Origin of the sequence: Thermotoga sp. RQ2 (assembly GCF_000019625.1) — a bacterium.
Classification (GTDB): domain Bacteria; phylum Thermotogota; class Thermotogae; order Thermotogales; family Thermotogaceae; genus Thermotoga; species Thermotoga maritima.
Genome location: NC_010483.1, coordinates 1,035,220 through 1,092,402, shown reverse-complemented (window position 1 = coordinate 1,092,402; position 57,183 = coordinate 1,035,220). Strand labels below are relative to the sequence as shown.

59 protein-coding genes, 2 tRNA genes, 1 pseudogene, 1 CRISPR repeat array and 1 riboswitch (2 of these 64 cut by a window edge) are annotated in these 57,183 nt (G+C 44.6%); of the genes and pseudogenes, 20 read left to right on the top strand and 42 right to left on the bottom strand.

Going from position 1 to position 57,183, the window contains the following annotated elements; translation table 11 throughout:
- The 3 genes from nusA to TRQ2_RS05375 all read right to left on the bottom strand — a co-directional run.
- On the bottom strand, positions 1-822 hold the 5' portion of the coding sequence (gene nusA / locus TRQ2_RS05385) for a transcription termination factor NusA (protein ID WP_012310906.1). Its footprint begins 213 nt before the window's first position; the window shows 822 of its 1,035 coding nt (coding positions 1-822); it begins with the start codon at positions 820-822; its stop codon lies beyond the left edge, outside the window.
- A gap of 12 nt (positions 823-834) precedes the next feature.
- Complete coding sequence (gene rimP, locus TRQ2_RS05380) at positions 835-1,287, bottom strand: ribosome maturation factor RimP (protein ID WP_012310905.1); 453 nt, start codon at positions 1,285-1,287, stop codon at positions 835-837.
- A 61-nt stretch (positions 1,288-1,348) separates the two neighbouring features.
- Positions 1,349-1,439 (bottom strand) — tRNA-Ser (locus TRQ2_RS05375).
- A gap of 291 nt (positions 1,440-1,730) precedes the next feature.
- Here TRQ2_RS05375 and TRQ2_RS05365 point away from each other — a divergent pair.
- Genes TRQ2_RS05365 through TRQ2_RS05340 form a run of 6 tightly spaced genes read left to right on the top strand, consistent with a single transcriptional unit; the run spans position 1,731 to position 8,384 of the window.
- The gene (locus tag TRQ2_RS05365) at positions 1,731-2,960 is read left to right on the top strand and encodes an argininosuccinate synthase (RefSeq protein WP_012310904.1); all 1,230 of its coding nucleotides are present in this window, start codon (positions 1,731-1,733) and stop codon (positions 2,958-2,960) included.
- A complete protein-coding gene (gene argH / locus TRQ2_RS05360; protein ID WP_012310903.1) occupies positions 2,957-4,153 on the top strand; it encodes an argininosuccinate lyase in 1,197 nt (398 codons plus the stop codon). Before TRQ2_RS05365 ends, argH begins: the two co-directional genes overlap by 4 nt.
- A complete protein-coding gene (argC, locus tag TRQ2_RS05355; protein WP_012310902.1) occupies positions 4,150-5,169 on the top strand; it encodes an N-acetyl-gamma-glutamyl-phosphate reductase in 1,020 nt (339 codons plus the stop codon). The genes argH and argC overlap by 4 nt, the downstream gene beginning before the upstream one ends.
- A gap of 16 nt (positions 5,170-5,185) precedes the next feature.
- Entirely contained in the window at positions 5,186-6,379 is a 1,194-nt protein-coding gene (gene argJ / locus TRQ2_RS05350) for a bifunctional glutamate N-acetyltransferase/amino-acid acetyltransferase ArgJ (RefSeq protein ID WP_012310901.1), read from the top strand.
- Positions 6,376-7,224, top strand: coding sequence for an acetylglutamate kinase (gene argB, locus TRQ2_RS05345; protein ID WP_012310900.1), 849 nt, complete (start codon positions 6,376-6,378; stop codon positions 7,222-7,224). Before argJ ends, argB begins: the two co-directional genes overlap by 4 nt.
- Positions 7,225-7,226: 2 nt before the next feature.
- A complete protein-coding gene (locus TRQ2_RS05340) occupies positions 7,227-8,384 on the top strand; it encodes an acetylornithine transaminase (RefSeq protein WP_012310899.1) in 1,158 nt (385 codons plus the stop codon).
- Positions 8,385-8,403: 19 nt separating this feature from the next.
- Here TRQ2_RS05340 and TRQ2_RS05335 read toward each other — a convergent pair whose 3' ends face one another.
- Positions 8,404-8,586 (bottom strand): hypothetical protein, encoded by a 183-nt coding sequence (locus tag TRQ2_RS05335; RefSeq protein ID WP_011943618.1) that lies wholly within the window; start codon positions 8,584-8,586, stop codon positions 8,404-8,406.
- Positions 8,587-8,672: 86 nt separating this feature from the next.
- Positions 8,673-9,503, bottom strand: a complete 831-nt coding sequence (locus tag TRQ2_RS05330) for a DMT family transporter (RefSeq protein WP_235231203.1) — start codon at positions 9,501-9,503, stop codon at positions 8,673-8,675.
- A 218-nt stretch (positions 9,504-9,721) separates the two neighbouring features.
- On the opposite strand from TRQ2_RS05330, the gene TRQ2_RS09570 reads away from it, so the two are divergent.
- The 3 genes from TRQ2_RS09570 (at position 9,722) to TRQ2_RS05315 (ending at position 10,727) form a co-directional block, all read left to right on the top strand.
- Entirely contained in the window at positions 9,722-9,946 is a 225-nt protein-coding gene (locus TRQ2_RS09570) for a metalloregulator ArsR/SmtB family transcription factor (protein WP_049749666.1), read from the top strand.
- A gap of 149 nt (positions 9,947-10,095) precedes the next feature.
- Positions 10,096-10,413 carry an SPW repeat protein gene (locus TRQ2_RS05320; protein WP_012310897.1) on the top strand — a complete coding sequence of 106 codons (318 nt, stop codon included), beginning with the start codon at positions 10,096-10,098 and terminating at the stop codon, positions 10,411-10,413.
- A 238-nt stretch (positions 10,414-10,651) separates the two neighbouring features.
- Positions 10,652-10,727: transfer RNA gene (locus TRQ2_RS05315), tRNA-Glu, on the top strand.
- On the opposite strand, the gene TRQ2_RS09640 is transcribed toward TRQ2_RS05315, so the two are convergent.
- Positions 10,687-11,322, bottom strand: a complete 636-nt coding sequence (locus TRQ2_RS09640) for a YkgJ family cysteine cluster protein (RefSeq protein ID WP_012310896.1) — start codon at positions 11,320-11,322, stop codon at positions 10,687-10,689. The two genes, TRQ2_RS05315 and TRQ2_RS09640, sit on opposite strands and share 41 nt — an antisense overlap.
- Before the next feature lie 75 nt (positions 11,323-11,397).
- Positions 11,398-12,000, bottom strand: coding sequence for a GGDEF domain-containing protein (locus TRQ2_RS05310; protein ID WP_235231202.1), 603 nt, complete (start codon positions 11,998-12,000; stop codon positions 11,398-11,400).
- A 395-nt stretch (positions 12,001-12,395) separates the two neighbouring features.
- On the opposite strand from TRQ2_RS05310, the gene tnpA (TRQ2_RS05305) reads away from it, so the two are divergent.
- A complete protein-coding gene (gene tnpA, locus TRQ2_RS05305; RefSeq protein WP_369700798.1) occupies positions 12,396-12,635 on the top strand; it encodes an IS200/IS605 family transposase in 240 nt (79 codons plus the stop codon).
- Positions 12,620-13,665 (top strand): annotated as a pseudogene (locus tag TRQ2_RS05300) (RNA-guided endonuclease InsQ/TnpB family protein). Before tnpA (TRQ2_RS05305) ends, TRQ2_RS05300 begins: the two are co-directional and overlap by 16 nt.
- A gap of 87 nt (positions 13,666-13,752) precedes the next feature.
- On the opposite strand, the gene TRQ2_RS05295 reads toward TRQ2_RS05300, so the two are convergent.
- The 14 genes from TRQ2_RS05295 to TRQ2_RS05230 form a co-directional block, all read right to left on the bottom strand.
- Positions 13,753-14,058: a hypothetical protein gene (locus tag TRQ2_RS05295; protein WP_012310894.1), complete on the bottom strand. Its 306-nt coding sequence runs from the start codon at positions 14,056-14,058 to the stop codon at positions 13,753-13,755.
- 365 nt (positions 14,059-14,423) lie between these two features.
- Positions 14,424-15,152, bottom strand: coding sequence for a type III-B CRISPR module RAMP protein Cmr6 (gene cmr6, locus TRQ2_RS05290; protein WP_012310893.1), 729 nt, complete (start codon positions 15,150-15,152; stop codon positions 14,424-14,426).
- Positions 15,139-15,501, bottom strand: coding sequence for a type III-B CRISPR module-associated protein Cmr5 (cmr5, locus tag TRQ2_RS05285; RefSeq protein WP_012310892.1), 363 nt, complete (start codon positions 15,499-15,501; stop codon positions 15,139-15,141). The genes cmr6 and cmr5 overlap by 14 nt, the downstream gene beginning before the upstream one ends.
- Positions 15,502-15,506: 5 nt before the next feature.
- Positions 15,507-16,385 (bottom strand): type III-B CRISPR module RAMP protein Cmr4, encoded by an 879-nt coding sequence (cmr4, locus tag TRQ2_RS05280; protein WP_012310891.1) that lies wholly within the window; start codon positions 16,383-16,385, stop codon positions 15,507-15,509.
- A 14-nt stretch (positions 16,386-16,399) separates the two neighbouring features.
- Positions 16,400-17,392: a type III-B CRISPR module-associated protein Cmr3 gene (gene cmr3 / locus TRQ2_RS05275; RefSeq protein ID WP_012310890.1), complete on the bottom strand. Its 993-nt coding sequence runs from the start codon at positions 17,390-17,392 to the stop codon at positions 16,400-16,402.
- Entirely contained in the window at positions 17,389-19,833 is a 2,445-nt protein-coding gene (gene cas10 / locus TRQ2_RS05270; protein WP_148202929.1) for a type III-B CRISPR-associated protein Cas10/Cmr2, read from the bottom strand. Before cas10 (TRQ2_RS05270) ends, cmr3 begins: the two co-directional genes overlap by 4 nt.
- Positions 19,830-21,116, bottom strand: a complete 1,287-nt coding sequence (gene cmr1 / locus TRQ2_RS05265; RefSeq protein ID WP_238514486.1) for a type III-B CRISPR module RAMP protein Cmr1 — start codon at positions 21,114-21,116, stop codon at positions 19,830-19,832. The genes cas10 (TRQ2_RS05270) and cmr1 overlap by 4 nt, the downstream gene beginning before the upstream one ends.
- A 4-nt stretch (positions 21,117-21,120) precedes the next feature.
- Complete coding sequence (gene cas2, locus TRQ2_RS05260; protein WP_012310887.1) at positions 21,121-21,384, bottom strand: CRISPR-associated endonuclease Cas2; 264 nt, start codon at positions 21,382-21,384, stop codon at positions 21,121-21,123.
- Between the two features lie 13 nt (positions 21,385-21,397).
- On the bottom strand, positions 21,398-22,357 hold the full coding sequence (cas1b, locus tag TRQ2_RS05255; RefSeq protein ID WP_012310886.1) for a type I-B CRISPR-associated endonuclease Cas1b: 960 nt from the start codon (positions 22,355-22,357) through the stop codon (positions 21,398-21,400).
- 9 nt (positions 22,358-22,366) lie between these two features.
- On the bottom strand, positions 22,367-22,846 hold the full coding sequence (gene cas4 / locus TRQ2_RS05250; RefSeq protein ID WP_012310885.1) for a CRISPR-associated protein Cas4: 480 nt from the start codon (positions 22,844-22,846) through the stop codon (positions 22,367-22,369).
- Complete coding sequence (locus TRQ2_RS05245) at positions 22,843-25,008, bottom strand: CRISPR-associated helicase/endonuclease Cas3 (protein ID WP_012310884.1); 2,166 nt, start codon at positions 25,006-25,008, stop codon at positions 22,843-22,845. Before TRQ2_RS05245 ends, cas4 begins: the two co-directional genes overlap by 4 nt.
- Positions 24,999-25,661, bottom strand: a complete 663-nt coding sequence (cas5b, locus tag TRQ2_RS05240) for a type I-B CRISPR-associated protein Cas5b (protein ID WP_012310883.1) — start codon at positions 25,659-25,661, stop codon at positions 24,999-25,001. The genes TRQ2_RS05245 and cas5b overlap by 10 nt, the downstream gene beginning before the upstream one ends.
- A gap of 2 nt (positions 25,662-25,663) precedes the next feature.
- Entirely contained in the window at positions 25,664-26,563 is a 900-nt protein-coding gene (gene cas7b / locus TRQ2_RS05235) for a type I-B CRISPR-associated protein Cas7/Csh2 (protein ID WP_012310882.1), read from the bottom strand.
- On the bottom strand, positions 26,538-28,175 hold the full coding sequence (locus tag TRQ2_RS05230) for a TIGR02556 family CRISPR-associated protein (protein ID WP_012310881.1): 1,638 nt from the start codon (positions 28,173-28,175) through the stop codon (positions 26,538-26,540). The genes cas7b and TRQ2_RS05230 overlap by 26 nt, the downstream gene beginning before the upstream one ends.
- Before the next feature lie 69 nt (positions 28,176-28,244).
- A CRISPR array of direct repeats spans positions 28,245-30,388; the repeat unit is 30 nt; unit sequence GTTTCCATACCTCTAAGGAACTATTGAAAC.
- Between the two features lie 634 nt (positions 30,389-31,022).
- On the opposite strand from TRQ2_RS05230, the gene TRQ2_RS05225 reads away from it, so the two are divergent.
- The 3 genes from TRQ2_RS05225 to TRQ2_RS05215 are packed head-to-tail and all read left to right on the top strand — an operon-like array spanning position 31,023 to position 32,649.
- Positions 31,023-31,373, top strand: coding sequence for a J domain-containing protein (locus TRQ2_RS05225; protein WP_011943631.1), 351 nt, complete (start codon positions 31,023-31,025; stop codon positions 31,371-31,373).
- Positions 31,370-31,834 carry a hypothetical protein gene (locus tag TRQ2_RS05220; RefSeq protein WP_238374334.1) on the top strand — a complete coding sequence of 155 codons (465 nt, stop codon included), beginning with the start codon at positions 31,370-31,372 and terminating at the stop codon, positions 31,832-31,834. Before TRQ2_RS05225 ends, TRQ2_RS05220 begins: the two co-directional genes overlap by 4 nt.
- Complete coding sequence (locus TRQ2_RS05215) at positions 31,834-32,649, top strand: DUF5685 family protein (protein ID WP_011943633.1); 816 nt, start codon at positions 31,834-31,836, stop codon at positions 32,647-32,649. The genes TRQ2_RS05220 and TRQ2_RS05215 overlap by 1 nt, the downstream gene beginning before the upstream one ends.
- On the opposite strand, the gene TRQ2_RS05210 is transcribed toward TRQ2_RS05215, so the two are convergent.
- Genes TRQ2_RS05210 through cas6 form a run of 8 tightly spaced genes read right to left on the bottom strand, consistent with a single transcriptional unit; the run spans position 32,631 to position 40,961 of the window.
- Positions 32,631-33,206 carry a hypothetical protein gene (locus tag TRQ2_RS05210; RefSeq protein WP_011943634.1) on the bottom strand — a complete coding sequence of 192 codons (576 nt, stop codon included), beginning with the start codon at positions 33,204-33,206 and terminating at the stop codon, positions 32,631-32,633. The two genes, TRQ2_RS05215 and TRQ2_RS05210, sit on opposite strands and share 19 nt — an antisense overlap.
- Entirely contained in the window at positions 33,179-34,318 is a 1,140-nt protein-coding gene (csm5, locus tag TRQ2_RS05205) for a type III-A CRISPR-associated RAMP protein Csm5 (protein WP_012310880.1), read from the bottom strand. The genes TRQ2_RS05210 and csm5 overlap by 28 nt, the downstream gene beginning before the upstream one ends.
- Positions 34,315-35,172, bottom strand: coding sequence for a type III-A CRISPR-associated RAMP protein Csm4 (gene csm4, locus TRQ2_RS05200; RefSeq protein WP_011943636.1), 858 nt, complete (start codon positions 35,170-35,172; stop codon positions 34,315-34,317). The genes csm5 and csm4 overlap by 4 nt, the downstream gene beginning before the upstream one ends.
- Before the next feature lie 17 nt (positions 35,173-35,189).
- Positions 35,190-35,933: a type III-A CRISPR-associated RAMP protein Csm3 gene (csm3, locus tag TRQ2_RS05195; protein ID WP_012310879.1), complete on the bottom strand. Its 744-nt coding sequence runs from the start codon at positions 35,931-35,933 to the stop codon at positions 35,190-35,192.
- Between the two features lie 13 nt (positions 35,934-35,946).
- Positions 35,947-36,369, bottom strand: a complete 423-nt coding sequence (csm2, locus tag TRQ2_RS05190; protein WP_012310878.1) for a type III-A CRISPR-associated protein Csm2 — start codon at positions 36,367-36,369, stop codon at positions 35,947-35,949.
- A 14-nt stretch (positions 36,370-36,383) separates the two neighbouring features.
- Positions 36,384-38,537, bottom strand: a complete 2,154-nt coding sequence (cas10, locus tag TRQ2_RS05185; RefSeq protein WP_012310877.1) for a type III-A CRISPR-associated protein Cas10/Csm1 — start codon at positions 38,535-38,537, stop codon at positions 36,384-36,386.
- Positions 38,538-38,557: 20 nt separating this feature from the next.
- Positions 38,558-40,204, bottom strand: a complete 1,647-nt coding sequence (locus TRQ2_RS05180; protein ID WP_012310876.1) for a TM1812 family CRISPR-associated protein — start codon at positions 40,202-40,204, stop codon at positions 38,558-38,560.
- A gap of 4 nt (positions 40,205-40,208) precedes the next feature.
- Positions 40,209-40,961 (bottom strand): CRISPR-associated endoribonuclease Cas6, encoded by a 753-nt coding sequence (gene cas6 / locus TRQ2_RS05175; RefSeq protein WP_012310875.1) that lies wholly within the window; start codon positions 40,959-40,961, stop codon positions 40,209-40,211.
- Positions 40,962-41,242: 281 nt separating this feature from the next.
- Between cas6 and TRQ2_RS05170 the strand changes: the two genes are divergently transcribed.
- Positions 41,243-41,662 (top strand): ferredoxin family protein, encoded by a 420-nt coding sequence (locus TRQ2_RS05170; RefSeq protein WP_004082361.1) that lies wholly within the window; start codon positions 41,243-41,245, stop codon positions 41,660-41,662.
- Positions 41,663-41,676: 14 nt separating this feature from the next.
- Positions 41,677-42,051: a NifB/NifX family molybdenum-iron cluster-binding protein gene (locus TRQ2_RS05165; RefSeq protein ID WP_011943640.1), complete on the top strand. Its 375-nt coding sequence runs from the start codon at positions 41,677-41,679 to the stop codon at positions 42,049-42,051.
- Between the two features lie 30 nt (positions 42,052-42,081).
- On the opposite strand, the gene TRQ2_RS05160 is transcribed toward TRQ2_RS05165, so the two are convergent.
- Genes TRQ2_RS05160 through TRQ2_RS05150 form a run of 3 tightly spaced genes read right to left on the bottom strand, consistent with a single transcriptional unit; the run spans position 42,082 to position 45,730 of the window.
- Positions 42,082-44,679: a valine--tRNA ligase gene (locus TRQ2_RS05160; RefSeq protein WP_012310874.1), complete on the bottom strand. Its 2,598-nt coding sequence runs from the start codon at positions 44,677-44,679 to the stop codon at positions 42,082-42,084.
- A 31-nt stretch (positions 44,680-44,710) separates the two neighbouring features.
- Positions 44,711-45,211 carry a chromate transporter gene (locus tag TRQ2_RS05155; RefSeq protein WP_011943641.1) on the bottom strand — a complete coding sequence of 167 codons (501 nt, stop codon included), beginning with the start codon at positions 45,209-45,211 and terminating at the stop codon, positions 44,711-44,713.
- Positions 45,212-45,214: 3 nt separating this feature from the next.
- A complete protein-coding gene (locus TRQ2_RS05150; RefSeq protein WP_012310873.1) occupies positions 45,215-45,730 on the bottom strand; it encodes a chromate transporter in 516 nt (171 codons plus the stop codon).
- Between the two features lie 112 nt (positions 45,731-45,842).
- Here TRQ2_RS05150 and guaA point away from each other — a divergent pair, with 112 nt between their 5' ends.
- The 4 genes from guaA to hflC are packed head-to-tail and all read left to right on the top strand — an operon-like array spanning position 45,843 to position 49,762.
- Positions 45,843-47,348, top strand: a complete 1,506-nt coding sequence (guaA, locus tag TRQ2_RS05145; protein ID WP_004082366.1) for a glutamine-hydrolyzing GMP synthase — start codon at positions 45,843-45,845, stop codon at positions 47,346-47,348.
- A 4-nt stretch (positions 47,349-47,352) separates the two neighbouring features.
- Entirely contained in the window at positions 47,353-47,976 is a 624-nt protein-coding gene (locus TRQ2_RS05140) for an N-glycosylase/DNA lyase (RefSeq protein ID WP_012310872.1), read from the top strand.
- An 11-nt stretch (positions 47,977-47,987) separates the two neighbouring features.
- Positions 47,988-48,914 carry an FtsH protease activity modulator HflK gene (hflK, locus tag TRQ2_RS05135; RefSeq protein ID WP_012310871.1) on the top strand — a complete coding sequence of 309 codons (927 nt, stop codon included), beginning with the start codon at positions 47,988-47,990 and terminating at the stop codon, positions 48,912-48,914.
- Positions 48,911-49,762 (top strand): protease modulator HflC, encoded by an 852-nt coding sequence (gene hflC, locus TRQ2_RS05130; RefSeq protein WP_004082369.1) that lies wholly within the window; start codon positions 48,911-48,913, stop codon positions 49,760-49,762. The genes hflK and hflC overlap by 4 nt, the downstream gene beginning before the upstream one ends.
- Before the next feature lie 12 nt (positions 49,763-49,774).
- Here the strand turns inward: hflC and TRQ2_RS05125 are convergent, their stop codons facing one another.
- From TRQ2_RS05125 to aglA, 10 genes are all read right to left on the bottom strand, one after another.
- The gene (locus tag TRQ2_RS05125; RefSeq protein ID WP_010865411.1) at positions 49,775-50,590 is read right to left on the bottom strand and encodes a glycosyltransferase; all 816 of its coding nucleotides are present in this window, start codon (positions 50,588-50,590) and stop codon (positions 49,775-49,777) included.
- Positions 50,559-51,056 carry a 6,7-dimethyl-8-ribityllumazine synthase gene (ribH, locus tag TRQ2_RS05120; protein ID WP_004082371.1) on the bottom strand — a complete coding sequence of 166 codons (498 nt, stop codon included), beginning with the start codon at positions 51,054-51,056 and terminating at the stop codon, positions 50,559-50,561. The genes TRQ2_RS05125 and ribH overlap by 32 nt, the downstream gene beginning before the upstream one ends.
- Complete coding sequence (locus TRQ2_RS05115) at positions 51,053-52,219, bottom strand: bifunctional 3,4-dihydroxy-2-butanone-4-phosphate synthase/GTP cyclohydrolase II (protein WP_012310870.1); 1,167 nt, start codon at positions 52,217-52,219, stop codon at positions 51,053-51,055. The genes ribH and TRQ2_RS05115 overlap by 4 nt, the downstream gene beginning before the upstream one ends.
- Positions 52,194-52,766: a riboflavin synthase gene (locus tag TRQ2_RS05110; RefSeq protein WP_012310869.1), complete on the bottom strand. Its 573-nt coding sequence runs from the start codon at positions 52,764-52,766 to the stop codon at positions 52,194-52,196. The genes TRQ2_RS05115 and TRQ2_RS05110 overlap by 26 nt, the downstream gene beginning before the upstream one ends.
- The gene (gene ribD, locus TRQ2_RS05105; protein WP_012310868.1) at positions 52,751-53,797 is read right to left on the bottom strand and encodes a bifunctional diaminohydroxyphosphoribosylaminopyrimidine deaminase/5-amino-6-(5-phosphoribosylamino)uracil reductase RibD; all 1,047 of its coding nucleotides are present in this window, start codon (positions 53,795-53,797) and stop codon (positions 52,751-52,753) included. Before ribD ends, TRQ2_RS05110 begins: the two co-directional genes overlap by 16 nt.
- A gap of 59 nt (positions 53,798-53,856) precedes the next feature.
- Positions 53,857-53,978: riboswitch (FMN riboswitch) on the bottom strand.
- Positions 53,979-54,045: 67 nt separating this feature from the next.
- Entirely contained in the window at positions 54,046-54,300 is a 255-nt protein-coding gene (locus tag TRQ2_RS05100) for a GGDEF domain-containing protein (protein WP_004082375.1), read from the bottom strand.
- Between the two features lie 47 nt (positions 54,301-54,347).
- Complete coding sequence (locus tag TRQ2_RS05095) at positions 54,348-55,556, bottom strand: RNA-guided endonuclease TnpB family protein (protein WP_012310867.1); 1,209 nt, start codon at positions 55,554-55,556, stop codon at positions 54,348-54,350.
- Positions 55,541-55,930, bottom strand: a complete 390-nt coding sequence (gene tnpA / locus TRQ2_RS05090; RefSeq protein WP_012310866.1) for an IS200/IS605 family transposase — start codon at positions 55,928-55,930, stop codon at positions 55,541-55,543. The genes TRQ2_RS05095 and tnpA (TRQ2_RS05090) overlap by 16 nt, the downstream gene beginning before the upstream one ends.
- A 34-nt stretch (positions 55,931-55,964) precedes the next feature.
- Positions 55,965-56,558: a cache domain-containing protein gene (locus TRQ2_RS05085; protein WP_012310865.1), complete on the bottom strand. Its 594-nt coding sequence runs from the start codon at positions 56,556-56,558 to the stop codon at positions 55,965-55,967.
- Between the two features lie 150 nt (positions 56,559-56,708).
- On the bottom strand, positions 56,709-57,183 hold the 3' end of the coding sequence (aglA, locus tag TRQ2_RS05080; protein WP_012310864.1) for an alpha-glucosidase AglA. Its footprint extends 968 nt past the window's final position; only the last 475 of its 1,443 coding nucleotides appear in the window; its start codon lies beyond the right edge, outside the window; its stop codon occupies positions 56,709-56,711.

Sequence of the window (57,183 nt, the reverse complement as noted above, 5' to 3'; positions counted from 1 at the left end):
CTTCAGAACGTCGAGTTTTTCACCCTTGAGCTCCTTCAGTATGGCGGCTATCCTTGATCCTCCTTCACCGATGCAGGCACCTATGGGATCCACGTTCGGATCGTTCGATGCAACTGCCACCTTTGTTCGAACACCGGGTTCTCTGGCGATAGCCTTTATTTCCACGATTCCATTCTCCACTTCCGGAATTTCGAGTTTCATCAGGCCAATTACGAACTCCGGTACTCTCCTGCTCACGAGTATCTTCGGCCCCTTGGTTGTTTTAACCACATCGATGATGTAGACCTTCACCAGATCACCGGCTTTGATTTCCTCACCGGGGATCCACTCTTTCTTTGGAAGCCTTGTCTCGAGTTTTCCTATTCTGATATCCGCCCACTCGCTTGTGACTCTTATGACTTCAGCGGTTGTAACCGTTCCTTTGAGCTCGGAATACTTCTCGAACTGTTTTTCCTTCTCGAGTTCTCTGATTCTCTGGATGAGAACCTGCTTTGCTGTCTGCGCGGCTATTCTTCCAAAATTCTTAACGTTTAGCTCCTTCTTCACAATAGACCCAACTTCCGCGAGGGGATCGATCTTTTTCGCCTCCTCGAGAGATATCTGTGTCGCTGGATCTTCCACTTCTTCCACAACCTCGAGGAGTTGATATACCCTTATGTTTCCTGTGTTCCTATCTATAACAACCTCCACGTTCTTGGAATTTCCAAAGTTCTTCCTGTAGGCGCTCACCAGCGCTTTTTCGAGGATAGGGATGACCTCTTCTTTGGAAATTCCTTTTTCTTCCTCCAGCTGATCGAGGGCTTCCAGCAAGCCTATGTTCATAATGCCACCTCCTTAAAATTCCACTTCCAGATTCGCTCTCTTCACATCATCGATGTTTATTTCGTATTTCTTCTTCCCGTCCGAGATCGTGATCGTTCCATCGACAAAAGATTCAATTCTTCCTATGAAGGTCTTTCCATCCTTTGTTACTATTTTTGCGAGCTTTCCAGTGAAACGAACGTAATCTCTCGGACCCCTCAGAGGTCTGTCGAGTCCCGGCGAAGAGACTTCGAGTGTGTAGGAGTGTTCTATGAGGTCCTCACGATCGAGAAATCGTTCCATCTCCCTCGAAAAGAGCTCACAATCTCTTACACTCACATAACCCATGGGATTGTCTATGATGATTCTGAGGATCCATCCTCTGCTCTCACGTCTGTATTGAACATCGAATATTTCCAGCCCTTGCTCTTCTGCTATCCTTTCCGCTTCTTTTCTTACCTTCTCGAGGATCATTTCTTCAAACATGCTCTCACCCACCCCGTATGATGAATGAAAAACCGGGACCTGAAAAGTCCCGGTCTTTCTCTGGCGGAGAGGGTGGGATTTGAACCCACGGGTGGCTTTTGGCCACCACACGCTCTCCAGGCGTGCGCCTTAGACCCCTCGGCCACCTCTCCTCTCCACACCAGAAAAATATTATACACTCAATCGTTTCCTTGTTCAAGTTTTCATTTTTATTTTGAAGTATTTCCATATTCCCACAGCGAAAACAAAAGGTACGAGGTCAGATGAGACTCTCCGATACCGTCAGAAACTGCTTTCTTCTGTAATTGATATTCATAAACACGAAAATAATATGTAGATTTCATCCTTTACAAAACTGAAAATAACGGTGAAAAAACACTTCATATAAATCATTTCAAATAATCCTATAATTATGCTATCAAGAAAAAAGAGGAGGGTTCATCATGAAAGAGAAAGTTGTTCTTGCATACAGCGGTGGTCTCGATACTTCCGTCATTTTGAAGTGGCTCTGCGAAAAGGGCTTCGACGTGATAGCTTACGTTGCAAACGTTGGGCAGAAGGATGATTTCGATGCAATAAAGGAGAAAGCCTTGAAAACAGGCGCTTCAAAAGTCTACGTGGAAGACCTCAGAAGGGAATTCGTCACAGATTACATATTCACCGCACTCCTTGGAAACGCCATGTACGAAGGAAGGTACCTTCTTGGAACCGCTATTGCAAGACCTCTCATAGCCAAAAGACAGGTGGAAATAGCCGAGAAAGAAGGGGCACAGTACGTTGCGCACGGTGCGACCGGGAAAGGAAACGACCAGGTGAGGTTCGAGCTCACCTACGCCGCTTTGAATCCAAATCTCAAAGTTATCTCACCCTGGAAAGACCCCGAATTTCTCGCCAAATTCAAGGGCAGAACAGATCTCATAAACTACGCCATGGAGAAAGGGATTCCAATCAAAGTCTCCAAAAAAAGACCCTACAGCGAAGACGAAAACCTCATGCACATTTCCCACGAAGCGGGCAAACTGGAGGATCCCGCTTACATACCTGATGAAGACGTGTTCACATGGACAGTCTCCCCAAAGGACGCTCCGGATGAAGAAACCTTGCTCGAGATCCATTTCGAAAACGGCATTCCGGTGAAAGTTGTGAACCTCAAAGATGGAACAGAGAAAACAGATCCCCTCGAACTCTTCGAATATCTGAACGAAGTAGGTGCGAAAAACGGGGTGGGAAGACTCGACATGGTTGAAAACAGATTCATAGGTATAAAATCAAGGGGGGTGTACGAAACCCCAGGTGCGACGATCCTGTGGACCGCCCACAGAGATCTCGAAGGAATCACCATGGACAAAGAAGTCATGCACTTGAGAGACATGCTCGCTCCGAAGTTTGCGGAGCTCATATACAACGGTTTCTGGTTTTCTCCAGAAATGGAGTTCCTCCTCGCAGCGTTCAGAAAAGCACAGGAGAACGTGACCGGAAAGGTGACAGTATCCATATACAAAGGAAACGTCATGCCCGTTGCGAGGTATTCACCGTATTCGCTGTACAATCCGGAACTTTCGAGCATGGACGTCGAAGGAGGATTCAATGCCACTGACTCGAAAGGCTTCATCAACATTCACGCCCTGAGGTTGAAGGTCCACCAGCTCGTGAAAAAGGGGTATCAAAAATGAGCGAAAAACTCTGGGAAAAGGGCTACAAAGTCAACGAAGAAGTAGAAAAATTCACCGTCGGAGACGATTACGTAACGGACATGAAGATCATAGAATACGACATAAAGGCCTCCATAGTACACTCCAGGATGCTACACAAAATAGGCCTTCTGAGTGCGGAAGAACAAAAGAAAATAGAAGAAGCGCTCAGTGAACTCCTCAATCTTGTAAAAGAAGGAAAGTTCCAGATAAAACCGGAGGAGGAAGACTGCCACACTGCCATCGAGAACTTCCTCGTGAAAAAGCTTGGAGAGATCGGAAAAAAGATACACACCGCTCGCTCAAGGAACGATCAGGTCTTAACCGCACTGAGACTCATGTACAAGGAAGAATTGAAAGAGATAGAAAACCTCATCAGAGAGCTCCAAAAGAGCCTGGAAAGATTCATAGAAAAGTTCGGTGACGTGAAATTTCCAGGATACACCCACACCAGAAAGGCGATGCCAACTGATTTTGCAACGTGGGCTGGGGCGCTGAAAGACGCCCTCGAAGACGATCTGAAACTTCTAAAAACAACTTACGAAATCGTAGATCAATCTCCTCTGGGGACGGGAGCTGGCTACGGTGTTCCCATCGACATAGACAGAGAGTTCACAGCGAAAGAACTCGGATTCTCGAGGGTCCAGTGGAATCCCATCTACACCCAGAACAGCAGGGGAAAGTTCGAATATCTTATTCTTCACACGCTCTCTCAGATATCTTACGATCTGAACCGGTTCGCCTCCGATATCATATTCTTTTCTCTTCCAGAGATAGGTTATCTCAAACTGCCAAAAGAGCTCTGCACGGGAAGTTCCATCATGCCGCACAAGATAAATCCGGATCCACTGGAACTCGTAAGGGCCTACCACCACGCGATAGTTTCGAAGATGCTGATGGCAGTCACTCTGCCGTCGAATCTCATCTTCGGCTACCACAGAGATTTCCAGCTTCTGAAGAAGCCGATGATAGAGGCTTTCGAAGTTGTTAAGAATATCGTAAGAATAATGAAAATAATTTTTGACCATCTTGAAGTTGATAAAGAAAGATCTGAGTCTAGTATTACTGAGGAAGTACTGGCCACACACAGGGTCTATGAACTGGTGAAGCAGGGAGTACCATTCCGAGACGCTTACAGGATGGTGGCGGAAAAGTACGGGAGGGAAAAAGATTGATCAGAGCTGGAATAATAGGTGCGACAGGTTACACAGGACTGGAGCTCGTCAGACTTTTGAAAAACCACCCCGAAGCGAAGATAACCTATCTGTCCTCGAGAACCTACGCCGGAAAGAAACTTGAAGAAGTCTTTCCTTCAACACTGGAGAACAGTATTCTCAGCGAGTTCGATCCAGAGAAGGTCTCAAAGAACTGCGATGTTCTCTTCACCGCTCTTCCAGCCGGTGCGAGTTACGATCTCGTCAGGGAGCTCAAAGGTGTGAAGATAATAGATCTTGGTGCGGACTTTCGTTTCGACGACCCGGGAGTGTACAGAGAGTGGTACGGAAAAGAGTTGTCGGGATACGAGAACATAAAAAGAGTTTACGGACTTCCAGAACTCCATCGTGAGGAGATAAAGAACGCTCAGGTGGTGGGAAACCCCGGATGTTATCCCACGAGCGTCATCCTCGCTCTCGCTCCCGCACTGAAGCACAACCTTGTGGATCCGGAAACGATACTGGTCGACGCGAAATCTGGAGTTTCCGGAGCGGGAAGAAAAGAAAAGGTGGATTATCTCTTTTCCGAGGTGAACGAAAGTCTCAGACCGTACAACGTGGCAAAACACAGACACGTTCCTGAAATGGAGCAGGAACTCGGGAAGATCTCGGGAAAGAAAGTGAACGTGGTGTTCACGCCTCATCTCGTCCCTATGACTCGGGGAATTCTCTCGACGATATACGTAAAAACAGACAAATCCCTCGAAGAGATACACGAAGCGTACCTCGAATTCTACAGGAATGAACCGTTCGTTCATGTTCTTCCCATGGGAATCTATCCTTCGACGAAGTGGTGCTATGGATCCAACCACGTCTTCATCGGTATGCAGATGGAAGAAAGAACAAACACGCTCATACTGATGAGCGCAATAGACAACCTCGTGAAGGGGGCGTCGGGACAGGCAGTTCAGAACATGAATATCATGTTCGGTCTGGACGAGACGAAAGGGCTCGAATTCACTCCAATATATCCGTGAAAGGGGTTGGAAAAGAGTGTTCACTCCCAGTGGCTTCAAGTTCGCAGGAGTACACTGCAAGATAAAGAGAAAAAGAAAAGACCTTGGGATCATCTTCTCCGAGGTGCCGTGCGTTGCCGCGGGGGTCTTCACCACCAACGTTGTCAAAGCAGCACCGGTGATTTACGACATGGAGATCCTGAAGAAGAACTCAAACGGTATCAGAGCGGTCGTTGTGAACAGCGGTGTGGCCAACGCATGTACCGGTGAACAGGGAATGATCAATGCAAGGAGGATGGCAGAAAAAACGGCTGAAGAGCTCGGTGTTCCCGTTGAAAGCGTCCTCGTCTCTTCCACAGGGGTAATAGGGGTTCAGCTTCCCATGGACAAGGTGGAAAACGGTATAGAAGAAGCGGTGAAGGTGCTTTCAGACGATCCTCTTCCGTTTGCCGAGGCAATCATGACAACCGACACAAAGGTGAAGATGCACAGCACCAAGGTGACGATCGACGGAAAAGAAATCACCGTTCTGGGAATTGCCAAAGGATCCGGCATGATTCATCCCAACATGGCAACCATGCTTTCGTTTATAACGACAGACGCAAAAATTTCCGAAGAAGCCTTGAAAAAACTCCTGAAACTCTCAGTCGATGATTCCTACAACATGATAGACGTCGATGGAGACACGAGCACGAACGACATGGTGATTGTTCTCGCGAATGGTCTTGCGGGCAACACAACGATTCAGCCTGAAACGGATGGTTTCTGGAAGCTCTACGAAGCCGTTCACGAGGTGAATCAGGTTCTCGCGGAGAAGATAGTGGAAGACGGCGAAGGAGCAACGAAAGTCATGGAAGTTCATGTTGTCAACGCCCCAGATATAAAATCAGCGAGACTGATCGCAAGATCGATCGTTTCCTCAAACCTTGTGAAGACAGCCATATATGGGGAGGATGCGAATTGGGGAAGGATCATCGCCGCGGCGGGGTACTCCGGTGCAACTTTCGATCCCGACAAACTCGACCTGTTCTTTGAAAGCGAGGCAGGAAGGATAAAGGTGGCGGAAAACGGGCAGGGAGTACCTTTCGACGAGGAAGAAGCGAAGAAGATTCTCAGCGAAAAGAAGATAAGAATAATCCTCGACATGAAACAGGGAAAAGAGACCGCAAAAGCGTGGGGATGTGATCTCACAGAGAAGTACGTTGAGATAAACGGGAGGTACAGAACATGAGGATCGACACGGTCAACGTTCTCCTCGAAGCTCTTCCATACATAAAGGAATTCTACGGAAAGACCTTCGTCATAAAGTTCGGCGGCAGTGCGATGAAGCAGGAGAACGCAAAGAAAGCCTTCATCCAGGATATAATTCTCCTGAAGTACACTGGAATAAAACCGATCATCGTTCACGGTGGAGGGCCTGCCATCTCCCAGATGATGAAGGACCTCGGTATAGAACCTGTTTTCAAGAACGGGCACAGGGTGACCGACGAGAAAACCATGGAGATCGTTGAGATGGTCCTCGTTGGAAAGATCAACAAAGAAATCGTGATGAACCTGAATCTGCACGGTGGACGGGCCGTTGGAATCTGTGGAAAAGATTCAAAACTCATAGTGGCAGAAAAGGAGACGAAACACGGAGACATAGGTTACGTTGGAAAAGTGAAGAAGGTCAATCCAGAAATTCTTCATGCACTGATAGAAAACGATTACATCCCGGTGATCGCCCCCGTGGGAATAGGAGAAGACGGTCACTCCTACAACATAAACGCCGATACCGCAGCTGCAGAGATAGCGAAAAGCCTGATGGCAGAAAAGCTCATCCTCCTCACGGACGTGGACGGTGTTCTGAAGGGTGATAAACTCATCTCCACTTTGACACCGGACGAGGCAGAGGAACTGATCAGAGACGGTACAGTGACGGGGGGGATGATTCCAAAGGTTGAATGCGCCGTGTCTGCAGTGAGGGGGGGAGTGGGAGCCGTTCACATCATAAACGGGGGATTGGAACACGCGATCCTGCTGGAGATATTCAGCAGGAAGGGTATCGGAACCATGATAAAAGAACTGGAGGGGTAAAGATGTATCTGATGAACACTTACAGCAGGTTTCCAGCAACGTTTGTCTATGGCAAAGGCTCCTGGATCTATGACGAAAAAGGAAACGCATATCTCGATTTCACCTCAGGAATAGCGGTGAACGTCCTCGGACATTCTCATCCCCGACTGGTGGAGGCCATAAAGGATCAGGCAGAGAAGCTCATTCACTGTTCAAATCTTTTCTGGAACCGTCCGCAGATGGAACTGGCAGAACTTCTGTCGAAGAACACGTTCGGTGGCAAGGTTTTCTTCGCGAACACAGGAACCGAAGCAAACGAAGCCGCCATAAAGATAGCGAGAAAATACGGAAAGAAAAAGAGCGAAAAAAAATACAAAATCCTCTCCGCCCACAACTCTTTCCACGGAAGAACTCTGGGCTCCCTCACAGCGACGGGACAGCCGAAATATCAGAAACCTTTCGAACCACTCGTTCCCGGCTTTGAATACTTCGAGTTCAACAACATAGAAGATCTGAGAAAAAAGATGTCAGAAGACGTGTGTGCTGTGTTCCTCGAACCGATTCAGGGAGAAAGCGGAATAGTACCAGCCACCAAAGAATTCCTTGAAGGGGCTAGAAAACTCTGCGACGAGTACGATGCACTTCTTGTGTTCGACGAGGTTCAGTGTGGAATGGGAAGGACAGGAAAACTCTTCGCGTATCAAAAGTACGGAGTCGTTCCAGACGTTCTCACAACCGCCAAGGGACTCGGTGGGGGAGTCCCCATCGGAGCTGTCATCGTGAACGAAAGGGCGGATGTTCTGGAGCCGGGAGATCACGGCACCACGTTCGGAGGAAACCCGCTCGCCTGTAGGGCCGGGGTGACCGTGATCAAAGAGTTGACGAAGGAAGGCTTCCTCGAAGAAGTGGAAGAGAAAGGAAACTACCTCATGAAAAAGCTCCAGGAAATGAAAGAAGAATTCGACTTGGTAGCCGACGTGAGGGGAATGGGGCTTATGATAGGGATTCAGTTTAGAGAGGAAGTGAACAACAGAGAGATCGCCACGAAATGCTTTGAAAATAAACTGCTCGTCGTTCCGGCAGGCAACAACACAATCAGACTTTTACCACCGCTCACGGTAGAGTACGGAGAGATAGACCTGGCGGTTGAGACACTCAAAAAAGTCCTGAGAGAAATTTGAAAGGGAGGCAAAGCCTCCCTCATTTTTTCTTCTTTTTTTTGCTTTCTTCCTCTTCTTTTTCCATTTCCATCACTTCTCCTTCTTCACCCAGCTGTTCGAGCTCTCCGCCGCATTTTTCGCAGTATTTGTTCAGCTGATATTCAATGGACGTTGCGGAGTAGTAGATTGCTCCACATTTTTTGCATCTGTATATGTAAGGCATGAAAACACCCCCTCGTGAATATTACCGCGTCTTATGAGACTTCGCTTCGCTCCTGTGATATATTCTAATACTTTATTTGGACAGTTTCAAGTTTTTAGAATGAATAATACAAGTCCTACCACTGCAACTATAAAACCGATGATTTCAAAAAATGTTACAGTTTCACCCAAAAGAAGAAAAGACCACAGAATAGAAAGAACCGGCTCTCCAACCAGAACAACACCCACTACGCTTGAAGGTAAATATTTGAGCGAGAGATTGATGAAAAGATACCCCAGAAACGAACATCCCACCCCCAGACCGATGAGAATGAACCACTCCCTCGCTTCAACGACCCTGAACGATGGCACAAGAAAAGCCAGAACAGTCGAAGCTAAGGCGTGTGTTTTCAGGCTGAAGTTCATACTTCCCATGGCCCTGTTCAGGTATCTTCCAAGAACAAGGTATCCACAAAAGAACACCACACCGATAACTGCGAGCAAATCACCCCTCGAAATACCTGAAAAACCCTCTTTTCCAGCAAGAGCCAGTACCACCCCCGCAACGACCGTGCTTCCCGTGACGATTCTGAAAGGGCCGAGCCTTTCACCGTAGACCAGCCACGAGAGCAATCCCGTTAAAACAGGCTGAAGCGTCAAAGGTATAACGGCTCCGGCAACGGTGGTGTGGTTGAAGGCAGAAACCCAGAAGAAAAAGTGCATCGCAAGGAAAAAGCCAGCAGCCAAAGAGAGAACTTCCTTTTTCAAAGAAAAAAGCTCAACTCTTCTCTTCACCAGAAAGAAAAACAGTGAAGCGATGAAAACCCTGTAGAAAGCGATGGTCGCAGGTGGAAGAGAAGAGAGTTTTATGAGTATCCCCGAAAAGGACGCCGCTAAAACACTGAGTAAAAGATAGAAAACGGGTTTCAAGTGCTTCACATCCCCCGAAAACGTTGTTGAGCTGTTTATCATTTTACAATACCAGGTCAAAAGCAAGTGTTCGAATACTCTTGGGGATGCCAGCCACATAGAATGATAAGTATTTTCCTCAAAATTTCATGAAACCGTTTCATCAACGACTTGACTTTGAATCACGGGAGGATATAACATATGAACAGATGATCATATGTTTATTTACTTGCTCAGAGGTGATGACCGTGGTTGACAGCTTTAGTATGGAAAACGAATTCGATCTGGAAAAATTCGCTTGCAAGCAGTGGATAGAAGCAAACGATGAGATGATAGAGCATTTATCGGAGTTTTTCTCGATGTTTTCAAATCCAACAAGACTCAGAATACTGCTCCTCCTCTCGAAAAAAGAGATGTGCGTTGGAAAGATAGCCGAGATCCTGAGGATGGATCAATCGGCAGTGTCAGCTTAGCTCAAAGTTCTGCGACATCTGAGCCTCGTAAAAGCCAAACGTCACGGTAGATACATGCGATACAAACTGAACAACAAACACGTCAAAAATGTGCTCAGGGAAGGTTTTAAGTACGTTTTAAAAATTTCCCAATGAGAGGAGGGATTGGTATGTCTTGGAGAGGTTGGCTTGTCCTCATCTTCTCGCTCTGGTTGATCGTTGCTTCCCTCATTCCTGGAATCGTCGGCAGCAAAGGAGCGAACATTGCGGATTTTCTGATCGTCGGTGTTGTTCTTCTGATAGCGGGTATTTTCATGCTTGGAACCTCAAAAGTTGCTGGCTGGATTGAGCTCTTGCTGGGAATCTGGTTGATCATAGCCGCTTTCATTCCGGGTATAACCGGTTCCAAAGGAGCAGCGCTTGCGAACGGCCTGGTAGTTGGTATAATCGCTCTGATCTTTGCTTTCTTCGACAGAAAGAAACAGTAAAGAGATAACGGGGGCCTCGTGGCCCCCTTGATTTTTGGATGAACACTGGAAGTTATTAAATCGTACTGGTAAACCGGTTGCTATACTGAACAAATGAACTACGAGTGTGATTCTGGGATCAAAAAGATAGAAGACAGTAATTCACATGAAGCATTATCCCGTAACGATTTATTTACATCCTCGACCACTTGAACTATTCCGTATTTTATAGTATATTTCTTTCTGGTGCACACCTCATGCCCCCATCGTCTAGCGGCCTAGGACACTGGCCTTTCAAGCCAGAGGCAGGGGTTCGAATCCCCTTGGGGGCGCCATGATTGAAGGGATGTCGAAGAGACATCCCTTTTCTTTTTTTGATTTACCCCATGCATTTTTGAAATTGAACACCGGAAAAATCCGATAGTAAACGTATTCCAATGCCTTTTTCAGGGCTATATTTATGGGATATCTTTCTTGCGCGAGGAAGAAGTCTATGGCGAGCAGTTTTGAGTATACTTCACTGCAGTTTGGAAGGCTTTCAATAAGACTGGAAAGCACAGGTTTCAGATATTTGCATCCCCACACTTCTGGTTTTTCCTTTCTAAGAACATAACTTCCCGAGAAGAGGCGACACACCAGCGGTCTGAAAGAGTGATACGAACAACCACCACGTTCAGAGTGTGGATCGAAGAGTACACATCGATCCAGTTCATCAACGTTCTCAAGTATTTCTAGCCACTTCTCTATTGAATCGTTTTGCAAGAGATGAATTGCGAGGGGAATAAACTCGAGAACGGTGGCTTCAATATTAACAGAGGGAGTATTACAACACTCCCTACATCCACCACAGATGGGAAGATCTTTCTGAATACCATCCAGTTCCTCGTAAAGTTTTATAACCTGGGAAGAAAGTTCTATCAGCCTTTCCACAAAGGATATTTATAACTCGCCGAAGTTAAAAAACAGATAAGAATTCTGAAAAAAGAAGGAATAAAAATTGAAAAATCATGAACGCAGGAGATATAGTGCTCTCATTCCCTTTGCTTTGTACATCCTCATATCCGCTACTTTCAAAAGTTCTTCAAGATTTTCCCCGTCTTCGGGAAATCCGGCAACACCTATGTTCGATGCAACAGTTAAAACTGTGTTTCTCACTCTGACGGGTTCTCTGAAGGCGGAAAGAATTCTTTCCAGGAAAGATTTCAGATACTCTTCTTTCATATCGTAGAGGAGAATGGTAAACTCATCGCCACCGTATCGGGCCACCACATCGCTTCTTCTTACCCTGTCCAGAATCCTTTTTGAAACTGTCCTCAATATCTCATCACCTACCAAGTGGCCGTATGTGTCATTTATCGCCTTAAACCCAGCAAGATCCATAAAAAGAACGAATACCTTCTTTCCCTCACGCTTTGCTAAATCCAGATATCTTTTTCCTAACTCAAAGAGATAGCGTCTGTTTGGAAGCCCTGTTAACGGATCGTGATAGGCCATGTATTCCAGTTCTTTTATACCAAACGAAAGATCTTCCCTTTCAAAGGTCGTCAGCAGAGTCTGAATCAAAAGAAGAGCATCTTTGCTCAAAGGCCTTTTTAGATATAGGATCAAAGACCTTCTATACTTACTGTCTTTCAATACTGAGATAATTGCAGATGTGCTACTACATACATTGATAAGATGAGTCAGTTCCTCTGAAGTAAAGAAAAACCCCTCTTTGAAAAAGGGAGGGACTTTCCCCTCGGAAACTCTCACAGAGAGCTTTCCATTCTCACTGTCGCTTTCCAGAAGAACAAAACCAATTACAGGTTGTAAAGAATAAAACACTTTTTTCAAAAATTCAAAATGACCGTTATTCACAGTTGTCACCTTCTGAGATTCAACTTTTTATTGTCTGAATTTTATCACAGTATTCTTTCAAAAATGACAGAAAAATAGCCTCGCAAGCCCTTCCGCTTCAGTGGGACTGGTGAGAGGCTTGTTGGTCATGTTCGTGTTATGATTGGGTGTTGTCGCTATCGATCCAACCGGATCATGTGCATCTTTTTGTTTCTGCGCCTCCTCGGTTAGCTCCGGCACAAATAGTCAACCTGTTCAAAGGGGTGTCTTCAAAAAAGCTTCTCGAAAAATTCCCGCACCTGAGAACAAGAGAAGAATTGTGGAGCAGAACATACTATGTGGGCTCAGCGGGCACCGTTTCAGAAGAAACCATCAGGAGGCACATTGAAGAGTGTCAAGATATGTGAGAACCTACAAAGTCCCTGTGCCAGTGGAATTGTATCCTTTGTGTTCTGAACTGAACAGGATCGCCGCTCGGATCTACAACAAAACCATGTCGCTGGTCAAAAAGATCAAAAACAAGAGAGGAAAAATTTTCTGCCGTTCATTTGGAAAGATCAAGCCATCAAGCTTTTGCCGGATGGGAAAGTCAAGCTCTCGATGGGACGCAATCGAGAGCCATTTATAATCCCCACAACGTTGCCAGCCGGTACAACAATCAGGCAAGCCAAGTTGGTTTACGAAGCCGGTCGGTATTATCTTCACCTTGCGATAGAGGTGAAGAGCGAGCACAAGAGAGGCCAGAGCCAGAAAGTTATGTCCGTAGACGTCGGAATACTCCGCCCGATAATCTGTTTCGATGGTTCTGAGGTGATTTCATATCACGGTGGTGTTCTCAACAGCATACTCAGATACCGAAACAAAAGACTAGCAGATATCCAGGGGGCTTTGAGTCGATGCCAAAAGGGCTCACGAAGGTATAAAAAACTGTCGAGAGCCAAAAGAAGGGTGCTGTACAAGACGAGAAACCAAATCAACGACGTGCTCCACAAAATCACGAGCCACTTCATCGGTTTATGCGTGCAAAAGAACATAAGCACCATTGTCGTCGGAGACATTACGAACATAAGAGAACGCACAAACGGCAACGATAATTTCAATCAAAAACTGCACCAATGGGCCTTCAGAAAGCTCATGAGCCAGATAGAATACAAAGCGCAAATATTCGGCATCGAGGTTGTGCGCATTTCTGAAGCGCATACAAGCAAAACGTGTCCTGTATGCGGCACTCAAAACAGGCCGTCTGGACGAAATTACGAGTGCACCAGCTGCAGTTTTGAGTATCACAGGGACGGAGTGGGAGCAATCAACATTTGGAAAAGGTATCTTGGGACTCTGTTCCAAGTAGTAGCGGGCTTGGCACCCGCCAGAGGTGTGAGGTTTAACCCACACCTCTGTGGTCATGGAGCGATTAGCGCTCCATGGAAGGCAGCCTAAGAGCTGCCAAGAATCCCATCCCCTTTAGGGGATCGGGAGTGTCAACAAATAATTTTCGATGGTGTGATATAAGAGGAAAAACCACCTCTACTGAGATGTAAAAGGTTCAGATCTTTTAATAGGTTTCTTTTCTGCTTCGATGTGAAAAACGAGCCATTTGTTATCTATCAAAATCCAGAGATCAGATGGTGTTTTGAGTTCAGTTTTGACCCTTTTTGCCGCGGGTACTGCCAAACCTGCCATAGTCGCTGGTACCTCGTACAGGTACCACCATCGCAGCTTCTGAAGACGTTGCAATCCCTCGTTCTTGGTCAGGACATCTTTGAGCTTAATTTCTCCCGCATGATTACGCCTGCACATATCCAGCGTGCTGATATCTCCCACAAAAATCATCGTACCGAACACCTCCTTAAAGAACTCTCAAAAACGCATTTCAAAGGGTTATAAAATTCTTATCCATATTTTCAGTGCCTTTTTTGATCGAACAGATGATCTATCTTGATCTTTTTATCTAAATACCTCACAGTTGTTATAAGAATTGTTTTTTTCGAGAAAGGACTTCCTGTGGTACCAAACGCTTTGATTCTCCCTCTAACAGAAACTCTCTTTCCAACAAAAGTTCGTTTTTAATTTTTCTTCTTGTCTTGCTTGATATCCCATCCACCCCCCTTGAGTACAGATTTCAAAAAATGTGTAAGAAAAAAGCCCCGCTTGATGCGGGGTTCACTGACGTTTTTTGGATTTCAAGGTTCTACAGCTCAGGTAAGATCTTTGAAACGACCGTACCCATAGCTAGTCTTTGCGCCTACACCATAAGTTCTGAGCATCTCCACGAATCTCTGTTTTATTAGTTCTTTTTCAGAATTTCCAATAACTCCGGAACGACTCTCAAGAACAGTAAACCAGAATACACCACTGCTCACCACCAAGTACTTTTTTGGAACAGGGTTGTACCAGTCGTTAGGAGGAAGTTTCTCTTTCATATAATACGGCTGAAAGTGCGGATTGACGATATCCAGTGAGAATTTCAAATCCGAAACAGGTATCGCATCGAGAAAAATGAGATCCCCCTCTCTTTCAGTGTCTCCAAAAATATGAGCGAGTGATTCGTATTTATCCCTTTCGAATTCGAATAGAAAACTGGCAAACGTCCCTTTGATAGCGGTGCCAGGAATTATGGGAAGCCCGTAGTTTCTGGAAAGAGTTATTCCCACCTCGATAGGAGAAGGATTACCAGCCCCAAGCAAGAGTTTTCCTTTCACTTTCATCTTTAAGTTGATAAACGGCTTTCTCTTCCTGATCAGCTGTTCCCTTCTTTCTTTGAGGATGTTACTGATCTTTCCAAAATCGGATTGCAATTTCTCAACGGTTTGGAAGATCTTGCCTACTATCTCTTTCTCTTTATCTTTTGAGTCTGAACTCTCAAACAAAAGAAAACTGTACTTTTCCCAATAAAGACTGAGGTTTTTGCTTTCAGGTAGTCTCATTCTCTTCACCACCCAGGAGAATCTCTCCACATCTTTTGAGCCATTTTGCGCATTCAAGAGCAGCGATCTGTGCTTTCAAATACGTGCGGGCATCCAGTGGCTCGTTTTTCATCAGTTTTTCGACGATACTATCTTCCAGTGTCAGGTGTTCGATCATCTTTCCAAGGTGATCCACCACCTTGTTTTTTCCTTTCTTTTTCAGAAAGAGAATTGTTCCCATCAAACCGTTTTGAACGATCATACTTCCAAGACTCTTCACAGTCCTGAGGTAATCATCTCTTTTGTCTTCCTCAACTTCTTCGATCAAATTCATAGCCAGTTTTGCCAGTTCGAGGCTGAGCGTCTTCATCTTCATCACCTCCAGGCATGTACCCACATCATGCCCTTTCCGACGGTTTCTTTTCCTCCGATGTTGATCAATTTTCCATCCACTTCGTTCTTGAAAATTTCCATCAAAGAATCTTTCCCGGAATCTTCTTTGTTGCCGTAGTACGTCTTCCTCACCACAAAGTACATCACCGTATCCTGAGGCAGATATTCCTCGTACCACAAACCACCTTCTTCAACGGTTTTCTTCTCTCTGTTTATTCTCACTCTCGGTACAACTTCTGTCATAGTTTGAGCGATTTCTGAGAAGAGAACATCATTCACCACAACCACATCGCTTTTCATTTTCTTTTTCAGGTAATCGACTGGAGCACAATTGGAAATCTTCGATATCAATTCCCTTGTCCTTGGAAGTTCAAAAGCAGCTGACTTTAATTTTACTTCCTCAAGGAACACCTCACCGGATCCATAGAAGGAGACTGCCTTTCCATAATCAATATTCACCTCTTCTAGTTCTTTAACAACATCGTTATCCCCTACAGATTTCGCAAATTTTATCAGTACAAGAGGACACGTAACCCACACAAAAAGCCTATCCGGGTTTCTCACGGGGAAAAGGAGAATTCTCGCTTCAGAAAAGCTCAAACTACCAGGAACCGTTCCTTTGACACTTTCTGACTCACTGGTTCCTTTGCCACTTCCCGACTCACTGCCAAATATCTTTTCTTCTAAATTTTTCTCAATACGAGGTCTAAGATATGCCCTTAACGCTCCCTTTATTCCGTTTATGATGGGAAAGCGCGTGGTTCTCTCCCTCTGAATAGGCAGGTCAACAACTCCTATTTCGAAACCAGTTCCAGCATGAACCTGAGTTTCCGCGTAAAGAAGGAAGACTCTTCCTTCCATCCTTCTATCCCTCCTCAAAGTTTTTCGTACTTCATGAAGACACATCTTCCAAAACCAAAATCCGTGAACTTACTTTCATTCAGCACATGTCCACTGACCTTACCTTCCAGATAGTAAACAGCTCCCGGAGAGACAGCATGATAGATCTTCTTTGGTCTATTTTTGCAGAGGTCCCATCCGGAAACAACCAGCTTTCTAATCCCTGCGGTTGTGAGAACTTTCTTTCCAAGAATGGTCCTATCCTTCGGCATCCCTCCTCCATCGAAAACAGCCGGTGTTATGAGAGCAACCGCTACATTCTCATAGTCTGGAGGTTCAAAAGCAGTGGTGTTCACTTCTCCAACCTTGACCGCCGCCCACCTGCTCTTCATCCCGAGAAACACACCGTCGAGTTTTGAAACAAGCTCGACCGTTCTTTCATCGTCTGTGAGCATGAAAAATCCTCCATTGTGAAATCTGTAGTAAGAGATCGAGTATATCATACCTTCTTTCGCTTTTTTCCTGTTCTCTTCAAAAGCTATTCCTATGTGGGTTTCCTTCTTAAAGATTTTTTCCGTGGAAACAAGATCGAATTTACACACACCCTGAGTGTTACTCCTGAGAAGTTCGAGATCACCCAGTTCTATGAGCCCCCCAGACATAGATTCCTTACTATCCATCCTGTACTCAGGTTTCCAGGGAAGGTAACCTCCATCAATCTCGACAATGGGAGTGACTCTGTAACCAGAATCCGTTTTATATATGTTTCTTGGAAGAGGAAAGTAGTGCTTCCTTCCTTCAGGGGTATTTTTAAAAACAAAAGGGCCGAACATCCTTATGTCTCCTGCTCTTTCAGCATTTCCGGGATCGAATTTCTGATTTTTCATCAAAAGAGCTGTTCTCACAGCACCGTAAAATGGAAAAGAAGATGGAAATACACTCTCCACCCTATCAGAAAAAGAAAATCTTCTAGTCTCTCTGAAACCAACCCAATCTTCGGGTTCGAAGTATATCGCCCACAGCTTCATTGCGACTCACCTCTCTTCATCGAGTACACCATTATGAGAAATTCCAGTGCTTCTCTCATTGCTTCGTCAAAGGAGGCCCTTTTCGTGTTTTTGTAGTAATCTACCATCCGACCCAGAAAATCCTTGAAATTTCCAATGAACTCATTCTTCGATTTCTCTGAATGGATCGATCTTCTCAAAGTGAACTCTACAAACTTTTCCATTTTGTCCTCGTAGAGCGAGAAGTCCGGAGAGAGAAGTTTGTAAAGACTGCGGTGTGAAACATTGTAATTTTTCATCTCCTCAAGGATTTTCAACGATCTCCTGACAACGTCTTCTCCTTCAATCTCCCACCTGGATCCGGCAAAAACGATTTGTCCCGATCTCTTCACCTGTGCCACACAGAACGCGTTTCTTCCGTAGACTCTCTTTGCTTTCTTCTCTGCTTCCCTTGCCATATTCAGAGCCACCTGTAGTGGAAATTTGTGATGAACAATTGCGATTCCTGCGCTCATAGTAGCGACTTTTCCCATTAGAGGAGCGAAAGGCTTGTCGTTGTGGTACAGGACACCGTTTTCTGATCTGAATCTTTCCACATCAGAGCCGTTTTCAATCTCTATTTCGTACTCCAGGTATCCCGAAAAGAATTTTCTGATGTCGTTCGCACATTCCAGTACGCTGTCTGCTGGAAGAAGCGCCAGAACATCGTCTCCACCGCTGTAAACGAGCATCCCGTTGTGTCTATCAACAATTTTCCCGACAAATTGAGAGAAGATACCGAGTGTCCTCGAAACACCCCTGTGATAGGCTGGCTGAATGGTTTTGAATTCCTTCAGTTTTTCCCATGCATATTTGAGATCATCTGTTTCTTGAAACATCTCAATCACTTTCGGATTTATTACCTTTTCCAGGGAAGGTGCGTTCTCTCCAAGCATCCAATCACCCATTCGATCTCCATCCATGAGGAGAACAGCTATGTATCCGTTCTTGAATTTTGCGGGATCCTCGATTTCCTTATTTGCCTGATTGTTTCTTGCAATATCTGTTGTTGAGTCGAATTTTATCCTGATATTGAGGATTTCCGGAAGAAATCTCTTCACAGTGTTCAGAGTTCCGAGCCTGTCCTTTTTTTCTATGTCTCTGCACACAGCACAGGCTCTGACTCCAGCCCCGAAATCGTCCGCGTCGTGGAAGAGCTCTTCCTCTTTTTCTTTCAAGAAATCGAGAAACTCTTTTTCACTGGTGAAGTGGGGTGAATAAACATCTTCTTCGTATCCCGGAAAAAGTCTGGCCATCTTTCTCGCAGCGAGTTTTGAGGTCAGAAGACGATGGAGGTACCTGTAAAACGTCCCAGGATTCTCTTTGTAACCAGCGTGTTCCGATACTTTCCTCAGAACTTCCTTGAAATCTTCAATTCCCGATCCCGTGAACAAGTTTCTGACCGTTTCAACTATCTTTTCAGGTTCATCGAAAGACACCTTCGATGTCTGAATGTCCGGAAAGAGAGACGCTTGGTAATCGAACGAACGCTCGTTGAAAAGAAATTCGCTTTTACTGAGCTTTTCTTTTGTTTTATCAACTATTGTTTCCCATCTGTTCTTTATCGCTTCCTCACATTCTTTGAGTATTTCTTCGTCCGAGGATGGAACTATCGCGACAAAAAGGTTTGGAAGAGAAGCGACTTCCCTCCGAGGTAGAACAGGACAGAGATCTTCAAGATCTACTCCCATCGTTTCGAGTGTTTCCTTGACGAAATAGTTTCCTCTCAAATACGGTGAGATGATGGAATCGAAGCCGTACTTTTTGCCAACGACTTCTATGGCACCGTAGATGAGATAAGAAAGAAGATAACTTCCAGCCCAAAGGTCTTTCACTTTCCTTGCCTGGGCTATCACTTCTTGAACAGGGCCTATCGCTACCGCTATTAGAGATGCCTTCACCTGTTTCCCCTCTACACATCCCTTGAGAGCCGATGTTACGTCGAGATGGTCTATGATCGAGTGATTCGCTATTCTGGTATCAGCAGGAAGAAACTGACTTCCCTCCAGAATGTACGGCAGATTCCACCAGATGGAATGAAAGAGCTTTTCGTACGTATTGTTTCTCTCTTTCAGCTTTGTCAATGCGTTTATCAGACGGCTCTTCATTTCTTCAACTTTCTGATTTTGAAAGAAACTTTTCACTTCCGGTAACTCTTCACCGGAGAATGGATGAACAAAGAGAGTCTCATCGAACGAAACATGAATTTGTTTTTTTGCATCTTTTTCGTATGGAATGGGAAACCTGTCCATCGCGCTTGCAAGACGATCTTCTTCACCTCTTGATTTTTCTATGCCAAGGGTCTTTAGGATCTCGCCAGCTATATCTTCATGATTTTTCACATCGAACGCCTTCACCAGTGGATCATGAAGAAGAGCGGTTATCTTAGATTTCCAGAATTCTTCTCTTTCGCTCACGATCATCCCCCCTGGATTTCTTTAGATTGTTTCCTAAGACATTTATAAAGTTCCTCATAACTTTCTCTTTCATTCATTCTCACAATAAACAACGATTCTTTTTCCTTCCCTTCGTCTTCAAAAAGTATTGTTTCCAGTTTTCCTTCTTCGTTAGATGTTATTCTGCTTCTCATTACGAGAACTGCTACCTTCCAATTTCCACCATCTTCGTGAAGGGAAATGAAAAGAGGGGATGGTTTTCTACCTCTCTTTTCCTCAAGATCAAGGTTTTGAAGAGAAGAGAATATTGCCACTCTCTTGTCCTCGAAACCTTTCAATCTCTGATACAAAAGAGGGAGTCCCATAACCGCAGGAGGAAGAATCACCTCTCTTTTAATTCCCCTCAAAGCATCTACGATCTCTTTTACACAATCCCCTTTGGATTTCCTAAGAATTCTCTTTAAATTTCTGTAAGTATAGGAAAATTTTTTCAACGCATCACTCCAAAATCGACAGTCTCTTATTGAAAACTCAAAGATGTTGTAGTCACAAAAATTAGGAAATTCTGGTATCTCTGCGAAGGTATTTTGGCTCGGTTTGAATTTAATGTCGCTTCTAGAATTATGTATTTTCATAAATTTCTCAATCGCTTTCTGGCATCCTTCAATTGCATCTTTATAGTTATTTCTATCAAAAGACGGCTCTAATATTAAAAACTCCCCAAAACCTTTCCTCGTCTTCGCCCCAAAACCGGAAAAAGTGGAAACGAGTTTAAACAAGCTCAGAATTATTTCTTCAATATTCTTATTTGCTGTATAGATAAATATTCTGAATTCGCTATCGGGAGGGAGAAATTCATAGCTCACAGCATTCTTTTCGTCATACAAACCATAGAGAAAGTATTTAAGAGGGCGAAGTTGGCCATTTTCGATTTGAATCCTATGGTTCCTCCCCCTTTTTTCAAAACTTCCCAAAGCCTGCGATTCCCCTTTCACCTCGACCTCCAAACTAAAAGGAGATTTTCTTTCCTGAGATCCGAAGATCAGTCCTTCGAGATATTTCAAGCCCTTGTATTTCTCTTTTTCCCATCTCTCTTTTTCTTTCTTACTGAGATTTTCCAAACCCTCGAGCGAGTAGATGTCTATCACCGTTGGAGCGATAGCACGAAACCAGAATCTGAGGACCCCTTTGATGCTTTGCGGCCTCAGCTCGAAGGGATATACTCTGTTTCCGTTCTCCCACTTCGGCTCAGCCGCGCCTCTTGAAAACATAGGAGTTACAACCTTACATTTGATCTCCAAAACACTCACCTCCTCAGAAGATGAAGCCATCTTCTCCTTTCTCCACTCCCAGTATTTCCAGGTTGAACACCTTTTGAGAGTCCATAACGTAAAATCTAACGGAGTCTTCTTTTTCGTCTATCCGTCTTGAGATCTCCATTTTCAGTTTTTCATATTTTCCGGGGGAAAGATCTCCTTCCAGAACAGAGTTCTGAACCCATTTGAGGTATTTTCGAGCTATTTTCAAAATCTTGACAACTCTCTTTTCGTTCACATCGTAAACCATGATGACGTACATTCAAATCATTCCTTCATTCCTCAGATCCGAAAACCTGTTCACCTATGAGGTGCTTCTCCAGTTTATGAAGTTCCATCTTTATCAGAGATCTCATGGAAACGTACCGATTCAACTTTTTGTGAAAAACCGTTTCCCTCAAAATTTGTTCGTAATTTTTGATAAACAGACTTTTTCCCTGATCGTTGAGCATGAGACCCTCTGAGATTTCATCGAAATGCCTTTCGTTTATTTGACGAGTGTTGACGAGATTCAAAAACAACCTATCCACCACGGCTGGTTTGAACAGCTCTGCTATATCAAGATTGAGTGAGAACCTTCTGAAATTCGTCTCATGGAGATATCCTATCCTCGGGTCCAGATGTGTTTGATAGATGAGACTCAAAACGGTGGTGTAAAGAAGCGAGTTTCCAAAACTGATGAGTGTATTGGCGAAGTTTTTAGGGGGTCTTCTTGTTCTCTTCTCTATGCGGAATCTTTCATCCGACACGAGATTGTCCATAATCGAGTAGTACCCTTCTCTTGCGTTTCCTTCTATTCCCATCAACTCTGATACATTGCTCGCCTCTTCTGCTTTCTTTTTATACCTCGTTAGTGAATCAGCCTGGACTTTTCGTTTTTTCAAAAAGTCGATCATGTTTTGAATCGATCTTGAAACTATTTCTCTTGCTATGAGCATTCTCTTTTCTTGGTTGATGTAGTGTTCTGCCTGTTTCAGTATCAGAAAACCGCTGTTTAAATACTCTCTGGGATAAAAAGTGCCTACATAATACCCCTCTCTGTTGAAGAAGTGAATAGGAATTCTTTTCTGAGAAAGAAACTCAAGGAATCTTTTGTTGAGATCAACCTCCCCAAAAACCTTTATATCCATCACATTTTCGACAGGTATGTACTTTCTTCCCGCCTCTGATTCAAGACAGATAGTATTCGCTTTTCTCTTTAACGTTCCGCTTGAAAATAGATAAACACTCTCCATCCTCTCGCCTCACGAAAAACAGAAAAGTTCATAACCGCACTTTCTACAAATTCCCTTTCTCTTGGCTGGTGGAGGAGTTTCTTCTTCAAGAAGGGAAGATACTTCCTCGAGAACCTTTTTAATTTTCTCTCTGTTTTCCTCTGTGAGCTCAACTGGAATTCTTTGGTTCTCTTTTGGTACTATGATCTCTCCCTTTGCCTTCACACCTTTTTCTTCGAGCCTGTAAAGGTAGTAAAGGAGTTGATACTCAGCTCCCTTTTTCGAAGCGGATGATTTTTTCACTTCACCAATTACTTTCACTCCTTCTCTTTCGAATATGGTGTCGATCTTCATACCAGGAAGCACGATAGAGTCGTTGTAATCTTCATGAATGAACCTTCCTATCTCTATGTGCATGTTTCCCTGATCTGGAAGCACTCCATGTGCCATCAACCACGCTTCTCTTTTGCAATTTATGTAACTCAAAACAACAGCTCCAGAGATCATCATATGATGATCACCTCATCGGATCCTTCCACTCTCAAACCCTTCACAGGATGGTACCACTTGTCGAGAACGTTTCTGTAGATAACCACCATGCCGGCGATCGTGTGTGGGAATGAAAGATCCTTCTTTATCCTCGCGCTCACGATGTAGGGAGAAAGTTCTCTGAACAACCTCTTCACGAGAGAGAAGTTTTCTCTTGACTTTTTCCCATCGAAGATCTCTGCAAATTCTTCGAATACTCTTTGAGCCTCTTCATCAATAAGAACGATGAACGGTACCGTTGGTTCTGGTTCAATAAGACTGAATTCTCCTATTTTTTTGAAATTCAAATTCTCGAGCGCTTTGCCGATTCCTTTCTTATCCGGATTGCCGTACATTTTCACATAGTCGAAGAAATCCTCCACGAGCGTGAAAAATTCACTTTCTTCCAGAACTTTGTAGTTCTTCAATACGTTCATGGAAGTCTCTGTGAGGAAACTTCCGTAAACGTAAGAAGAAAAGAGGGTGTTTTTTCTCTCATCCTTGACAGGTACAACTATCACTTCTCCCTTTTCCAACTCGAAGTGTCTGTTGCACCTTCCCGCTGCCTGAACGATACTGTCAACAGGTGCGATGTCTCTTATCACCCTTTCAAACGAGATATCAACACCTGCTTCCACCACCTGAGTGGAGACGCACAGATCGTACTCATTTATCTTCGAAACAATCTCCAGTCTGTGCTTTGGTATCACCCTGGAGGAAAGAAAACACGTTTTTCCCATGCTTTCAACAGCGTCGTATATCTCCTCGGCTTCTCTTATCGTATTTGTTATGATGAGCGTTCTTTTACCATCTTTCAAGGTCTCTATTACGAATTCTTTGTATTCTTCAAAGCTCATCTCTTTTTCCACTTTCAGAACAGTTCTGTTCAAGGCTGTGAAATAAACATTCTTGTTAGACACCACCTCCTGAGCTTCTTTCAAAAGAGCGGGCTTTGTCGCTGTAGAGAGTAAAACGGTGGTGCCCATTTTCGAAAGAAATTCAACGGTTTTTTCAACAGGGGTCCAGTATTCGTGAGGTATTGCCTGAACCTCATCGAGTATGAGGACGGCTTTAGGAAATTTGTAGAAGAACGGAATCTTTCTGAAAGTGATGAGGGACTCCAGAAGCGACACGAATGTTGTGACTATCACCCTGGAGTGCCAGAGATTCATTAGAAGATCTTCATATTTGTCAGCTTCTTCGTAAACTGGATTTGCGAGGTGATGAAAAGGAAGGACAAAGAACGGATCCTCTGTCTCAAATATTTCCTTTATCTTATCGACGGTCTGCTCAATTATGTTTATGAAGGGAAGTGCGTATATTATGATCGTGTCTTCATCAGCGAGATGTCCAGCAAAAAGGAGATTTGCAAGAGTTTTTCCTATTCCCGTCGGTGCAGTTATGGAGTATATCCTTCCTCTTTCGGGTTTGAAGTTCAAGATCTCGTCCTGAAATCTCCATCTCAGAGAGTCGATCTGATTCTTTCTGCCGAGATTCTCTCTGTAGGAGAGTATCTTCTCCTTTTCATAAGAAGGAAGAGAAGGAAGCGGCTCGTCTTTGAAAACCACATCCTCCCTATCCGAAGAAACAAGTACGGACATAAAAAGATGGATCAAAAAGTAATCAGAAAGCTCTTTTTTTCCAAGGATAGAAAACTTACTGATCAATTTTTTCATCTCTTTCATCGTTTCTGACAGTTTCAAATCATGAAGGTCATATCTTCTCAGGAAATCTTCTGGAATGGCTGAGAAATGTTTTTCCAGAACTTTTTCGTCGATTTCTATATCCAGAAAGTTCCTGAAATCTCCGTGGTGTCTTCTTATTATCTCAAAACCGAATATTCTGAGTTTGTCCGGCAAGTTTTTTGATCTGTGGAAGAAAGCAACCGCAGAGGAGAAAGCGTGCGCACTCAAAGATCTTTCAACTCTCTCACCGTTCAGATGCTTTTGAAAGTAGGTTGTACTCTTTCCAATATCGTGCGATTCAGAGAGTAGAGAAACGAATTCTTCCAGAATTCTTTCATCGTATCCGAAAAGTTCTTCCCAGGAAAGATCAAGTGATCTGAATTTCTCCATAGAGCGTTTTTTAACACCTTCGAGATGGTCGATCAGTCTTCTGTCAGGATGAGACTTCACTACATCCACACTACGTTCTGATCTCCCACTCTCCACACTTCTCCCCCTTCCACCTTCACAGGAGATAAGTCTCTTTTAAAAATGTAAACCGCAGATTCAAGCAAGTTCCTTTCTTTATCCATTCTTCTTGTGACCCTCTCGAATACGAGGTAGTGTGAAGGTTCTGGCACGATTTTTATGGTGTTCGGAACAACCGTGTGGACCTCGCAGGGAAAATCTTCTACGCGAGTTGCTTCGTACTCTCCTACGTAATCCAGTTTAGCTATGAAGCTTGCCACACCAAGGTAAGGTGTGAAGATGGTTTCGTTGTGTTCGAGAAGATTTTTCAACCTCTCAAAATCTTTGTCTTCCCAGCTGAAAAACACCCTGTAAGCAGGATTCTTCAGAAGTTGAAGACTTATTCTTGTTCTTTTCGACGCTTTTTTGTCTTTCTTTGTTTCCACAAAATTCGTTCCCGTTCGCAGAAACTTCAAAGGATTTTTTATCTGAACCGCCACTTTTGCACTGTCGAGTTTTTCAGGTGTGGAATATCCCAAAACACACCCCACAAGCCCTAAAAGAGCGGTTCTTGGTGGAAAAGGAAGGGTATAAGACGATGTCGTTGTGTAAGGCCTTCTAAAGAGAGCGTAGGAAGTGGAGACATCAAAAACCAGAACTTTCATTCTCACCACTCCAGTTTCACAAGCTGGAAACCTCCGAATATCTCCTCGAAAGACTTCTCTTCTTTGTTCTCTGCGAGCTTGAAACGGTTGTCAACCGAGTATTCTATTCTTTCGATCTTGTCTTTAAGAGATTCCAAAACCTGCTTGAGTTCGGTAACGTCAAGTTTCAACTCGGAGACGTCTCTTATTTCTTCATCTTCTTTCTCGGACACGACCTTCACAAGGTAATCGAGTTCTCCGGAGTGGTAATTTACTCCTTCCTTGTAAACAACCCTCATCAGGAGTCTTGGATTGTGCTCCATCTTCGATCTTGTGATGAGGTTCTTCGTACCCATCCAGATTCCTTCAAGAAGCTTGGAAACATCTTCTTCGGTGAGTCCTGTAAACTTTGCAGAATTCTGATTTATAACACCGTAGAATGCTATGAGGGCGTATGGCACGAGCTGATCTTCGCGGAAACTCCTCTGTTTTGAATCTTTGGTTGCAAACGCAGCGGTTCCCTGGATAGTCATGAGTTTGACTCTGTGAAGGCTTGTGCCGTATCTGAACTGAACAGGACCAGTTATGGAAGATTCCATAGCTCCTTTTTTCGACTGAGGAATAACGGCACCGAAGAGCCTGATATCGATGCACTTCTTGCATGCGTCGCTTACGTCCTGGATTTCAAGCTCTTTGACTCTTTCTTCCGGTACCACCGCTTCACCGGTTACCCAGAGCGTTTCGTTGTAATACTCTGCAAGATAATCCCTCACAGTTCTTTTGAGCCTCACATCTGTGACAAAGAGCCTGGAAGTTTCTTCGTCAAAGCGAGGTCTGTTTTCATCGAGAGGATCACCGTTTGGATTTGCCCATTTCACATCGTAGATGAAAAGCACCTCACTCCTGTTTTTCACCGGATTCATCAACCTCTACCTCCTTGAAGAAAGTTTTCCCGAGGGAAAGTCCCGAAACAAAGACAAAACTGATCTCATCGGGCGATGCTGACCAGTTTCCAGCTTCGAGAAAGGCTTCAGTAGCCTCCCTGAAAAGCTCTGCCACACTTTCACTCATTCCACCGTAGGCTTCGATCTTGGCTCTGATTTCTGGGAGAAGCCCCTCCACATCTCTCTTTGTCAGTCTGAGTCCTTTCAGTTTCTTCGTGAAAGCCTTCGAGTTTCTTTTAACGTACTGCAGGTAAAGAAGGTAATTTGCCAGAACTCCTTCTAAGAAGACTGCCTTCTTCCATGGTTCATCGAAAAACTCCGGATACCTTGAGAAGAAATCTTCACCCTTCAAAACGGAAGCACCCCCCTTTAAGACGTTCAAACGTCTCAGATAAACGTACGTGGCGAAAGCCTCACGTGCAGAAAGTAAAGTATCATTTCCAAAGAAATCGCTTCTTATTTTCGAAAGAAAGAGAGTCAGCAGCAGTTTTTTATCAAACGTCCCCTCAGAGAACACAGCACTGAACAGGGAGTTGAAGTATCTGTCCAGATCCTCGAAGAATTTGTGTATCACCGAGAAGTTCACAGAAATTTCGAAGCCATCTTCCTTGAGTTGAGATTCTGTTTTATCTGACTCATCGAGGATTTGTCTCACTCTTGTAGGTGAAACCTCCTCTATGTGCAGAACTATTCTTTCCGCCTGCTGTTCCTTTTCTATCAGTATGAAATCGTAGACAGCTTTCTCATTTTCGGAGAGAACATCTTCTATTTTTCTTTCGAGTCTAGCAAAACTGCGAAGCTTTGATTTTTTGTCGGTGTCTTTTATTTCAGATATTTTTTCAATCACTGATTCCAGAATATCCTGATTGGGCACGGAGGGAATTATCCAGAGAATTCTGTTGTTGAAGAAGGAGAAAGAAAGCTTTTCATCAATTACTCTTCTGGCTTTTTCCAAAACACTCCTGCACTCACCACAAATCTGGATCGGGTGTTTCCTGGAGAGAAAAGGTGTGAAGCCAGGCTTGTCAAAGGTGGCAAATTTGAACACATCACTCAGTCTGGAATTTGCTTCTTTTCCACACAGGAAACATTTCGCCTCTCCCTTAGTTTTCTTCTGTGTGACTTTATCTTCAAACGCCCGGAGAATTTCTGGAACTTCTGCGGGAAATTTTCCATCGATGGATATCGTGAGAAATCTGTTTTTTAAATCGTAATTTCTTAGCTTTTCAATAATCTTTTCTTTATTTCTCTCAAGGACATCTTTGATGTGAGATATCTTCGGATGGTCGAAAAAGCCTAAGAAGACATCAAAGGTCCTTTCCAGAGGGTCTCTCGAAACACTAGATTCGTCGAGGAATTTCATGGTGGGGGAAACAGAAGAAGAGAAATTCCCGCGCTGTTTTCTGTAGAGGAAAACCTTCGAACTCTTTCCACCAGGGCTTTTCTTAACGGGACCAATATCTTTGAAAATCAAACCATTTGGACCACTTTCGAGAAAAATAGCCAGTCCGTCTTCAAGAGGAAGTTCTTCGGCGAAATCTGAGAGAGATTCGATTCCGATTTTCCCAAGATTGTATATCTTCTCCAGCACCCCTATCCCCCCTGCTGTGTCATCATCTACATTTTAACGTACACTTTCTGACACCAATTTAAACCTATAGACATTGCACCTGAAAGGAAAAATTGAAACAGTAAGGAATTATTGAAACCGGAGCTTCCATACCTCTAAGGAACTATTGAAACGATTTCGTACCGACGGATTATCAGCACGATTATTTGTTTCCATACCTCTAAGGAATTATTGAAACGCTGTGAAAGATCTCTGGAAGTATCCGGTTTGGATGTTTCCATACCTCTAAGGAACTATTGAAACAATTGAAGAAAAACCCTTCGCAACAAGCTTTGTAGGTTTCCATACCTCTAAGGAACTATTGAAACTATCTACCTCACCGCGCACACACATCAGCCGAGTGTAGGTTTCCATACCTCTAAGGAACTATTGAAACGATGGGAAAATAGTTGTTACCTTTGAGTCAGACCGGTTTCCATACCTCTAAGGAACTATTGAAACACGTGCCTCGCCCGCTTTTGGCTTATTCAAGGGCATTCCTGGTTTCCATACCTCTAAGGAACTATTGAAACTAGTTGTAGCCTGCAATGTAGCCGGCAAGTCTGATGGTTTCCATACCTCTAAGGAACTATTGAAACCGATATCGCTGACGAGTATTTCAGGAGTTTAGCGGAGTTTCCATACCTCTAAGGAACTATTGAAACGCGGGAAGATAATCACAACTGAAAAAGGCAACTACGGTTTCCATACCTCTAAGGAACTATTGAAACTATTTGCCACCGGTGTGAAGCTTTTCTCATCAATAAGTTTCCATACCTCTAAGGAACTATTGAAACTGTTCTTCTTCACACATAAAATGGTTTTTTGGTTTCAGTTTCCATACCTCTAAGGAACTATTGAAACTGTTCTTCTTCACACATAAAATGGTTTTTTGGTTTCAGTTTCCATACCTCTAAGGAACTATTGAAACTGTTCTTCTTCACACATAAAATGGTTTTTTGGTTTCAGTTTCCATACCTCTAAGGAACTATTGAAACTGTTCTTCTTCACACATAAAATGGTTTTTTGGTTTCAGTTTCCATACCTCTAAGGAACTATTGAAACGGTATTCAAATGGGGTGGTGGGGCAGTCAATTAGCGGAGTTTCCATACCTCTAAGGAACTATTGAAACGATATGCGACGACACTGGGAACGACTGCCAGCCCTGAGTTTCCATACCTCTAAGGAACTATTGAAACACTGAATGCCTATAGGGTTTGCCGCCGAACTCAAGCGGTTTCCATACCTCTAAGGAACTATTGAAACACTTGACATGGGCTGGGCAAAATGGTACGATTGAAGGTTTCCATACCTCTAAGGAATTATTGAAACTGTCTTCATGGGTGCATGGTATCTCAAGAAAGCCTAGTTTCCATACCTCTAAGGAATTATTGAAACATTCTTCTTTGAATTCTTCAGGATTATCCTCGAAATGTTTCCATACCTCTAAGGAATTATTGAAACTGAACGCAGAAAACGATGTTGCAACAAGGTTCAATTGTTTCCATACCTCTAAGGAATTATTGAAACTTGCTACATTATTTGATGCTGTGACTGTGAAATCTAGTTTCCATACCTCTAAGGAATTATTGAAACATTCGTTTCATTCGTTTACTGCGATCGCATCACATGGTTTCCATACCTCTAAGGAATTATTGAAACTTGAAAGTACATAGAACAGTGTATGCAACACGTACGAGTTTCCATACCTCTAAGGAATTATTGAAACCAAGGAAATATTCGCCCTCTCCTACGCATACGGCTTGTTTCCATACCTCTAAGGAATTATTGAAACAGGTTGCATGATGTAGGATGGGACTCTTACCGGCAGTTTCCATACCTCTAAGGAATTATTGAAACACAAAGAGTTGAGGAAAAGTTTGTACATCAAACGGGTTTCCATACCTCTAAGGAATTATTGAAACGCAAGTTTCGACGGCAAGAAAGCGGTCAAGGTGCTATCCTGTTTCCATACCTCTAAGGAATTATTGAAACCTGTAGTCGACAACATATTTAGACAACAGGGCGCGGGTTTCCATACCTCTAAGGAATTATTGAAACTCTATTGGAACGACGTGCTCGCAGACTGCTACGAAATGTTTCCATACCTCTAAGGAATTATTGAAACAACCTAAGCCGTCTATAGTATGCCTATAGTAAGCCAGTTTCCATACCTCTAAGGAATTATTGAAACCCGTTGAGTTCAAGAGAAATTATACCACAAACACAATCTGAAAGCAAGATGTTTTTTGACCTTCCATATCCTCCCTTTCCATAAACCATTCTAACACACAAGAGAGCACCTTCAAGTACTGTTTGGAAAAATGGAATAATTGCATAGTCAAACAAGAAAAGAACACAAGCAAAAAACAGAAGATAAATTATATCAACCTACGTCGGGGCATTTTGAGGTGTTTTTGGTGAAAATCGATTAGTTCCATGTTTCACAAATAGATGAAAGAAGGTATTCCTCAGTGTGTTAGAAGTTAACTACTAATTTCTCGAATTCAAAGCACTTACACGTCATCGATTACCACAAATTCTCTTCATATTGTCTCTTCATATCATCCATTATTCCCTTTTTAACGCATAGCTTCCGGTACCAGAAAGGCGCATGAAATTTTTCGTTACCGGTAATTGCATACTCTGTATCGATCTTCCAATGCCAAGTACACACATCACCTACTTTGTGAATGATTGGAACTAACCTGGTTTGTATGCATAAAATACATTAAGATTAGACTAATAAAGATTTTTCTAACATCACCTTCTGAAATACTTCCAGATGTTAAAATATCAGAGAAGCTTTCGCCGTGGAGGTGATCTTTGTGAATCCCTACGAAGTTCTTGGTGTTCCACCCGGTGCTTCAAAAGAAGAGATAGAGAAAGCTTACAGAGAGCTGGTGAAAAAGTACCATCCAGACCGATACAAGGATCATCCTCTCAGGGATCTTGCGGAAGAAAAAATGAAGCAGATCAACGAAGCGTACGCTGTATTGATGAGTGGTGAGTTTTCAGAAACGCCCAGGCAGGAAAATGTGTTTAACACGTTCTATTCCATGGGATACAGATACAGAGGGAACGACGACTGCCGTGACATACTTGCATGTCTTGGGTGTGCGTGGTGTACAGATACCTGCTGTGAAGCGTGCGGGGGGGACTGCATCCCTTGCATGTGAAGAAAGTCGCTTATGGGGGGCTCATTTCCGCTCTCGTTGTTCTTCTACTCTACATTGGAAACTTCACGAAGAGCAAGATATTCTTTGCCGCTTTGAGCAGTGTTTTCACAGGGGTTCTTGTGGAACTTTTCGGGGTCGGATCTGTTCCAATCATAATCGCTACGAATGTTCTTGTGTTTCTTCTTGTTCCTAATCCAGGCTATGCTTCGCTCTTTTTCGTGCTTTCTTTTTACGGTTTTCTCAGAAAGAAACCGATTCTCATCAGGTTTCTCTACTTGAACGCTTCTACACTGCTTTTGGTGCTTTTTGCCTCAAAATTCTTCAATGCTGAACTACCTGATGTTTCCTTTTTTCTCTACGCACTCGGCTTTCTTGGAGTTCAGGTTGCGTTCTTCGTCTATGACTATCTGTACAACCGGATCCTTCAAGAACTTCTCAGAATCATCAGGGGGAAAAATTGATGTTTGGATATATCAAACCCTTGAAGTGCGAACTGAAAGTGAAGGAGTACGAAGAATTTAGAAGGTACTACTGCGGTGTCTGCAAAGCTTTGAAAAAGTATTCAATCATTCCGCGTTTCCTCCTCACCTACGAAGCCGCATCACTTGGACTTCTTCTTTCAAGTCTGAACAACAGCGATTTGAAAAGAAAAAGAGAACTCTGCATCTTCACCCTCAAAAAGGTGGATTTTTACTCCTCGAGTGAAATAGACGAAGTGGCTCGTATCTTCGTTGCTCTCCTCCGTGAAAAGTTGAAAGACAACTACATAGACAGAAAAAATCCTGTTTATCTATTTGCGAGCGCTTTTTTGAAGAAAGATCCCGAAATATCCAGACTTTTTGAGAACTTCTACGAAATGGAAAGAAAGGAACAAGATTTCGAAATCCTCGCAGAAAAACAGGGCAAAATAGTTGGAACAATCCTCAGCAAAATGGTTAAGGAAGAAACCCAGAGAAAAATTCTTTACTACCTTGGTCTGTCCCTTGGAAAATGGCTCTACATCATAGACGCACTGGATGACTTTGAAAAGGATAAGAGAAAAAACGTGTTCAACCCGCTCGTCAAGAAATACAACGGTGACCTTGAAAAGGCGCGATCCGAACTGAGACCCCAACTGAAGAAATGTATTGATGAAATGTGGAAGGCTTACGACCTTCTCGATATAAAGAGGAACAAGACTATACTTGATAACATCGTATACCTTGGGATACCATTCATCACAGAAAACGTTTTGATAGGCAAAACCTGTAACTTAAATCACTCAACGATCCTGTAGATCTCCACATCTCCATGTCCGTACCTTCTGTTCTCACCGGTACCGCAAAGCCTCGAGAGTTTCACCAGAGCGGTTGTTTCAGGGGTGAGGGTTTTCAAGGTCATGATAACACCGTTTTTTGTGCTTCTCAGAGAAACCGGCTGGAAGGCAGGTTCAACCTCGACACCGAGGAAGAGTTTCATGTCTTCTTTCGTCTGCTTCAGTGAGAAACCCTTTGCTCCTTTCACCTTCAAAGTGAACACCCCGGGTGAGTCGAAAAGATCTCTCTTTTCGTATATTTCGACGTAGGCTCTTCCGGGTTTCACGACTGCGTTCAAAACACGGGGAACGTTGAGAACCAAGAAGTGAAAGAGCGAAGAAAGGGGCGAGGAGATAACAAGAGCGTAACCACTCCTCGCCCGAAACGGACCGATCACCCTCATTGTTCCATCCGGTGCTTCTTCCACGAAGGAAGCCACCGCTGGATCGATGGACTCGATTTTTGAGAGGACAAACTCCCACTTCTTTTCATCCGATATGAACTCTTCTTCTACGTAGATTGGGAATCTTCCAACCACAGTGCGCACCATCCTATCGGAGATATCACTCTGTAACTGTTGTTTTCACTCTGAACGAGGTATCTCCTCGTGAGAGGAGCTTCGTCTTTTCCATGGTTCTTTATGATGTTTCTCACCTGCTTTCTTGTTTCCTCGTCAAGGAGAATGAAGAGCGAATTTGCCATGAGTCCTCCTCCGTATCCTACGTGTATGAGTACGTACTTCTTGCTTTGAAGCACTTTCTCTATCTTTTGGAATCTCTCTTCGATCTTGCTGGTGTCAAATCCTTTAAAATTCTCCTTTGCCTTTTCAAAGCGTTCTTTCTCGAACTTGAAAACTTCGGAGTAGAACTCGTTCACGATCGAAAAGATCTCTTCAATACTTTTGGGAAGTTCTACTCTGTAGTGTTTTCTCACGTGTGTGAGAAAGTAATCGTATTCTTCTTTCACAAACCTCACATCAAAGACGAAATCTCTGTTGATAGGAACAAACTCCAGAGAGAAAGTTCTGGGGTGAGTGTTGGGACGAGCTACGTAGAAGATCCCGACATCGTGCACAACCACCTGGGTTTTCAGTGTTTGAGAATCAGAAATTCTGAGAAAGCGGAAGTAGTCGGTGTTGATCCCTCTTGGATCGAATCTGAACAATCCATTCAGAAATTCATTGGTCCCGTAGAATGTTCTTTTATGATTTTTTTTATGATTTTTAATATCTTCCTGTACCCTCTTGCGGAATTCTTCAAGAAGATTCCTGTTGTTCCTCAAAACGTGCCAGGTGAGTGCAAGTTTTACAGCGCCCTTCAACGAACTTCCTGGGATATAAACGCTTCCGTCGGGATGGTGAACAACTTCAGGAATCTCCGGATTTCTTTTTCCACTTGAGAAATCTGAGTAGAGGCTTACTTCATAGAAAACACCATCTTCCACGTTTTCTACTTCCTTCAAAGTGAGAGTTTTAGAAAGCTCCTTTGTGATTTGAGGACGTTTCCTCAAAACTTCAAGAAATTTTCTTGTATTAAGCCTCACAGCTGTTTTTTTGTTGTCTTCTTCTTTTAGAACAACAAGGTTGCATGGAGGATATTTTTCACCGCTTCCTATGTGAAGGGGGGTCAGTGTTTTGAGAGTCACCTTCATTTCCTATCACCACCGAAAGCCACGCAGAGTGGAGACGTCTGAACAAAATAGTCCTCTATCTTCAACACCCCACGGCCCTCTGGCTTGAAAGGAAACACAGAACCTTCCTGAACATAGAAAAGCTCTTTCTTCACTTTCATTTCGTCGTGTTTCACGCCACGTCTTTTTATTATCCTGTAGTATCCTTCGTTTATCTTTGCTCTCTCTTCTGTGGAAGGCACAAACAGCGACAGGGTGAGATAGTACTCACCCTCTTCCGGGAAATCTGGAGCATTTTCGAACTCAGCATTGAAAAGTCCGTATCCGTACGTTGAATCAGCGCCTATTCCACTATCTCCAAGAGACTTGACAGCTGTTTTGAAAAGATCCTCGTATTCATCGGGAAATTCTGCCAAAAACGCGGGAGTGAAGCCTTCCTTTACAAATGCAACTTCCACAAAGTAGAGATTGGAGGAACTCGTTATCCTGTCGAGGGAATTTCTTGGAATCCTCACTATCTCCACCGGATTTTCCTTGCAGACAGCACCGCTTGCTTTCTTTATCGACTGATAATTAGCAAGCTTGTCCAGGAAAACGTAACTTGCTTTCTTCAGCTCCTTTGGACTTTCCTCATCATCTTCTTCCAACGAATAGGTGTTGTAAAGAAAAGGTTTTGGAACAAGAAGGCGATCACCGCGAACGAACAGAAGAGAAGAGACCTTCAACTTTCTCGCAAAGTCCTCGGCTTTCTCAGACCACTTGAAAGCGTGGTACACAACAGCACCGTAGATGGTATCGGAATGGATGGTGGGGAGGGTGGAATCGGTCTCGTTCCCCCTACCCACCCTGAAACCACTTCTGAAACTCATCTTCACCAGAAGGCGCACTCCTATCACCCTTTCACGATTTCGGGGATGGCTTTCTTAAAGCCCTCAACACCACCTTTGACCTCTTTTTCTACGGGTGTTCCCTCTCCTTTGTAGTAATCGGCGCTCTTGAAGATCACTTTTTCTATACTGAACTTCACTTTTCCGTATCCTCTGCTTCCGTTTCCACCGAGATAGTCGTCTTCGAGAAGCTCCAGAGCTGTGGCTATATTTTCGAGGTCTTCCTTTATGTGCTTTTCGTTCTCTGCTGTGTAGATGATCTCGAATTCAAATTCCGCACCTGCGGGAATTCTTTCAAAGCTTCTCGGATCGGCTTTACAGGTGACTCTGTCCAGTGCGTTCTCTGTTTTCCATTCCGTGTATGGAAGGTCGGTTTCCATGCTGAGGAGTTTCGTTTTCGAATCTTCCGTGAGGAACGCATCTCTGACAAGAAGGCGTGAAGGGATGTTATTTCCTTCTTTCGAGGTCGAACCAAACACCCTGCAGACTTTGCATTCCCTTTCTTCGCATTCGTGTCTTCTTACCTTGTTCCCAGATATATCCAGATTCAACAACCTTTCCATCAGGCTTCTCATCTTTCCTTTCACAGAGCTTCCGGGGATGTAGGGTTCTCCCGTGAGAGGATTTCTGATAACGGGATTGTCTATACCACCGATGTTCACACCGAGCTCCTGACCTCCGATCTTAAGACCTGTTTCCAGAATGATCTTTCCCTTTATGATGTACTTTCCGAGTATCGGCCTTTCCACCGCTCATCCCTCCTTATCTTCTGGCTGTCCTTCTGTTGCTTTTTTCGGATTCAGAATGGAATTTGTGATACGCAAGGATTGCATCGTAGAACTTTTTGAATTTCTCAAACTCGTCAGGAGTCTTTATCTCGTCTATGAGAGGTTCAAGTATCTCCTTCAATTCACTGATACCTTCGATATCCCTTCCAACCTGATATGCGAGAAATATCTTCATGAAGTGAAGCTCGTTAAGGATCTCTTCGTTGAACTTCTCCGGGTTATCCCTGTAGTCCTTCTTTTTGTAGATGTAGTTGCTCCAGATTTTGGTTAAGTGACCATGAAACTTTCTGAGCTGGTTTGTCTTCAGCTTTCCAGAAAGTTCCCTTCCGATTTTCTCTGCCTTTCTCACAAGGTCCTTCAAATCTTCTTTGAGAGAAACACCCTGAGAAACTGCCACCGCTCATCCCTCCTTCAGCTTTTTCTTGAGAGAAGATCCACAAACTGGAGGATTACATTCAAGGCGTTTTCACCGAGGTGATCTATGTTCTCTCTCATGAGATTTGCCACTCTTTTGTCTTCGTCTTTGTTCTCCCTTGCTTCTATGTAGGCGAGGAAGGCTTTGTTCAGAGGAGACTCTTCCCTTGTGAGATTCAAAGCCTTTCTAATGACACTTCTGTCCACTTTGTCTGCTATTTCCTTCAACTCTTGATAAAAGTTGTACATTTCGAAGAAGGTGTTCCACTTTACCGCATAGTAGTTTCTGTTCGAAAATGCTATGCTGTTCTTCCCGGATTTCTTGGCAGCGCTTTCGGCTCTTTCAGACATTTCTCTTATTAGGCTCATGCTTGTCTTTTCATCGGTGATCACGTATCCCGCGGAGAACGTCATGAAGTCGTTCGTTGTGAATCTTCCAAACGCCTCTCTCAACTCTTTTGCCACATCCAGAACATCGTTCCATCCGCCAACCAGATAGAGATCGTCTCCGCCGGAATAAATCACCATAACGTTCTTTCCTTCAACAATACTCTCTACTCTTTCTTTGAAGAAAAAGCTCATGAGCCTTGAGAGGGTGCTGTATCTGGAAAGAGTCTTTTTCTTTAAACCTTTGAGAAAGATCTTTCCAAGGTTGTCAACGTCAACAAGGAGGCTCGCTATTTTTTTGCCAGGTGCTTTTTCTGCGATTTTCTCGAACTCCTGTTCTTTGAAATACGTCACCACCTGTATTCTTCTGACGTTCTTTTCTTTTTCCGAGAATTCGTATATCCTTCTCAACTTGTAGCTGAAACCCTCTCCCGGTTCTCTCGAGAAATCGAATTTTCTCTTAAAAATCTCGAACTTTCCATTCTTCCTTTCAGCAAGATACACGTGAGACTCTTCAAGAAGTTCTCTTCCAAGCTCGTACATTTCCTTGCAGAAGTCACAGGCGATTTCTTCTTCTCCTTCTCGAATGGAAAAGAGCCTGTCTACTCTGTTTCCACAGATTTTGCAGGTGTGGTTTCCCTTCTCCTGGATCAGATTCAAATCATCGGGAAAGATCGCTTCGAGGTCTTTTTCTGTGTACATTCTGTATTTTCTTTCGTTCAACTTTTCACCGATCTTCTTGAAAACCTTGGACATGTCTTCCACGTCTTTCACCGAAAATTCAACAGATTCGATCACAAGGTGGAGTGAAAGACCCCTATTTCTGAACCATTCGTTCAGCTCGTTTCTGATCTCTTCGAGGGCTTTCTTCACCTTCTCTGTGTTGGAAAGGACAAGGTAGAAATGTCCTCCTCCTATGAAGTGAACGTTTGTCCTGTAAAAGCCTGTTTTATCAAGAATCTCATCCACAACGACTTCCTGGAGAATTTCTATGAAGAAACTCCTTCCTCTGTAGGATCTGAGAGCTCCTTTTGAAGAGACGTTGGCAATAAAATTCTGTATCCCGGAGACATCTCCCCCAACAAGTAGGAAGGGTTTCACGTTGGAATTCTCAAAGTGTGATTTCATCTCCTGGTAGGATTCAAATTTGAGGTCGTTTTCCTTTGCGTAGTCATAGAGCGAGAGAGCAAGCATAGCCGTGACCTTCAGATGGTCGTAGAGCGATATATCCATGTCTCCTTCCACTCTTGTTTCCTGAGGAATGAACGAGAAGTACTTGTAAGTGAGAAAATTCACATCATCTGGTGTGGGAGAAATCTTCTGAGCGTCTTCGACAAATCTCCTGTAGAGATCCTCGTAGGTTTTCTGATCTTCTTTCATGTCCTTTACCGCTTCCACCACTTCGTTGGCTGGTTTCGCAGGAAAGTAAGTGACGTTTCTGGAAGATTCCCCCTCCGGGATCTTTGAGAGGAGGTTGTCCATTCTTCGAAGTTCTTCAAACTTCTGACCTTCAGTCATTCTTTCTTTGCTCGAGAGGTTGTCTGCGAAGCACACGTACCAAACCTTTTCGTTTTCCAAACTTTTTTTCAGAAGATCCTTTTCATGATGGTAGTGAATGTAGTCCTGAATTACAGCGAATTTCTTCACTTTGTTTGTAAAATCGTATCCGGCAATCTGATGCCTTCTGTCATCCCCCGCCCTTCTTACGACCTTTCCTATGTCGTGCAGGAGAGCCCCAACAACAAGCTCTTCTCTGTCTTTCAAGGAAGATTCACCTCCTTTTCTCAATCAAGCTCCAGAATTTCACCCACCACAAAAGGATTCTGCTTTTGTTCTTCGTAAGTTCTCTTGTCCACAGCCAGGATAGTTTTTACTTTTCTTCCGTATCTAATTTGATTTTTGGCACGCTCGATAACGTACGTAAGAAAAGTGGTTCCACCTGTGAGATTGACGATCACTTCATCCACGTCAGAAAGATGTTCTTTGATTTCGGATACTACTCGATCTATTTCACTTACACCCATAAAAGGGTCTTCGAGAAGGATTACCCTAAATTCACCCTTGAATTCAGCTTTCTCCAGAATTTCTGAAAGAATAGCTTTTCCCTGTTTTGAAGTTATAACCAGGAGTAGATCAGGTGAAATTTTTTTCAGAACGGTGTATAAAGCACCTTTTGTCGTACCGAGAGGAGTGAGAAGAGCTCTTTTTCTGTTTCGCTGAGTTTTTCTCGCAGACTCCAGAAGTTGTTCCGGTGGGGTTTGAACAAGCACTTTCAGGTGATCTTCTATCTTTTTCAAGGAGGGAAGCTGGAGTTTGTTGAATCCGAAATGAGCAACATGATTTCTTGCCTGAAGGATGGTATCATAACCAAACGTTGAAATGCTCACAGACTCTCTAACATTTCTATCCAAGAAATCACTCTTCTCCCCTCCAGACATCAAATAGACATTTATAAGATATTCTCTTGCCAAACGAAGAGCCATACCTAAATCTCCTGTTTGAAGATAGAAATCCAGTAACTCTTTTTCAGATTCCAATTCTTTTTCGCTCAGTTCAAAATTCTCCGATTTCACATGTATAACCCTGTATCTTTTTTCGATCCCATCTAAGAGAGCCGCAATCTCTGGAACAAAAACCTCCGTCTCCTCTCTTATTCTTGCTTTATTTCTATCAATAAAATTGAAGAAATTGGTTAAATTCTTCCTTATGGCTACTATGGATCCAAGACGTATAGAAGACGAAAGATCCTGAAGTTTTTGAGACATAGAACCAAGTAGCTTTGGTTTTTTCGAACTTTGACTTCTCCTGTATATTTCTTCATTTCTCTTTTTTATCAAATCAGCGAGTTCTTTCGCATATCCATACTCTTTGAACAATCGAACAGCATATATCCATGATGTAGCTTTAGTTAGTGGGGTCAAATCTTCGCACTCTGTTACTTTTGTTTCTTTATTGTACTTGCCGTAAACTACACTCACATTAACATCTTTGGCCTCTTTAAGGTACAGGGCTACTACACTTGCCATCAATGGAATACTTCTGAACGAATGAGTAACATCCAGTATAACTCTGTCCCCTTCTTCCAAATTTTCCACAAGGTTTCTTACAAGGAAATTCATCAAGTTACTTGAAGATTCTCCTTCCGGTATTTCAAAATCTTTAATATTTGATCTCAAAAATCTTCTACACTCATCCCATGTTTTGCTTTCTTTCACGGTTTTTGTTAGGAAGAATATTGTTTCAACTTGTTTTCCTATATGATTCAGATATTCAATTAATGCTAGTGGGAAAATCGATTGTCGAACACAAAAAATATCCTGGGAGCCATCATTTTTTACACACCCATCTAAAAGATTCCCATTAATTTTAATTTCGCTTTCTTCATACTTACCCAGGCCAAGAAATGTAACCAGTTTTACAACTTCGCCCATCTTTTCACCTCTCATATTTTTTCAAGGCTACCATTCCGAATCCCATGCTGTTTTTCTCTCCAAAACCCGCTTCATAGCCGATCTCTACAAGCTTTTTCTCGCCCCTGATTTTGAACGGGAAAACCACGGCTCTGACGAACGCGTTTTTCAATTTGATCCTCTTGGTTATCCGATGACGTGATTTGATGTAATCCCAATCGGGGATGACTTCAACAGTGCCTTCTGGATCTTTTCCGTAAAAAGCTCTGTACTTCTTCATAAGATTTTTTCTGAAAACTTCGTAGAACTCTTCTTCTTCCGGATGAAGATACCTGTGGTAAAGCTTTCCATTGTTTTCTTCAGGTACACTGACCACAAGCGGTGACAGCATGATAAAGTGGTATTCCGACTGGTCAGGAAGAGAATTTTCGATGTCAATGGATTTCACGATGAACTCTGTTTTTCCTACCCTGATCACGGGATCTTCGGAGAGAGAAGAAAACATGTACCTGACGAATTCAACTACTGGGGATGAGATGTACCACCATCCTTTTCCTGGAAATATGAAGATTCTCTCACCGCTGACTCTGGAATTTTCAAAGAAAAGTTGTGAAAAAGTGAAAAACTTGAACCTCTTCCCATAACCCTTCTCGTGAAGGAATCTGGCAAAGTTTTCATTCTGTGAAGCCAATCTCTTGTAGATGAAAGAAGAAAGAAAATAGTTGTAATTCAACGGAACAGTGCTTTCCATCGCCTGAAAAGAAACTTTCAATCTCATACTGTTTCCCCCTTGGATGTCTTTGTGATAATTTTATCATTAAAATTTTCTTTGCATACTATCCTTTTTTTCTTTGAATAGTCATTATCGATGATCTTTCTGATTTAATGGTCAAGAAAAATTCCCCAAACTCTGCAATTTTTTGTTTGACCAAATATATGCAAAAAGTATATAATTTTCCTGAGGTGAGAGTCGTGAGAAAGGTCTGTCAGTGCTGGTGGTGCGGGTATTGATACTCCCTCCCCTTACCACGAAGAAGAACAAAACGGGGAGGGAAGACTATGGCAGAGGCAAAGAACGCTCCGTTGATTGGAAAGGATGCCCTTGGTCGAGAAGTTCGTGATCTTTCTAAAGTCCCATGGTGGGGCGTGGACAGGAAAGAAATAGAGTGGTACCCAACCATCGATTACGATAAATGTGTGACATGTGGAATCTGCTTTGTAACCTGTGGAAGACGAGTGTTCGACTTCGACAAAAAAGAGGGAAAAGTGATAGTGGCGCGTCCTTACAACTGTATGGTCGCGTGTCAGACGTGCATGAACCTTTGTCCAACAGGAGCGATAAGTTTCCCCGATGCTTCCTATATAAAAAAGCTGGTTGCGCAGAACAAAATTGTGAAGAAAGCCTTTGAGATAATAAAGCCTCTCCTGGCCGAAGATCATCTGTCACCAAAGGAAACGGAAACCAAACCCGAACCCTGAGAGGAGGTGAGACAATGATCATAGCCATTCCCGTCTCCGAAAACAGAGGAAAAGATTCTCCCATATCGGAACACTTCGGTAGGGCACCGTATTTCGCATTCGTGAAGGTGAAGGACAACACGATAGTGGATATCAGTGTTGAAGAAAACCCTCTTGCACAGGATCATGTTCACGGTGCTGTCCCAAATTTTGTGAAAGAAAAAGGAGCGGAGCTGGTGATAGTGAGAGGTATCGGAAGAAGAGCCATCGCTGCCTTCGAAGCCATGGGTGTAAAAGTGATAAGGGGTGCATCTGGAACGGTGAAAGAAGTGGTGAACCAGTATCTCTCAGGACAACTGAAAGATTCAGACTACGAAGTTCACGATCATCACCACCACGAACATCACTGAAAAACAAAGAGGGGCTTTGGCCCCTCTTTTTCATTCTAGATCTCTGAGGATGGATTCGAGCCTTGCGAGACGTTCCCTGTTGGTGTTGAGTTTTTCTTTCGTTTCTTCGATCACTTCCTCAGGTGCCTTTTCGACAAAGTCTTTGTTTGCGAGTTTCTTCTCCAGACGATCTATTTCTTTCTGGATCTTCTCCATGATCTGTTTCAATCTCTCTTTTTCCTTTTCGAAATCTATGAGCCCTCCAAGATCCACGTAGGCCTCTATTTCCTCTTCAACGTAGGCTGTTGCAGTCTTCGGCGGTTTTTCGTTCACGAAACTGACTTCTTCTATGTTTCCGAGGGTCTTGAGAAGGAGCTCTTCTTCTTCCGTGACTTCGTAGCCCTTGATGTACACCTTCACTTTCTGAGACTGCGGCAGATTCATCTCGGCCCTCACGTTCCTAACACCGCGCACCATGTTCATGAGCCTGGTGAATTCCTTCTCTGCGGTTTCGTCGATGAGTTCTCTTTCAACCTCTGGCCACTTCGCTATCGTTATGGATTCACCAGCCACGGGGAGTTTCTGCCAGAGCTCTTCTGTGAGGAACGGCATGAACGGGTGAAGGAGTCTCAAGGACGCATCCAGCACCTTCACAAGCACCGTCTGAACAAGGTTCCTCTCTTCGGTCTTCAACCTCGGCTTTGAAGCCTCTATGTACCAATCACAGAAATCATCCCAGAAGAAGTTGTAAATGGTCCTTGCTGCGATGTTGAAGTCGTAGTTCTCGAGAGCGTTTGTGACTTCTTCCACCGTTTTGTTGAGTCTCGTGAGAATCCATTTGTCAACCGTCTTGAGGTTTTCGAGAGGTACCTCTTTGTAATCTTCAAGGTTCATCAAAACAAACCTCGTGGCGTTCCATATCTTGTTCGCGAACTTCTTGTAGGCGTCGAAGTACCTCGGATCGAGCTTTATGTCTCTTCCCTGAGCGGCGAGTATTGCGAGGGTGAACCTCATCGGATCGGCACCGTACTCGTCTATCACCTCGAGGGGATCGATGCCGTTTCCGAGAGATTTGCTCATCTTCCTTCCGTATTTGTCCCTGACGAGCTGGTGAATGTAGACATGGCTGAAAGGTTTGTCGTTCATGAACTCGTATCCCATCATGATCATTCTCGCGACCCAGAAGAAGATGATGTCAAAGCCTGTGACGAGAAGGTCTGTTGGATAGTACCTCTTTAGGTCTTCGGTTTCTTCGGGCCAACCGAGAGTCGAAAACGGCCAGAGTGCAGAGGAGAACCAGGTGTCGAGCACGTCTTCGTCCTGTTTCAGATTCGTGGAGCCGCACTTTTCACACTTTTCCACGTCTTCTTCGGAGACGTTCAGATGGCCGCAGTCCTGACAGTACCAGACGGGAATCCTGTGGCCCCACCAGAGCTGTCTGGAGATACACCAGTCCCTGATTTCGTACATCCAGTTCAGATAGACCTTCGTCCATCTCTCCGGGAAGAACCTTATCTCTCCATTTTCTACGGCCTCAATAGCTCTTTTGGCAAGCGGTTTTGTGGAAACGAACCACTGGTCGGAAAGCTTCGGTTCTATCACCGTGTCACATCTGTAGCAGTGCCCAACAGAATGAGTGTAATCCTCTATCTTGACGAGAAAGCCCTGTTCTTCAAGATCCTTCACTATTTTCTCTCTCGCCTCGTACCTGTCCAGTCCTTTGTATTTTCCACCGTTTTCGTTTATCCTCGCGTTGTCATCGAAGATTTCTATCATTGGAAGGTTGTGTCTTTGAGCTATGAGATAGTCGTTCGGGTCGTGCGCAGGGGTTACCTTCACCGCACCCGTTCCGAACTTCGGGTCAACGTACTTGTCCGCGACAACGGGTATTTCTCTTCCAACGAGCGGAAGAATGAGCGTCTTACCGACGAAGTTTTTGTACCTTTCATCCTCCGGGTGAACGGCGACGGCCGTGTCACCGAGCATCGTCTCGGGTCTTGTGGTTGCCACAACGATGTACTCATCGGAATCTTTGACGGGATACTTCACGTAGTAGAGTTTGGACTTGTGTTCCTTGTGTTCGACTTCCTCGTCCGAGAGCACCGTTTTACACCTTGGACACCAGTTCACTATGTACTTTCCTCTGTATATCAGACCCTTCCTGTAGAGCTCAACAAACACCTTCCTTACGGCTCTGCTAAGCCCCTCGTCCAGTGTGAACCTCTCCCTTGTCCAGTCCACCGAGGCTCCAAGAGCCTTTATCTGTTCTCTTATTTCCCTCCTGTATTTGTTAGCCCACTCCCAGGTGATCTCAAGGAACTTTTCTCTTCCGATTTCCTCCCTCGTCTTTCCCTGTGTTTGAAGAAGGAACTTTTCCACCGCGTTCTGCGTGGCGATACCCGCGTGGTCTTCTCCGGGTACCCAGAGGACATCGTACCCTTTCATTCTCTTGTATCTGACCACGATATCCTGGAGAGTTATGTTCAGAGCGTGCCCCATGTGGATCCTTCCGGTGATGTTTGGAGGCGGTATCACAATGGAGAATTTCTCTCCGACACCTTTCGGTGTGAAGTAGCCTTTTTCTTCCCAGTATCTGTACCATTTGGTCTCTATCTCAGCTGGATTGTATCTCGTCGAGAGTTCTGCCACTCTCAGCACCTCCTTTTCCTGTGATATTTTATCAGAAACCGAGGATCGCTCCGATCACTCCACACCCAAAAATGATGAAAAGAGGGTGCACCTTGAAGAAAGAACACACAAAAGCGGCAGCAGAAAGCAGGATCAACACAGGATTCTGAACGGAACTGAGAAGCGAAAGGAGCGTCACGATCAAAAGGGTTGTGGTGGCCCCTTCGAGCGCTTTCATCAACCTCACTCTCTGAAGCTTCACGTATTTTCTGAGGAAAATAGCAGTGGTGATAACCAGAATGGGAGCCCCAAGGAAGGCGAGCGTGTTCAACACCGCACCTATCAGACCAAAAAATTTGTATCCCGTGTAAGTTGCCAGGTTTATCGCAACGGGACCTGGAGTCATTTGAGCGATCGAAACCGCCTGAGAGAACTCCTCAGGAGAGAGAAAGCCACCGGTGACGAGTTCGTTCTTGAGTATTCCAACGATCGCCCATCCACCGCCAAAAGAAAGAAAACCGACCTTCAGAAAGATGAAGGCGAGTTTCAGCAAGGTTCATACCTCCTTCAGATACAGAAGCAGAACGAGCAAAATGACCACCGGAATCACGAGGGATCCATTGAGAAGCAGAACGAAAACCGCTACTCCTATCATAACGGCTCTGTAGAGATCCCAGCGCTGGTTTTTCACAAGCCGGTACAGAACACTCCCTACAAGTCCGATTATGGAAGCGTAAGCACCTCTCAGAAAACTCCGAACGTAGCTGATTCCTGAAAGAGTGCGTATCACTTCCGCAACCGCAACTATGGCAAAAAACGGTGGTAGCACAACGGCCAATCCAGAGGCGATCGCACCGTAGATACCTGCGAGTCTCCTTCCCACAAGCACCGCAGTGTTGAAGGCGATAGGACCCGGTACCACCTGAGCTGTGCTCACGATACGAAAGAATTCTTTCTCCGTCAAAAGGCCGGATCTTTCCAGTTCCCATTTCATCACGGGAATCATGGCGTATCCTCCACCTATGGTGAGGGCGGAGATCCTCAAGAAAAGGAAGAACAGTCTTCCAATCAAATTCGATCCCTCCTGAACTTCGATTTTAGAACTTTTTCCTTCAACACAAATTTCCATTGAGTTAAATCTGAATATGATTTAATAGTATCAAAAGAAACCGGGAGGGATCGAGTTGGTACTCGTCGTGGATTACGGCTCTCAGTATTCCAGACTCATAACGAGAAGGATCAGAGAAAACGAGGTCTATTCCGAAGTGGTTTTCCCCGATGACAAGGTGGACCTTTCAAAAGTAGACGCCGTGATCCTCTCCGGTGGTCCAAGAAGCGTTTATGAAGAGGACGCCCCAAAGCTTCCAGAGTGGTTCCAAGAATACAAAGGCCCAGTACTCGCTATTTGTTATGGAATGCAGCTGATCGTGAAAGAACTAGGAGGAGAGGTCAGGAGAGGACGAGGGGAGTACGGAAGAACCCTCGTGGAGCTCTCGAGGGATCCGATATTCGAAGGAATTCCGGAGAAGGTTCACGTCTGGATGAGCCACGGCGATGAGGTGGTTAGGCTTCCGGAAGGGTTCCACCCGATCGCTGTGTCCGAAACGGGTGTGATCGCCGCTGCCACAGATGGAAAAAGGTTCTGGCTGCTCCAGTTCCACCCGGAAGTGCACCACACCGAGTACGGTGATCGTATGATTTCCAACTTCCTCTTCAATGTGTGTAAGCTTGAGAAAAACTGGAAGATAGGAGACCTCGTGGAAGAGAAAATAAGACACATCAAAGAGACCATAGGGAACAAAAAAGCGATCCTCGCGCTTTCTGGAGGGGTAGATTCTTCCGTTGCAGCGGTCCTCGTGCACAGAGCGATAGGAAAGAACCTCGTGTGTGTCTTCGTGGACCACGGCCTTCTCAGAAAGAACGAGCGAGAAGAAGTGGAGAGAGTCTTCAAGGAACACTTCGACATGAATCTGGTTGTTGTGGATGCCAGGAAGAGATTTCTCGAAAAACTCAGAGGAGTCACGGATCCGGAGAAGAAGAGGAAGATCATAGGAGAAGAATTCATACGAGTGTTCGAAGAGGAAGCGAAAAAACACGATGTGGAATTTCTTGTTCAGGGAACGATCTATTCAGACGTCATAGAAAGCGCCGCATCCGGAAAGACGACTGCGAAGATAAAGAGCCACCACAACGTGGGCGGTCTTCCAGAGAAGATGAACCTGAAACTGGTAGAACCCCTCAGAGACCTCTTCAAAGACGAGGTGAGAAAAGTAGGAAAGTATCTCGGCATACCGGACAGGATCATAAACAGGCATCCGTTCCCTGGCCCTGGACTCGCCGTGAGGGTGCTGGGAGAGGTCACGGAAGAAAAGCTCGAAATCCTGAGAGAAGCGGACTACATATTCATAGAAACTCTCAGAAAGCATGACTACTACGATAAAGTGTGGCAGGCGTTTGCGGTTCTTCTTCCTATAAAAAGCGTAGGCGTGAAGGGTGACGCGAGGGCGTATGAGTACGTGGTGGCGCTTCGAGCCGTGAACAGCGTGGAGGGGATGACCGCAGACTGGTCCAGAATTCCGCATGATATACTGGACGAGGCAGCAAGAAGGATCACAAGAGAAGTGAAAGGTGTCGGCAGAGTGGTCTACGATATAACTTCAAAACCGCCTGCAACCATAGAGTGGGAGTGAGAACTTGGAAGAACTGCTGAAAGAACTCGAAAGGATACGAGAAGAAGCAAAACCGCTCGTTGAACAGCGGTTCGAAGAGTTCAAAAGATTGGGCGAAGAAGGAACAGAAGAGGATCTCTTCTGTGAACTCTCTTTCTGTGTTCTCACAGCCAACTGGAGTGCGGAAGGTGGAATTAGAGCGCAGAAAGAAATCGGAAAGGGTTTTGTGCATCTTCCCCTTGAGGAACTCGCGGAAAAACTGAGAGAGGTTGGACACAGGTATCCTCAAAAGAGAGCCGAGTTCATAGTAGAAAACAGAAAACTGCTGGGAAAGTTGAAGAACCTTGTGAAGGGTGATCCTTTTCAATCCAGAGAGTTCCTAGTAAGAAACGCAAAGGGGATCGGCTGGAAAGAGGCGAGCCACTTTCTCAGAAACACCGGTGTGGAAGACCTCGCCATTTTGGATAAACACGTTCTGAAACTCATGAAAAGACACGGCCTGATTCAGGAGATACCAAAAGGATGGAGTAAGAAAAGATATCTCTACGTGGAAGAGATCCTCAGAAAAGTCGCCGAAGCGTTTGGAGAATCTCCCGGGAAGTTCGATCTCTACCTGTGGTACCTTGTGAAGGGAAAGGTGGATAAATAGGGGGTGATGGGGTGCGAAAATACGTGTGGATAGTCGTTTTCATTGTGCTGGGAATCTACTTTCTCACCGGTGTGTATCAGGTAGGACCCTCCGAAGTCACCCTCCTCAAGACTTTTGGAAGATTCACCTCGGTCGTTCCTTCAGGAATCCACTACCACCTGCCATATCCGATTCAGTCTCATGTGACCGTCGACGTCACAACTGTGAGAAAGATCGAAATAGGATTCAGAAGCATTCAACGAGGGGAGAGGATCTCTTACCAGTCGGTTCCTCAAGAAGCCATAATGATCACAGGAGACAACAACCTCGTGAGTGTGGAAGCGGTGGTTCAGTACAGGGTGAAAGACCCCGTCGCTTACGCCTTCAACATCACAGAAGCGGATTCCATCGTGAGATTCACAACAGAATCTGTTCTTCGTGAGAAGGTAGCGATGAGAAGCATCGACGACGTTCTCACCTCAGGAAGAGATGAAATAGGATTCAAAACTGCCCAAATGCTCCAGGAGATTCTCGATTCCTACAACTGCGGTATAAAGGTGGAAAACGTTTATCTCCAGGAAGTGGTCCCGCCAGATCCCGTTGTTGACGCCTTCGACGATGTGAACAACGCTCGTCAGGACAAAGAACGTCTCATAAACGAGGCAAGAAAATACGCCAACGACGTTGTTCCAAAAGCCCAGGGACAGGCACAAGAGATACTGAGACAGGCAGAGGCCTACGCTCAGGAAGTTTATCTGAAAGCACTCGGCGAAGCGAAAAGATTCGAAGAGGTGCTGGAAGAATACTCAAAGGCTCCTGATATCACGAGAAAACGAATGCTCCTCGACGCTCTCCAATCTTTGCTTGAAAAATCCGAAAACAAGGTTTTCTTCGTGGGAAACGGTGATTCTCTGAACATTCTCAACATTTCCGACCTTCTGAAGGGGATGGGAAAATGAAAATCTGGATGATTTCTCTTCTGATCATTCTGATCGTGGTGGGTGCGATCCTTCTTTTCTCTTCTTTTTACGTCCTGGATCAGACACAGCAAGCGGTGGTTCTGAGGTTCGGAAAGATCGTTGCAGTAGAAACGGAACCTGGGCTTCACTTCAAACAGCCGTTCGTTGATAATGTGGTGAGATTCGATAAAAGAATCCTCCTCTACGATATAGAACCAGAAAAGATCATAGCCGCCGACAAGAAAACACTCGTGATAGACACGTACGTTCTCTGGAGGATAAAAGATGCGGAAGCGTTCATAAAATCACTGAAGAGCGTGAAGCTCGCTCTTCCAAGAATCGACGATGTGGTTTACTCACACGTGAGGAACATCTTCGCAAAAGCGAACTTCGACGAGATCATCTCCGAGAAGAGAGAAGACCTTTTGAGGGAAGTCACGGCTCTTTCAAGAGAAGATCTGAAGGACTTCGGCATAGAAGTGGTCGATGTGAGGGTGAAGCACGCCGACCTCCCCGCTGAGAACGAAAAGGCCGTGTACGAAAGAATGAAAGCGGAAAGATACAGCATCGCTGCACAGATCAGGGCTGAAGGTGAGAAAGAGGCAAGAAAGATACGTGCGGAAGCCGACAAAACAGCGAAGGTTCTGATCGCGGAAGCTCAAAGCAAAGCAGAGCAAATCAAGGGAACCGGAGAAGCAAGCGCGGTGAAGATCTACGCGGAGGTGTTTTCAAAAGACAAGGACTTCTACGAATTCTGGAGAACGATGGAGGTTTACAGATCCATCGAGAAAGGAATTCTCATAATTGGAGACGAACTCGATGCACTGAAATACCTCAAAACGAAGTAAGGGAGAGTTCCCTCACTTCATTTTCAGAAAGTTACTCACGCTGAAGAGCATTCTGAACATCCATATGTTGAACTTGTTTACCCTGTTCTTTCCGGGGCCGTAACCGAAATCTTTCACCGGTCTGAGAAATCTGTACCTCCCAGCGTTGTGAACGATGGGAATGAGCTCACCATTTTCGAGATAGAACTTCGAATCTTTCACGTAGAATTTTTCTCGGGCCGTTGAAGGAATGAAGTTGTACTTCGAAGGAAGTTCCACATGAGGGTTCTTGTAGATCACGTAGTTTCCAATGACAGTATCTCCACCCCAGACGTTTATGTTTTTCAGACGTCTCTCCATTGTTCTTGCGAGCTCGAGGAAACCTTCCCTTGGTGCTATTATCACACCCACGTTGAAGAGCTTTTTGTTTGAAAGAAAAGACTTTATCTCCTTTCCATTCACAAGGTCTTCTTCCTTCACCACGAGATCAATGGGTGGACTCAACTGCTCCACAACCGCTCGAAAAGCATCTCTGTGTTCCTCGAATAGGTGCGAGATGTCACTCTGGAAGATGATGTCTCCGCCATCACAAAACAGGATCTGATCGTACTCAGGATGATTCTCAAGAAAAATGGCAAGATTGATGAAACGCGTGTTGTTTATGAGTCCAGAACGCTCCACAGCCGGAAAGTTGATAACCTCTTTAGGAAGTCCTGTGAGACCGTAGTTTATGACGAGAACGTCCGTTTTGCTCAGATCCACATTTTCCTTCAGAGATCTGTACCAGTCGTTCACAAGAAAGTCCCTTATTCTGTCGTTACCTGCCGTTGCTATCAGATTCAAAAACATCCCTCCTGAGTCTCTTTCTGAGATTTGCCATTTCGATCGCTACCATCGCTGCTTCAAAACCTTTGTTTCCACTCTTTGCTCCGGCTCTGTTGAGGGCCTGTTCAAGGGTGTCCGTGGTGAGAACGCCGAAAACAATAGGAATATCAGAGGTCATGTTGAACTGCGCCACTGCTTTACCTATCTCGTTCGCCACCACGTTGAAGTGGTACGTCTCTCCCCTTATCACAGCACCGAGAACGATTATAGCATCATGCACACCGAGATCGAGGAGTCTCTTGAGCGTGTATATCGCTTCCATACTTCCCGGAATTCTCACAACCGTTATGTTCTCGTCTGAGACACCGTGTCTTTTCAGCCCGTCGAGCGCTCCCTCGAGGAGTTTCGAAGTGACAAGGTCGTTGAACCTAGGAACGACTACGGCTATCTTCAAACCTTCTCCTCTGTAGTCTCCCTGAACAACCTTCATGAATTCACCTCCCTGAAGATTTCTTCGAGTTCGTGTCCGAGCTTTTTCATTTTTGTCGAAAGATAGAACCTGTTGTGAGGTGTTACTCTTCCGTACAGTCTCTTCGTTTCGACAACTTCGATCCCGTATTTTTCAAGACCAACCGTCTTTCTTTGGTTGTTGGTGAAGAGAAGAACCCTTTCGATGCCAAGGGCTTTCAAGATCTGCACCGCCGGTGCGTAATCTCTTTCGTCTTCAGAAAAACCAAGAACTCTGTTTGCCTCCACCGTGTCCAAACCTTTGTCCTGAAGAGAATAGGCTGCAATTTTGTTCGAAAGGCCGATTCCTCTCCCTTCCTGTCTCAAATAGATCAGGATACCTCCGTGAGCTGACATGTATCTGAGAAAATTCGCCAGCTGTGAACCGCAGTCACACCTCAAAGAAGAGAGAACATCCCCGGTCACGCATTCGGAGTGTATTCTCACAGCAACGGGATCTTCGAGAGGTTCCTTAACGATTGCGAAGTGTTCTTTGCCATCGAGGTGGTTTTCGAAAGAAACAACCTTGAAGACACCGAAATCCGTTGGAAGTGTTGCTTCTGCTTTTTTCTTCATGAGAAGCTTTCTCTTCACAAATTCACGCCAGACATCGTCCATCTCCAGAACGGGGAGGGAAAATTTTTCTGAGAGCTTCAAAACATAATCCAAATTGTGAGAATTTCCCTTCTCATCCAGAATTTCCACGATCACGGCGTGACGGCTGAAGCCCGCGAGCTCAGAAATTTCCAGAGATGCCTCCGTGTGTCCTTTTCGTCTCTGGAAACCGATTCCTCCTATCACCGTGACGTGACCCGGGTATCTGAACTCATGAAAATACCTGCCTTCTGCCAACTTTCTGCACGTTTCTGCCCTCTCCAACGCTGAAATCCCCGTGCCAGTGCCCCAGTCCACCGGCACGAAGTAGTTCGCTCCGTAGTTCGAGGAAAGTTTTACGAACCCTCTCTTCAAAAGATCTTCCTCGTCGGCTGTAACGCAGAAGAGTCCCTTCCCGTATGTGACGAAAAAGTTCACAACGTCTTCGGTGATCAATTGAGCGGGAAAAACGAAATCCGCTTCGTTCTCTCTATTTCTGTCGATCAAAATGACGGGCTTTCCTTCCTCAAAAGCCTCTCTCAGTTCTTCCACGGTCTATCACCCCTTTCAGGTAGCGAGCGATGATATCGATCTCGTAGTTAACGGGATCTCCGGGCACCAGATACTGGAGGTTCGTGTTCTCGAACGTGTGTGGGATCACCTGAACACTGAACGTGTCCAGAGAAGTTTCAACGACGGTGAGGCTGATACCGTTCAACGTGATAGAACCTTTTGGAACGATCGCCCATCTTTCCGACGGCATCGAAAAGAACATGAAATAGCTGTTTCCGCGCCTTTCCATTCCGACAAACCTGACGGTACCGTCTACATGACCCGTCACCAAGTGTCCTTCAACTCTGCTACCGAGAGCCAGAGATTTTTCAAGATTGTAAAAACGAGAAACGAAAAGATTGGTTCTCCTCCTCGTTTCCTCACCCACATCGAACCAGTATTCTTCTTCTGAAAGCCCGGAGACAGTCAGACACACACCGTTCACCGCTATACTCTCTCCCAGTTTCACTTCCCACGTTCTTTTGAAGAAGATCCTCTCTCCCCTGATGTATCCTCTTTCCACCTTCTGAACTATTCCCGTGAACACGTTCTCATCTCCACCAGAAACTCCGAATCGGAAAACTCCACGTTCACCACTTTGAACTTCGGAGGAACCGAAACATCTGACAGATAACCGGAGAAGACATCAAGCCCCTTTCCGAAAATCTTCGTCGAATAAAAACCAAAAACCACATCTGCGTGATCCAAAAATTCGCTGAACACCTTCGATCCACCCTCCACCAAGACAGAATCGATATCCCTTTCATACAGATTTCTCAATATACTCTCCACAGAACAATCGCTCAGGGCCTTCTCCACGTGTGGTGGATATTCCGCCTCTTCACTTTCTGTGAAAACGATCACCCGAGCGTTTTCTTCGAACACTCTGAACACTTTCCCACTCAAAACACCCTTTCTGTCGAGGATCACCCTCACAGGATTTCTGCCTTCTTTCAGTCTGCAGGTTAGCTGGGGATCGTCCTTCAAAACCGTTCCAGCACCGACGAGAACAGCAGAGTAGATGTTTCTCATCTCGTGAACCTTGAATCTGAGTTTGTCTGTGATCCACTTGGAATCTCCTCTGTGATCAGCTATTTTCCCATCTAAGGTGGACGCGTACTTCAGCGCAACGAACGGCCTTTTCTTTGTCACATAAGTGATGAAAAACTCACACAGCTTTTTCACCTCTTCTTCCAAAACACCTTCTATCACTTCAATACCGTGATTTCTGAATTTTTCCACACCGTTTCCCGAAACAGGATTTGGATCCCTTGTTCCAATCACAACGGTTTTTATTCCACTTTCTATGATCAGATCCGTGCATGGAGGTGTCTTTCCATGATGATCACAGGGTTCAAGGGTAACTATGAGAGTTGCACCTCGTAAATCTTCTCCTTTCTTTCTTGCACTTTCTATTGCCATCCTTTCAGCGTGCGGACCTCCAAAATAGGGATGAAAACCCTCCGCGATTATCCTGCCGTCTTTCACAACGACCGCACCAACTGGTGGGTTGGGATTCACCCTTCCAAGTCCTTTCTTTGCAAGCTCTATCGCTCTTTTCATGAAAGTTTCATACATACAACACCCTCCCTGTGTAAAAGAAAAGGGACCCTCTCGGGTCCCATATAATCTCCACATCACGCTCTCTCCCATCCGGACTTTCACCGTCGGCCCCGGAATTCCACCGGGTCAACCCTCCTGAGAGGGCTCGCGGGCTTTCACCGCCGGTCGGGAATTCCACCCTGCCCCGAGAGCGTTTCTTTTGTATTCAGTTTTCTCCATTCTATCAAGGATTTATTTCCAGAAGGTGAACAGATCTTTTAACTTCATCTGCCGATCACTCTGTTTTTTCCACGCTGTTTTGCCAGATAGAGGTTATCGTCTGCTTCTTTGAGAAGATCGTCTATTGTCTCATGATCTTTCATTTCGCAAACACCGATACTCACGGTTACATTCAAGCCGTTTTCAAAGACTTCTTTCTCGATCTTAGTCCTGATTCTCTCAGCGAGGCTCACCGCTTCGTTCAACTTCGTTTCAGGACAGAGGATCAAAAACTCTTCTCCACCCCACCTCGCAATCACTTGACCTCCTCCCAATCCCCTGAAGGGGATGGGATTCTTGGTGGCTCTCAGGCCACCTTCCATGGAGCCAAAGATGCTCCATGGCCACAGAGGTGTGGATGAAACCTCACACCTCTGGCGGGGGCCAAGCCCGCTACTACCTGGCCTGTGCCAGGATACCTTTTCCAGATGTTGATTGCTCCAACTCCGTCCCTGTGATACTCAAAACCACAGGCTTTGCAGTGGTATCTTCTTCCATTCGGCTTGTTCTTTGCACCACAGACAGGGCACGTCTTGCTCGTGTTCGCTTCTGAAATGAGTTCCACTTCGATTCCGAACTGCTCTGCTTTGTACCTTATCATCTCGATGAGTTTTCTGAACTGCCACTGGTGGATCTTCTGGTTCGCGTTGTCGCTGTAGTCTGCTCTTTCTCTGATCCCTGTGACGTCTCCTATCACGATGGTTCTGATTTGTTTTCTGAGGCACAGTCCGATGAAACTGCTTGTGATCTTGTGCATGATGTCGTTGATCTGGTTTCTGAGCCGTCTCAGGGCTCTTTTCTTTGCACTAACAAGCTTGTTGTACCTTCTTGATCCCTTCTTGCACTCTGCTATGGCAGACTGAAAACTTGCAAGGCGTTTGTTTCGATAGCGAAGAACACTGCTGAGGACTCCTCCGTGGTAGCTGATGACTTCTTTTCCATCAAAGCACGTAATGGGACGGAGCACTCCAAGGTCGACCGCCATAACACCAGAGCCAGCATTCTTCTCTTCAATCTCCACCTCTATCGCAAGGTGGAGATAGTATCCATCTTCAAAGACAAGTCTTGTCTGTTTGATGCGAAGGGGAGGTTTGAGAGGTGTTTGTACAACAAATGGTTCTCGTTCTTTGCCCAAAGACAATCTCAGGGTGCCGTCTGGCAGAAGTTTTACAGCGCTTTCTTTCCATATGAACGGCAGATAGCGTTTTTTCTTGTGGGGAGGTTTTGCATCTGGATTCTTTTTGGTTGCTTTGAAGTACCCTTTGAGGGCTTGAAAGTAGAGCTGAACAAATGCCTGCTTTGAGTGGACGTGGATTTTGATGTTTTCTGCCCAGCGGAGGATGTATTTGTCTGCGGCAGGCCAGGACAGCCAGAAGCCTTTCTTTTGGTGTATCTTTCGCACAAGAGACATCGTTTTGTTGTAGATTCTTGCTGCTGTGCGGTTGAGTTCTTCGCATATTTGATTCAAATGTCCTGGTACAGCGAGTTTGTAGGTTCGTATCACACGTCTTGACATTCCTCGATGTACCTCCTGATAGTTTCTTCAGAAACATTACCGGCTGTTCCAACGTAGTAACTTCGAGCCCAAAGGCCCTCTTTGGTTCTAAGCTCTGGAAATTTCTCCAGCAGTTTCCTCGCTGAAACACCCTTGAGTAGGTTTGCTATCTCAGCCGGTGAAAATCTCGGAGGCGCCGATACAAACAAATGAACATGATCAGGCTGAATAGAGAGGGCCAGTATTTCTATTCCGTGTTGTTTTGCTGTGTTGCGGAGTATTCGTTCAAGTTCTTCAGCTATGGAGCCGACCAGGATTTTTCTGCGGTATTTAGGTATCCACACAAAATGATAGTTCAGATTATAATGACTCCACCTTGTCTTCTTGATATGCATACCTATCACCCCATTCAATTATATCATAAGATAATTAACACCACAACAAACCTATCCCCCTGAAGGGGAATAGCTTGCGTGGTTGGGGTTCTGTCACAGTTTCATGGTTATCAAAAGAATGAGGAAAATTACTCAAAAGTCTCTCCAGGAGTGTTTCAACAGATATCACACCGGTCACGTTTCCCTCGTCGTCCGTAAGCACCTTGCTCACGGAAAACAAAAGCTCTTTTGTTTTGAACTCCCTGTAGGGAATCCCACCGGTGGGCCTAGGTCGGGATTCGAGGGCGGCTCTGTACCAGGGTCTTACTCTTGGATCGTATCCTTCTGCGGGTTCGTAATCGTTGATCAGAAGAAGCCCGTTTTCGTATCCCGAGTACAGATAGTATATATCTCTGTCTGCCTCCTGGAAGATTCTGTAGATTTCCAACACTTTCCGTCTTTCCTCATCGGTCAGATAAGGTGCATACCTTACTTCAGGAATGCTGCTCAAAACATCAACGACGACATAGAATTTTCTGAAATATCCGTTTATGAAGGACGTCACGGTATTGTTCACGTTTCTTATGAAATCGCGGGCAGTTTTCATTCCGGAAAAGTAAAGCTGAAAGATACTCAGAACACATATCACAACAAATGCAACGATAAGAGCTATTGTTATCTTCCAGAAAAGTTCTTTTTTTTTTAAGAGAACTCATCTTTTCCCCCACTATCTTCTTTTGGATTTTTCAACACATTATATTATACATAAAGGGGCCTTTCAGGCCCCTTTCAGATCCTTTCATCTCTTCAGATAATGTTTCCGCATCTCTTCGTTTTCCGAGAGTGCGAGGATTTCCTCGATCACCTTTTCTACCTGTTCGTCGTTCTTCGTTCTTGGATCTCTGTAGAGAAGTTCTTTTATGATCCTTATGTCCCCCGTGAGGAACGCCTCCAGAGCCATTTCCATTCTCATGATCCTTGGTCTCAGGTAGTACTTGACCACGCGATCTGGAAGCGGTGGTTCGATCTTCTCGGGATGGATTCCGTTCTTGTCCACAAGGGCTGGGACTTCAACAACCACGTCATCGTCTATTCCGTGAATGATACCTTTATTTGGTATGTTCACCACGAATCTTGCCTTGTTATCGTTCAACAGCGCATCGATGAATGGGATGTGCTGCTCTCCACTCTTTCTTTCTGGATCGAGGATTTTCTCTACTTCGAGCACAAACTGCTTTTCTGAGAGGTCTTTTCCCAGAACACTTCCAAGGTCG

What these genes read in the sequence shown, in the direction of transcription:
- cas6 (WP_012310875.1), bottom strand. Translation starts at nt 40,961, where the DNA reads ATGAGATTGAAAGTTTCTTTTCAGGCGATGGAAAGCACTGTTCCGTTG.
- cas7b (WP_012310882.1), bottom strand. Translation starts at nt 26,563, where the DNA reads ATGAATCCGGTGAAAAACAGGAGTGAGGTGCTTTTCATCTACGATGTG.
- TRQ2_RS05095 (WP_012310867.1), bottom strand. Translation starts at nt 55,556, where the DNA reads ATGTCAAGACGTGTGATACGAACCTACAAACTCGCTGTACCAGGACAT.
- TRQ2_RS05165 (WP_011943640.1), top strand. Translation starts at nt 41,677, where the DNA reads ATGATCATAGCCATTCCCGTCTCCGAAAACAGAGGAAAAGATTCTCCC.
- argH (WP_012310903.1), top strand. Translation starts at nt 2,957, where the DNA reads ATGAGCGAAAAACTCTGGGAAAAGGGCTACAAAGTCAACGAAGAAGTA.
- cas1b (WP_012310886.1), bottom strand. Translation starts at nt 22,357, where the DNA reads ATGGAGAGTGTTTATCTATTTTCAAGCGGAACGTTAAAGAGAAAAGCG.
- TRQ2_RS05340 (WP_012310899.1), top strand. Translation starts at nt 7,227, where the DNA reads ATGTATCTGATGAACACTTACAGCAGGTTTCCAGCAACGTTTGTCTAT.
- cas2 (WP_012310887.1), bottom strand. Translation starts at nt 21,384, where the DNA reads ATGTACGTCATCATGGTTTACGATGTGAACGAAAAGAGAGTTGTCAAG.
- tnpA (WP_012310866.1), bottom strand. Translation starts at nt 55,930, where the DNA reads ATGCATATCAAGAAGACAAGGTGGAGTCATTATAATCTGAACTATCAT.
- TRQ2_RS05125 (WP_010865411.1), bottom strand. Translation starts at nt 50,590, where the DNA reads ATGTTTTTGAATCTGATAGCAACGGCAGGTAACGACAGAATAAGGGAC.
- ribH (WP_004082371.1), bottom strand. Translation starts at nt 51,056, where the DNA reads ATGAAGGTTGTTCAGGGAGACTACAGAGGAGAAGGTTTGAAGATAGCC.
- TRQ2_RS05295 (WP_012310894.1), bottom strand. Translation starts at nt 14,058, where the DNA reads ATGATTTTTGTGGGAGATATCAGCACGCTGGATATGTGCAGGCGTAAT.
- argB (WP_012310900.1), top strand. Translation starts at nt 6,376, where the DNA reads ATGAGGATCGACACGGTCAACGTTCTCCTCGAAGCTCTTCCATACATA.
- cas10 (WP_148202929.1), bottom strand. Translation starts at nt 19,833, where the DNA reads ATGATCGTGAGCGAAAGAGAAGAATTCTGGAAATCTAAGATAACCGCT.
- ribD (WP_012310868.1), bottom strand. Translation starts at nt 53,797, where the DNA reads ATGTATGAAACTTTCATGAAAAGAGCGATAGAGCTTGCAAAGAAAGGA.
- cmr5 (WP_012310892.1), bottom strand. Translation starts at nt 15,501, where the DNA reads ATGAAGACGCTCAGCCTCGAACTGGCAAAACTGGCTATGAATTTGATC.
- csm5 (WP_012310880.1), bottom strand. Translation starts at nt 34,318, where the DNA reads ATGAAGGTGACTCTCAAAACACTGACCCCCCTTCACATAGGAAGCGGT.
- TRQ2_RS05335 (WP_011943618.1), bottom strand. Translation starts at nt 8,586, where the DNA reads ATGCCTTACATATACAGATGCAAAAAATGTGGAGCAATCTACTACTCC.
- cmr6 (WP_012310893.1), bottom strand. Translation starts at nt 15,152, where the DNA reads ATGAGACTACCTGAAAGCAAAAACCTCAGTCTTTATTGGGAAAAGTAC.
- cas5b (WP_012310883.1), bottom strand. Translation starts at nt 25,661, where the DNA reads ATGAAAGTTCTGGTTTTTGATGTCTCCACTTCCTACGCTCTCTTTAGA.
- hflC (WP_004082369.1), top strand. Translation starts at nt 48,911, where the DNA reads ATGAAAATCTGGATGATTTCTCTTCTGATCATTCTGATCGTGGTGGGT.
- TRQ2_RS05365 (WP_012310904.1), top strand. Translation starts at nt 1,731, where the DNA reads ATGAAAGAGAAAGTTGTTCTTGCATACAGCGGTGGTCTCGATACTTCC.
- TRQ2_RS05170 (WP_004082361.1), top strand. Translation starts at nt 41,243, where the DNA reads ATGGCAGAGGCAAAGAACGCTCCGTTGATTGGAAAGGATGCCCTTGGT.
- TRQ2_RS05180 (WP_012310876.1), bottom strand. Translation starts at nt 40,204, where the DNA reads ATGGGCGAAGTTGTAAAACTGGTTACATTTCTTGGCCTGGGTAAGTAT.
- cmr3 (WP_012310890.1), bottom strand. Translation starts at nt 17,392, where the DNA reads ATGAAGCTGTGGGCGATATACTTCGAACCCGAAGATTGGGTTGGTTTC.
- TRQ2_RS05320 (WP_012310897.1), top strand. Translation starts at nt 10,096, where the DNA reads ATGTCTTGGAGAGGTTGGCTTGTCCTCATCTTCTCGCTCTGGTTGATC.
- cas4 (WP_012310885.1), bottom strand. Translation starts at nt 22,846, where the DNA reads ATGATGATCTCTGGAGCTGTTGTTTTGAGTTACATAAATTGCAAAAGA.
- cmr4 (WP_012310891.1), bottom strand. Translation starts at nt 16,385, where the DNA reads ATGGAAGGAAGAGTCTTCCTTCTTTACGCGGAAACTCAGGTTCATGCT.
- rimP (WP_012310905.1), bottom strand. Translation starts at nt 1,287, where the DNA reads ATGTTTGAAGAAATGATCCTCGAGAAGGTAAGAAAAGAAGCGGAAAGG.
- TRQ2_RS05215 (WP_011943633.1), top strand. Translation starts at nt 31,834, where the DNA reads ATGTTTGGATATATCAAACCCTTGAAGTGCGAACTGAAAGTGAAGGAG.